The organism is Lonsdalea iberica, assembly GCF_002111585.1.
GTDB classification, from domain to species: Bacteria; Pseudomonadota; Gammaproteobacteria; order Enterobacterales; family Enterobacteriaceae; genus Lonsdalea; species Lonsdalea iberica.
The window spans coordinates 115,344-173,014 of sequence record NZ_LUTP01000001.1 but is presented as its reverse complement, the minus strand read 5'-3'; the positions used below and the strand labels follow the sequence as shown (position 1 = coordinate 173,014).

At 57.0% G+C, this 57,671-nt stretch carries 49 protein-coding genes, 2 pseudogenes and 1 riboswitch (2 of these 52 cut by a window edge); of the genes and pseudogenes, 20 read left to right on the top strand and 31 right to left on the bottom strand.

Annotated elements, in window-relative coordinates; translation table 11 throughout:
* The 3 genes in view from coaE to yacG are tightly spaced (at most 11 nt apart) and all read left to right on the top strand, a layout consistent with a single transcriptional unit that may run on beyond the window.
* A protein-coding gene (gene coaE / locus AU511_RS00760) for a dephospho-CoA kinase (protein WP_094101391.1) crosses the window boundary here: on the top strand, positions 1-450 show its 3' portion. It extends 171 nt beyond the left edge of the window; 450 of the gene's 621 nt are visible here — the last part of the coding sequence; its start codon lies beyond the left edge, outside the window; the stop codon is at positions 448-450.
* Complete coding sequence (gene zapD / locus AU511_RS00755; RefSeq protein ID WP_094108448.1) at positions 450-1,202, top strand: cell division protein ZapD; 753 nt, start codon at positions 450-452, stop codon at positions 1,200-1,202. The genes coaE and zapD overlap by 1 nt, the downstream gene beginning before the upstream one ends.
* A gap of 11 nt (positions 1,203-1,213) precedes the next feature.
* Complete coding sequence (gene yacG, locus AU511_RS00750) at positions 1,214-1,411, top strand: DNA gyrase inhibitor YacG (RefSeq protein WP_026739125.1); 198 nt, start codon at positions 1,214-1,216, stop codon at positions 1,409-1,411.
* A gap of 9 nt (positions 1,412-1,420) precedes the next feature.
* Here the strand turns inward: yacG and mutT are convergent, their stop codons facing one another.
* From mutT to secM, 3 genes are all read right to left on the bottom strand, one after another.
* Positions 1,421-1,819, bottom strand: a complete 399-nt coding sequence (gene mutT, locus AU511_RS00745) for an 8-oxo-dGTP diphosphatase MutT (protein WP_094108447.1) — start codon at positions 1,817-1,819, stop codon at positions 1,421-1,423.
* A 76-nt stretch (positions 1,820-1,895) separates the two neighbouring features.
* Complete coding sequence (secA, locus tag AU511_RS00740) at positions 1,896-4,598, bottom strand: preprotein translocase subunit SecA (RefSeq protein WP_094108446.1); 2,703 nt, start codon at positions 4,596-4,598, stop codon at positions 1,896-1,898.
* A 104-nt stretch (positions 4,599-4,702) separates the two neighbouring features.
* Positions 4,703-5,203: a secA translation cis-regulator SecM gene (gene secM, locus AU511_RS00735; RefSeq protein WP_094108445.1), complete on the bottom strand. Its 501-nt coding sequence runs from the start codon at positions 5,201-5,203 to the stop codon at positions 4,703-4,705.
* 28 nt (positions 5,204-5,231) lie between these two features.
* On the opposite strand from secM, the gene AU511_RS00730 reads away from it, so the two are divergent.
* Entirely contained in the window at positions 5,232-5,753 is a 522-nt protein-coding gene (locus tag AU511_RS00730; protein ID WP_094108444.1) for a DUF721 domain-containing protein, read from the top strand.
* A 26-nt stretch (positions 5,754-5,779) separates the two neighbouring features.
* On the opposite strand, the gene lpxC is transcribed toward AU511_RS00730, so the two are convergent.
* The 16 genes from lpxC to mraZ form a co-directional block, all read right to left on the bottom strand.
* Positions 5,780-6,697 carry a UDP-3-O-acyl-N-acetylglucosamine deacetylase gene (gene lpxC / locus AU511_RS00725; protein ID WP_074728283.1) on the bottom strand — a complete coding sequence of 306 codons (918 nt, stop codon included), beginning with the start codon at positions 6,695-6,697 and terminating at the stop codon, positions 5,780-5,782.
* 100 nt (positions 6,698-6,797) lie between these two features.
* Positions 6,798-7,952, bottom strand: a complete 1,155-nt coding sequence (ftsZ, locus tag AU511_RS00720) for a cell division protein FtsZ (RefSeq protein WP_026741712.1) — start codon at positions 7,950-7,952, stop codon at positions 6,798-6,800.
* Between the two features lie 72 nt (positions 7,953-8,024).
* Positions 8,025-9,281, bottom strand: a complete 1,257-nt coding sequence (ftsA, locus tag AU511_RS00715; protein WP_094101385.1) for a cell division protein FtsA — start codon at positions 9,279-9,281, stop codon at positions 8,025-8,027.
* Positions 9,278-10,135 (bottom strand): cell division protein FtsQ, encoded by an 858-nt coding sequence (ftsQ, locus tag AU511_RS00710; RefSeq protein ID WP_094101384.1) that lies wholly within the window; start codon positions 10,133-10,135, stop codon positions 9,278-9,280. Before ftsQ ends, ftsA begins: the two co-directional genes overlap by 4 nt.
* A 1-nt stretch (position 10,136) precedes the next feature.
* Positions 10,137-11,057, bottom strand: a complete 921-nt coding sequence (locus AU511_RS00705; RefSeq protein WP_094108443.1) for a D-alanine--D-alanine ligase — start codon at positions 11,055-11,057, stop codon at positions 10,137-10,139.
* 6 nt (positions 11,058-11,063) lie between these two features.
* On the bottom strand, positions 11,064-12,524 hold the full coding sequence (murC, locus tag AU511_RS00700; protein WP_094101382.1) for a UDP-N-acetylmuramate--L-alanine ligase: 1,461 nt from the start codon (positions 12,522-12,524) through the stop codon (positions 11,064-11,066).
* 53 nt (positions 12,525-12,577) lie between these two features.
* Positions 12,578-13,669 carry an undecaprenyldiphospho-muramoylpentapeptide beta-N-acetylglucosaminyltransferase gene (gene murG / locus AU511_RS00695; RefSeq protein ID WP_094101381.1) on the bottom strand — a complete coding sequence of 364 codons (1,092 nt, stop codon included), beginning with the start codon at positions 13,667-13,669 and terminating at the stop codon, positions 12,578-12,580.
* Entirely contained in the window at positions 13,666-14,865 is a 1,200-nt protein-coding gene (gene ftsW, locus AU511_RS00690) for a cell division protein FtsW (RefSeq protein ID WP_094108442.1), read from the bottom strand. Before ftsW ends, murG begins: the two co-directional genes overlap by 4 nt.
* Positions 14,865-16,178 carry a UDP-N-acetylmuramoyl-L-alanine--D-glutamate ligase gene (gene murD, locus AU511_RS00685; protein ID WP_094101379.1) on the bottom strand — a complete coding sequence of 438 codons (1,314 nt, stop codon included), beginning with the start codon at positions 16,176-16,178 and terminating at the stop codon, positions 14,865-14,867. The genes ftsW and murD overlap by 1 nt, the downstream gene beginning before the upstream one ends.
* A 4-nt stretch (positions 16,179-16,182) precedes the next feature.
* Positions 16,183-17,265: a phospho-N-acetylmuramoyl-pentapeptide-transferase gene (gene mraY, locus AU511_RS00680; RefSeq protein WP_026741705.1), complete on the bottom strand. Its 1,083-nt coding sequence runs from the start codon at positions 17,263-17,265 to the stop codon at positions 16,183-16,185.
* On the bottom strand, positions 17,259-18,620 hold the full coding sequence (gene murF / locus AU511_RS00675) for a UDP-N-acetylmuramoyl-tripeptide--D-alanyl-D-alanine ligase (protein ID WP_094108441.1): 1,362 nt from the start codon (positions 18,618-18,620) through the stop codon (positions 17,259-17,261). The genes mraY and murF overlap by 7 nt, the downstream gene beginning before the upstream one ends.
* Positions 18,617-20,101, bottom strand: coding sequence for a UDP-N-acetylmuramoyl-L-alanyl-D-glutamate--2,6-diaminopimelate ligase (murE, locus tag AU511_RS00670; protein ID WP_094108440.1), 1,485 nt, complete (start codon positions 20,099-20,101; stop codon positions 18,617-18,619). The genes murF and murE overlap by 4 nt, the downstream gene beginning before the upstream one ends.
* Positions 20,088-21,854: a peptidoglycan glycosyltransferase FtsI gene (locus tag AU511_RS00665; RefSeq protein WP_094101396.1), complete on the bottom strand. Its 1,767-nt coding sequence runs from the start codon at positions 21,852-21,854 to the stop codon at positions 20,088-20,090. The genes murE and AU511_RS00665 overlap by 14 nt, the downstream gene beginning before the upstream one ends.
* A 19-nt stretch (positions 21,855-21,873) precedes the next feature.
* Positions 21,874-22,194, bottom strand: a complete 321-nt coding sequence (gene ftsL, locus AU511_RS00660; protein WP_026739107.1) for a cell division protein FtsL — start codon at positions 22,192-22,194, stop codon at positions 21,874-21,876.
* Positions 22,191-23,132: a 16S rRNA (cytosine(1402)-N(4))-methyltransferase RsmH gene (gene rsmH / locus AU511_RS00655; protein ID WP_094101376.1), complete on the bottom strand. Its 942-nt coding sequence runs from the start codon at positions 23,130-23,132 to the stop codon at positions 22,191-22,193. The genes ftsL and rsmH overlap by 4 nt, the downstream gene beginning before the upstream one ends.
* Before the next feature lie 2 nt (positions 23,133-23,134).
* Complete coding sequence (gene mraZ, locus AU511_RS00650) at positions 23,135-23,593, bottom strand: division/cell wall cluster transcriptional repressor MraZ (RefSeq protein ID WP_026739105.1); 459 nt, start codon at positions 23,591-23,593, stop codon at positions 23,135-23,137.
* A 952-nt stretch (positions 23,594-24,545) separates the two neighbouring features.
* Between mraZ and alaE the strand changes: the two genes are divergently transcribed.
* A complete protein-coding gene (gene alaE, locus AU511_RS00645) occupies positions 24,546-24,887 on the top strand; it encodes an L-alanine exporter AlaE (RefSeq protein ID WP_420843429.1) in 342 nt (113 codons plus the stop codon).
* A gap of 206 nt (positions 24,888-25,093) precedes the next feature.
* Here the strand turns inward: alaE and cra are convergent, their stop codons facing one another.
* Positions 25,094-26,098, bottom strand: coding sequence for a catabolite repressor/activator (gene cra, locus AU511_RS00640; protein ID WP_094108439.1), 1,005 nt, complete (start codon positions 26,096-26,098; stop codon positions 25,094-25,096).
* 1,034 nt (positions 26,099-27,132) lie between these two features.
* On the opposite strand from cra, the gene leuA reads away from it, so the two are divergent.
* The 4 genes and pseudogenes from leuA (at position 27,133) to leuD (ending at position 31,818) form a co-directional block, all read left to right on the top strand.
* Entirely contained in the window at positions 27,133-28,710 is a 1,578-nt protein-coding gene (leuA, locus tag AU511_RS00630) for a 2-isopropylmalate synthase (protein ID WP_094108437.1), read from the top strand.
* Positions 28,710-29,800, top strand: a pseudogene (leuB, locus tag AU511_RS00625) (3-isopropylmalate dehydrogenase). Before leuA ends, leuB begins: the two are co-directional and overlap by 1 nt.
* Positions 29,801-29,802: 2 nt before the next feature.
* A complete protein-coding gene (gene leuC, locus AU511_RS00620) occupies positions 29,803-31,203 on the top strand; it encodes a 3-isopropylmalate dehydratase large subunit (protein ID WP_094108436.1) in 1,401 nt (466 codons plus the stop codon).
* A gap of 12 nt (positions 31,204-31,215) precedes the next feature.
* Positions 31,216-31,818 carry a 3-isopropylmalate dehydratase small subunit gene (leuD, locus tag AU511_RS00615; RefSeq protein WP_094101371.1) on the top strand — a complete coding sequence of 201 codons (603 nt, stop codon included), beginning with the start codon at positions 31,216-31,218 and terminating at the stop codon, positions 31,816-31,818.
* Positions 31,819-31,864: 46 nt separating this feature from the next.
* Here the strand turns inward: leuD and AU511_RS00610 are convergent, their stop codons facing one another.
* The 4 genes from AU511_RS00610 to sgrT form a co-directional block, all read right to left on the bottom strand.
* Positions 31,865-32,770, bottom strand: a complete 906-nt coding sequence (locus AU511_RS00610; protein WP_094108435.1) for a siderophore-interacting protein — start codon at positions 32,768-32,770, stop codon at positions 31,865-31,867.
* A 221-nt stretch (positions 32,771-32,991) separates the two neighbouring features.
* Positions 32,992-33,333 carry a ribonuclease G gene (locus tag AU511_RS00605; RefSeq protein ID WP_094108434.1) on the bottom strand — a complete coding sequence of 114 codons (342 nt, stop codon included), beginning with the start codon at positions 33,331-33,333 and terminating at the stop codon, positions 32,992-32,994.
* A gap of 243 nt (positions 33,334-33,576) precedes the next feature.
* On the bottom strand, positions 33,577-35,082 hold the full coding sequence (gene proP / locus AU511_RS00600) for a glycine betaine/L-proline transporter ProP (RefSeq protein ID WP_094108433.1): 1,506 nt from the start codon (positions 35,080-35,082) through the stop codon (positions 33,577-33,579).
* Between the two features lie 292 nt (positions 35,083-35,374).
* Complete coding sequence (gene sgrT, locus AU511_RS00595) at positions 35,375-35,539, bottom strand: glucose uptake inhibitor SgrT (protein ID WP_094108457.1); 165 nt, start codon at positions 35,537-35,539, stop codon at positions 35,375-35,377.
* Between the two features lie 106 nt (positions 35,540-35,645).
* Between sgrT and sgrR the strand changes: the two genes are divergently transcribed.
* From sgrR to ilvN, 7 genes are all read left to right on the top strand, one after another.
* Positions 35,646-37,304: an HTH-type transcriptional regulator SgrR gene (gene sgrR / locus AU511_RS00590; protein WP_094108432.1), complete on the top strand. Its 1,659-nt coding sequence runs from the start codon at positions 35,646-35,648 to the stop codon at positions 37,302-37,304.
* A 40-nt stretch (positions 37,305-37,344) separates the two neighbouring features.
* Positions 37,345-37,464: riboswitch (TPP riboswitch) on the top strand.
* Between the two features lie 42 nt (positions 37,465-37,506).
* Positions 37,507-38,490 carry a thiamine ABC transporter substrate binding subunit gene (thiB, locus tag AU511_RS00585; protein WP_094108431.1) on the top strand — a complete coding sequence of 328 codons (984 nt, stop codon included), beginning with the start codon at positions 37,507-37,509 and terminating at the stop codon, positions 38,488-38,490.
* Entirely contained in the window at positions 38,466-40,076 is a 1,611-nt protein-coding gene (thiP, locus tag AU511_RS00580; protein ID WP_094108430.1) for a thiamine/thiamine pyrophosphate ABC transporter permease ThiP, read from the top strand. The genes thiB and thiP overlap by 25 nt, the downstream gene beginning before the upstream one ends.
* Positions 40,060-40,776: a thiamine ABC transporter ATP-binding protein ThiQ gene (thiQ, locus tag AU511_RS00575; protein WP_094108429.1), complete on the top strand. Its 717-nt coding sequence runs from the start codon at positions 40,060-40,062 to the stop codon at positions 40,774-40,776. The genes thiP and thiQ overlap by 17 nt, the downstream gene beginning before the upstream one ends.
* 95 nt (positions 40,777-40,871) lie before the next feature.
* Entirely contained in the window at positions 40,872-40,991 is a 120-nt protein-coding gene (locus tag AU511_RS17155; protein WP_118894615.1) for an ilvB operon leader peptide IvbL, read from the top strand.
* A 111-nt stretch (positions 40,992-41,102) separates the two neighbouring features.
* The gene (gene ilvB, locus AU511_RS00570; protein ID WP_094100606.1) at positions 41,103-42,764 is read left to right on the top strand and encodes an acetolactate synthase large subunit; all 1,662 of its coding nucleotides are present in this window, start codon (positions 41,103-41,105) and stop codon (positions 42,762-42,764) included.
* Between the two features lie 4 nt (positions 42,765-42,768).
* Positions 42,769-43,062, top strand: coding sequence for an acetolactate synthase small subunit (gene ilvN, locus AU511_RS00565; protein ID WP_094108428.1), 294 nt, complete (start codon positions 42,769-42,771; stop codon positions 43,060-43,062).
* Here ilvN and AU511_RS00560 read toward each other — a convergent pair whose 3' ends face one another.
* The 6 genes and pseudogenes from AU511_RS00560 to AU511_RS00535 form a co-directional block, all read right to left on the bottom strand.
* A complete protein-coding gene (locus AU511_RS00560; protein ID WP_094108427.1) occupies positions 43,063-43,821 on the bottom strand; it encodes a DedA family protein in 759 nt (252 codons plus the stop codon).
* Between the two features lie 179 nt (positions 43,822-44,000).
* Positions 44,001-44,696 (bottom strand): ABC transporter ATP-binding protein, encoded by a 696-nt coding sequence (locus AU511_RS00555; RefSeq protein ID WP_094108426.1) that lies wholly within the window; start codon positions 44,694-44,696, stop codon positions 44,001-44,003.
* Positions 44,689-45,468 (bottom strand): ABC transporter ATP-binding protein, encoded by a 780-nt coding sequence (locus AU511_RS00550; RefSeq protein WP_094100610.1) that lies wholly within the window; start codon positions 45,466-45,468, stop codon positions 44,689-44,691. The genes AU511_RS00555 and AU511_RS00550 overlap by 8 nt, the downstream gene beginning before the upstream one ends.
* Complete coding sequence (locus AU511_RS00545) at positions 45,458-46,501, bottom strand: branched-chain amino acid ABC transporter permease (RefSeq protein ID WP_094108425.1); 1,044 nt, start codon at positions 46,499-46,501, stop codon at positions 45,458-45,460. Before AU511_RS00545 ends, AU511_RS00550 begins: the two co-directional genes overlap by 11 nt.
* Positions 46,501-47,399 (bottom strand): annotated as a pseudogene (locus tag AU511_RS00540) (branched-chain amino acid ABC transporter permease). The gene AU511_RS00545 and the pseudogene AU511_RS00540 overlap by 1 nt, the downstream one beginning before the upstream one ends.
* Positions 47,400-47,426: 27 nt before the next feature.
* Positions 47,427-48,491, bottom strand: coding sequence for an ABC transporter substrate-binding protein (locus tag AU511_RS00535; RefSeq protein WP_420843430.1), 1,065 nt, complete (start codon positions 48,489-48,491; stop codon positions 47,427-47,429).
* Positions 48,492-48,984: 493 nt separating this feature from the next.
* On the opposite strand from AU511_RS00535, the gene AU511_RS00530 reads away from it, so the two are divergent.
* The 3 genes from AU511_RS00530 to rluA all read left to right on the top strand — a co-directional run bounded on the left by AU511_RS00530 (position 48,985) and on the right by rluA (position 55,411).
* Positions 48,985-51,360: a DNA polymerase II gene (locus AU511_RS00530; protein WP_094108423.1), complete on the top strand. Its 2,376-nt coding sequence runs from the start codon at positions 48,985-48,987 to the stop codon at positions 51,358-51,360.
* Positions 51,361-51,782: 422 nt separating this feature from the next.
* Positions 51,783-54,689, top strand: a complete 2,907-nt coding sequence (gene rapA, locus AU511_RS00525; protein ID WP_094108422.1) for an RNA polymerase-associated protein RapA — start codon at positions 51,783-51,785, stop codon at positions 54,687-54,689.
* A 68-nt stretch (positions 54,690-54,757) separates the two neighbouring features.
* A complete protein-coding gene (gene rluA / locus AU511_RS00520) occupies positions 54,758-55,411 on the top strand; it encodes a bifunctional tRNA pseudouridine(32) synthase/23S rRNA pseudouridine(746) synthase RluA (protein ID WP_094108421.1) in 654 nt (217 codons plus the stop codon).
* 67 nt (positions 55,412-55,478) lie between these two features.
* Here the strand turns inward: rluA and djlA are convergent, their stop codons facing one another.
* Positions 55,479-56,366 (bottom strand): co-chaperone DjlA, encoded by an 888-nt coding sequence (djlA, locus tag AU511_RS00515; protein ID WP_094108420.1) that lies wholly within the window; start codon positions 56,364-56,366, stop codon positions 55,479-55,481.
* Between the two features lie 150 nt (positions 56,367-56,516).
* On the opposite strand from djlA, the gene lptD reads away from it, so the two are divergent.
* On the top strand, positions 56,517-57,671 hold the start of the coding sequence (lptD, locus tag AU511_RS00510; RefSeq protein WP_205756396.1) for an LPS assembly protein LptD. The gene runs 1,239 nt beyond the window's last position; only the first 1,155 of its 2,394 coding nucleotides appear in the window; it begins with the start codon at positions 56,517-56,519; its stop codon lies beyond the right edge, outside the window.

Genomic DNA, 57,671 nt, shown 5'->3' with positions numbered 1-57,671 from the left:
ATACTGAACGCCGACGATACGCTCAACCGCTCCGCCCTACGGGCGAAAATTTTTTCCAGTGAACGTGAAAAAGAGTGGCTCAACCAACTGCTGCATCCGTTGATCCAAGCGGAAACCCAACGCCAGTTGCTTGACGCCCCCGGTCCATACGTGATGTGGGTGATCCCTCTGCTGATTGAGAACGGCCTGCAATCGCAGGCGCAACGTGTTCTGGTTGTGGATGTCACCCCGGAAATTCAGCTGCAGCGTACACTGGCGCGAGATGGGGTTTCCCTGCAACAGGCGGAAAAAATTCTGTCCGCACAAGCCACGCGAGAACAGCGTCTGGCTTATGCCGACGACATCATCGACAATAGCCGTAGCCAGAGCGAACTTGCCCCACAAATTGCCATGCTGCATCAGCGCTATCTTGAGCTGGCGACAACCGCAAAAGACAGGATGACAAAATAATGAGTGATGCTTCCTCAACCCTATTATTTGAATATCCGCTGAATGAGAAAACGCGGACCTGGCTACGTCTCGAGTTTCTGCTTCAACAAATGCATGACAACCAGACGCTGGAACACATGGGGGGAGCGTTGAGCTTTTTCCGCGCCGCTACCGACCTGTTGGATATACTCGAACGCGGCGACGTTCGCCCCGATTTGATGAAAGAACTGGAACGTCAGCAGCAGAAGCTAACGCAGTGGCAGGACGTGCCCGGCGTCGACCAGGCGAGGATTGACACCTTTCGCCAGCAGTTACGCCAACAGGCCAGCCAATTGATGGCCGCCCCGCGTATGGGCCAAAGCCTGCGAGAAGATCGCCTCATTGGCATGGTACGCCAACGGCTGAGCATCCCAGGAGGATGCTGTAACTTCGACTTGCCGACGCTGCATAGCTGGCTGCATCAGCCTGCGGAGCACAGAAACCGCCAGGTCAGTGTCTGGCTCAACAGCGTCGCCCCGTTCGAACAAACGCTGGAGATGATTCTGGACCTCATCCGCAATTCAGCGATCTTCCGTCCACAAATCAGCCTGAAAGGCTTCTATCAGGACAATGCAGCCGACGCGGACCTCCTGCGTATACAGATCGCGCAGGAACATCAGCTATACCCACAAATTTCTGGCCACAAGAGCCGTTATGCGATTCGCTTTATGCCGCTGGACAGCGAGCATGGGCAAGTGCCCGACCGCCTGACGTTCGAACTGGCTTGCTGTTAGGAGTGAATAAGATGAGCAACGATATCACCACCGTAAAATGTCCGACCTGCGCCAAACCGGTAGTGTGGGGAGAACAAAGTCCTTACCGCCCTTTCTGTAGCAAACGCTGTCAATTGATCGATCTCGGGGAATGGGCCGAAGAAGAGAAACGCATTCCTAGTAACGAAGCGATTACTGACAGCGAAAACTGGAGCGAAACCAAGTATTAACCAGCGATATTACGCCGACTGTTTTAGCCAGCGGATCATCTCCGCATTCGCTGGCGGAAATTCCTCTTCTTTCAGTTCGTCGACGCTCAGCCAGCGCGACGGCTGCCCCTCCCGGCCGTAAGGTTCTCCTTGCCAATGTTCCACCAGAAAAAAATGCAGCGTGATGAGCCGATCGCCCGTGGAGAATGTTTTATCCGTCAGTGCCCGAGGGTCGTGCGCCTCGATCCCTGTTTCCTCACGCAATTCACGAATTAACGCCTGTTCGGGCGTTTCCCCCGCCTCCACTTTTCCACCTGGGAACTCCCATTTACCAGCCATGTGCGAGCCAGCCTGGCGGCAAGCGATAAAAAACTGTCGCTGGGCATTACGAATAATACCTACCGCGACTGACAAAGGTTTCTGCGTCATAACCCTTTCCCCAAGTAAAAGGCGGTCAATGACCGCCTTAATTGATACCGTTAATGTCGTCTAACCCTGATGAGGGCTAGTTCTGGATACGTCCGTGGCACTGTTTGTATTTCTTGCCCGAACCGCAGGGGCAAGGATCGTTACGGCCGATTTTACGCTCGGATGAACCACCCGCAGACTGCGCGGCAGCGACTTCGCTTTGATGGCTCAGCTGCTGCTGGCTCGCCAGTCGTTCAGCTTCCTCACGACGCTGTTGCTCCAGCGCTTCGATCTCTTCCGGCATGCGAACCTGAACTTTGCTCAGTGTGCTGATGACTTCATATTTCAGCGCTTCCAACATCGCTGCGAACATGGAGAACGATTCACGCTTGTACTCCTGCTTCGGATCTTTCTGCGCATAGCCGCGCAGATGTATACCCTGACGCAGATAGTCCATCGCTGCCAGATGTTCTTTCCACAGGGAGTCCAGCGTCTGCAGCATCACGCCTTTTTCGAAGTTGCGCATAACATCGACGCCCACGACCTCTTCTTTGCGGGCATAAACTTCCATCGCCTGCTCGTGGATACGTTCACGCAGCGTTTCTTCATGCAGCTGAGGCTCTTTCTCCAGCCACTCTGCAATCGGCATTTCCAGATCGAAATCGTTTTTCAGACGCTGTTCCAAACCGTCGATATCCCACATTTCTTCCAGAGACTGCGGCGGAATATGGTTATCGATTGTCGCTTTAAACACATCGTCACGAATACTGTTGATCGTTTCACTGATATCAACGGAGTTCAGCAGTTCATTACGCTGCGTGTAGATAGCACGGCGCTGGTCGTTCGCGACATCATCATATTCCAGCAGCTGCTTACGGATATCGAAGTTACGGTTTTCCACCTTACGCTGTGCATTGGCAATCGCCTTGGTCACCCAAGGATGTTCGATCGCTTCGCCTTCCTTCATCCCCAACTTACGCATCATGTTGGATACGCGGTCAGAGGCGAAGATACGCATCAGCGCATCTTCCATTGAAAGGTAGAAGCGAGAAGAACCGGCATCTCCCTGACGACCAGAACGGCCACGCAGCTGGTTGTCGATACGACGCGATTCATGCCGCTCGGTACCGATGATATGCAAACCGCCCGAAGCCAGCACCGCGTCGTGACGAAGCTGCCAATCGGCTTTGATAGCGGCAATCTGATCTTCCGTCGGGGACTCCAACTGAGCGATTTCAGTCTGCCAACTGCCGCCCAGCACAATATCCGTACCCCGACCGGCCATATTGGTGGCGATGGTCACTGCGCCCGGGCGACCGGCCTGTGCGACGATATCCGCTTCCATGGCATGGAATTTGGCGTTAAGCACGTTGTGTTTGACCCCGGCGCGAGTCAACGCGTCAGAGACCACTTCCGATTTCTCGATCGAGATCGTGCCCACCAGCACCGGCTGGCCGTTCGCCGTACGCTCCCTGATATCTTCAATAATCGCGCCTATTTTTTCCCGCTCGGTCATATACACCAGATCGGGCAAATCTTTACGAATCATCGGACGGTTCGTCGGTACAACGATGGTATCCAGTTTATAGATAGAGCTGAATTCAAAAGCCTCGGTATCCGCGGTCCCGGTCATCCCAGCCAGTTTTTCGTACAAACGGAAGTAGTTCTGGAAGGTGATGGAGGCCAGCGTCTGGTTTTCGTTGTTGATAGTGACGTGCTCTTTCGCCTCAACGGCCTGATGCAGACCGTCAGACCAGCGACGCCCCTGCATGGTACGTCCGGTATGTTCGTCAACAATGATGACTTCGCCGTCTTTAACGATGTAATCGACATCGCGCGTGAACAAGACGTGCGCCCGCAGACCGGCGGTCACATGATGCATCAGCATAATGTTGGAAGGCGAGTACAGGGATTCGCCTTCTTCCATAATGCCTTCTTTCACCAGCAGTTCTTCGATTTTCACCAGACCGCGTTCGGTCAGATTGACCTGGCGGGATTTCTCATCCACGGAGAAGTGGCCTTCGCCCTGGAATGTGTCGGAATCTTCTTTTTCCTGACGGATTAGCGACGGGATGATTTTATTGACGCGGATGTACATCTCGGAGCTGTCTTCAGCAGGTCCAGAAATGATCAGCGGGGTACGCGCTTCATCGATCAGGATGGAGTCGACTTCATCCACCAAAGCGTAGAACAGCGGGCGCTGAACGCGCTCTTCCGGGCTAAACGCCATATTGTCGCGCAGGTAGTCAAAACCGTATTCGTTGTTGGTACCGTAAGTGATATCGGCTGCATACGCTTCTCGCTTTGCCGGCGCTGGCATGCCTGGCAGGTTGATCCCCACCGTCAGACCGAGAAACTCGAACAACGGACGGTTGTTCTCAGCATCACGCTGCGCCAGATAGTCATTCACTGTAACAACATGCACACCGCGACCGGTCAGGCCGTTTAGATAAGCAGGCAGCGTCGCCGTCAGCGTTTTACCTTCACCGGTACGCATTTCGGCGATGCAGCGTTCGTTAAGAACCATCCCGCCCAGCATCTGGACGTCGAAGTGACGCATACCGAAAACACGTTTACTCGCTTCACGCACGACGGCAAAGGCCTCAGGCAACAGCGCTTCCAGCGTTTCACCTTTCTTGATGCGCTCGCGAAACTCCGGCGTTTTGGCCTTCAGCTCGTCGTCAGACAGCTTTTCCATTGCGGGTTCAAGCTGGGCTATCACATCTACAGTTTTACGCATACGGCGTAAGGTACGGTCGTTACGGCTACCGAAAACTTTGGTTAATAGTCTTACTAACATAATAATTTTAATCTCTACAATGCCACCGTATCTACGGTGGCATAACATCAGAAAACCAGGCTATTTCACCCGGCTATTGCGCGTGTTAACAGAAAAAAGCGGGGTTAGATAAGCGGTCCAGCGCGTATCCCCAACGTCTGGGCCAGCCAGATGCCAGAATGATGGAATAGCGTAGATGCTGCGGAGATGTATGTCGAGACATCCAGCGCGGGAACCCTATTTTCTTGGGTCAACAGCGCGTGGAGTGTCTCAATCAGGATTTGATGCTGTGCGGGCGAGGAAGCAACTGCTTCAGCCACCGTAGAAGGCTGCGGCGCCGTCAGAGCAAACGACAAATGCCGAATAACGGTGCGGATGGCATGCTGATGCCAATAATCAATGCCGACAGATGAACGTCGATGAGCCTCTTTCAAGGCCACCAGATCGGTCAGGCTAAAAGCGGAAACGTTATGGCGGCTAATAGTCGAAGTCGACAGCGATGGAGTATTCTGAGACTCGCACAGACCGACGGGCAGACCAAAACCAGCCGCGACCATCCCCAACAGGAGATGCGGCCAAAAATAACGTCTGCCAAATTGTCGCCAACGATTTAGAATACCAATCACAAGTTTACTGTCCGTCGGAGCCTGCGTTATGCGTGATAGTCGTCCACAATCACTAGAATCTTTTTTTGATAGCGCATCGGAAACCGGAAGCGGTCCTCTGCGAGATATTCAGCAGCGCGCTGCCGCGCTGGTAAAGCTTAATCGCGCCGTCTGCGCGCTATTGCCTGCGCAAATGCACCCTTGGTGCCGCGTCGCAAATTATCGCCGCAATCTGTTGGTGCTAGAAACGGCAAACGCGAGTTGGATGATGCGACTACGTTATGAACAGCCAGCGCTACTTTCCGCTTTGCGTGCTCAAATACTACCATCATTAGCAGCGATCGACATCCGGATTAATCCCTCGCTTGCCGCTAAAGCGCACCAAAATAATAAGCCATTGGAAACCACAACCGGCGTCGGATCTATAGATGCGCCAAAGCAACGTTCACTAAGTCCGCAGAGTGCAGAAATATTGAATGGATTGGCGGAAAACAGCCCGGAAAGATTGCAGCGGATATTAAAAAGACTGGCTTCACTGGCCGGAGAGAAAACCAGTGATAACCAGTCATAAGAACGACAAGTTGTTGTTCTGACTCGTCAGGCGAGTACCGTCGAAGGCGCTTTGAACGCCAGCGGCATTTCCGCCTCATCTTCAAAGGTCACGTATTCCCACGCTTCCTGTTTTGCCAGCACAGCCTGCAGCAGTTTATTGTTCAGCGCATGACCAGACTTGAATGCCGTAAAGGCACCAATGATGTTATGGCCGCACATGAACAAGTCGCCGATGGCATCCAGCATTTTGTGACGAACAAATTCATCTTCAAAACGCAGACCGTCATCGTTCAGCACTCGATAGTCGTCAACAACAATCGCGCAGTCAAAGCTGCCGCCCAGGCACAGGCCACGGGACTGGAGATATTCAATATCTCGCATGAAGCCGAAGGTCCGAGCACGGCTGATCTGACGGACGAAAGAGTCTGCAGAGAACTCTAACTTGTAGCGCTGTGCGCCAGAGTCGATCGCCGGGTGGTTGAAGTCGATAGTGAAGTCCAGATTGAAACCATTATAAGGCTTCAGCTCCGCCCACTTGTCGCCATCTTCTACACGCACGGTATCTTTGATCCGAACGAACTTCTTAGCACAGTTCAGCTCTTCAATACCGGCATCGAGCAACAGGTAAACGAACGGACTGGCGCTGCCGTCCATAATCGGAATTTCGGGAGAGTCGACTTCGATCATGACGTTATCGATGCCCAGACCCGCCAGCGCGGCGTTCAGATGCTCCACGGTCGAAATTCGTACGTCATGCTCATTGACCAGGCAAGTACAGAGCATGGTATCACGCACGGATTTGGCATCAGCCGGAAAATCAACCGGTGGATTCAAGTCAGTGCGACGATAGATGACCCCGGTATTTGCCGGTGCAGGACGCATGGTCAGGGTGACTTTTTTGCCGGTATGCAAACCGACCCCTGTCGCCTGTACGATACGTTTTAATGTACGTTGTTTGATCATCGTATTATCTCGCATTTAATCCGAACCAACGGCCTCAGTCTATACCAAGGCCGGCGGCACAGTTTAGCACAAAGAGCGGAGATTCCAACCAGGCGGCCAGTTAATCGGCCTGCTTGCGCAGAAACGCCGGGATATCCAGGTAATCCGGCTCTTTATTGGGCTGCGCGTTCTGGTCGTTGACGACCTTGGCGGCAGCCGGTTTTTCTTGCGGCAGAGGCGACATGCCATGCTGCTGGTAACGATGATCCATTACCGGCTGGCTGCTCTGCTTGTTGGTCACCAGCGTAATCTCCGGACGTTTGTCCATGCCGATGCCGGTCGCGACCACGGTGACGCGCAGTTCGTCGTTCATTTCCGGGTCCAGAGACGTACCGATAACCACGGTCGCGTTGTCGGAAGCGAAAGCACGGATAGTGTTACCCACGGTTTCGAACTCATCCAGACGCAGGTCGAAGCCCGCCGTGATGTTGACCAGAACGCCACGAGCGCCGGACAGGTCGATATCTTCCAGCAGCGGACTGGAGATCGCCATTTCGGCCGCTTCTTCCGCACGGTCTTCGCCACGCGCCACGCCGGAACCCATCATGGCATAGCCCATTTCAGACATCACGGTGCGAACGTCCGCGAAGTCGACGTTCATCAACCCCGGACGGGTAATCAGTTCAGCGATACCCTGAACCGCGCCTTTCAGCACGTCGTTGGCTGCGCCGAAGGCATCCAGCAGGGAGATACCGCGGCCCAGCACTTTCAGCAGTTTGTCGTTCGGGATGGTGATCAGGGAATCCACGTGCTTTGACAGCTCCGCGATGCCTTGTTCCGCAAACGCCATGCGTTTTTTGCCTTCGAAGTTAAACGGCTTAGTCACGACGGCAACGGTAAGAATACCGAGATCTTTGGCCACTTCGGCCACGACCGGGGCTGCGCCCGTACCTGTACCACCGCCCATACCGGCCGCGATAAATACCATATCGGCGCCTTCGAGAGACGCGCGCAGCGCTTCGCGGTCTTCTTCAGCAGAGTTACGGCCGACTTCCGGGTTAGCCCCAGCGCCCAGACCCTTGGTAATACCGCTACCGATCTGGATAGTCTGTCCAACCGCCGTTTTGCGCAGTGCCTGCGCATCAGTGTTGACCGCAAAGAACTCAACGCCTTCAATGCGTTCACGCACCATATGCTCGACCGCGTTACCGCCGCCGCCACCGACGCCGATGACTTTAATCACCGCGTCGTTGGTTAATTCCATAGGTTCAAACATAGTTTCTCTCCGTCTTGTGCCTGTGTTACTTCGAGATCAAAAAAGCTGTGCCAGGATCTCTTTTGATAACCGTTAAAATTCTTTTCTCAGCCAGCTGTTCAGGCGTTTAAACCAGTGGCTCACTGAGGCGCGTTTTTCAACTTCATGCTCACCGTTCAGGTGAGATTCTTTACCGTAGTGCAGCAACCCTACCGCCGTGGAGTAGTAAGGCTCCTGCGCATAATCCGTCAGGCCCGTGATGTTCAGCGGTTGTCCGATACGCACCTGCGTATGGAACACACGCTGAGCGCATGCGGCCAGGCCATCAATCTGTGCGGCTCCGCCCGTCAGCACAATACCCGCCGCCAAATGATGCTTGACGCCTTGCTGACGCAACTGCTCCTGTAACTGCAATAGCTCGTCGTTCACCAGATTCAGCAGCTCGGCGTAACGCGGCTCAATGACTTCGGCCAGCGTCTGACGCTGAAGACTGCGCGGCGGACGCCCACCCACGCTGGGAACTTCAACCGCTTCGTCTTTGCTCACGATGGAGCCTAACGCGCAGCCGTAGCGAACTTTGATTGCCTCGGCGTCCGTAGGCGGAGTGCCGAAAGCATAAGCAATATCGCTGGTGACCACGTTCCCTGCGTACGGAATCACCTTGGTGTGGCGCAGGGCGCCGCCGGTATAGACCGCCATATCCATGGTGCCGCCGCCGATATCGACGACACAGACACCCAATTCACGTTCGTCTTCAGTCAGCACCGCATAGCTGGAGGCCAGTCCGGCGAAAATTAGCTGGTCGACTTTCAGTCCGCAACGCTCAACCGCTTTGACGATGTTCTTCGCCATATCGTTGTGACAGGTGATCAAATGCACCTTCGCCTGCATACGCACGCCGGACAACCCTACCGGATTCTTGATGCCCTCCTGGTAGTCGATCGCGTACTCCTGCGGGATAACGTGCAGGATGCGATGTTCATCGCGTACGCGAACGGATTTCGCCGTGTGGACGACGCTTTCCACATCGTCCATCGTCACTTCTTCTTCGGAGATCGGCACCATGCCAATCTCGTTCTGGCAGCTGATATGTTTGCCGGACAGCGCCAGATAAACCGATGAGATCTGGCAGTCTGCCATCAACTCGGCCTGGTCGATGGCGCGCTGTACGCATTTCACCACCGACTCCAGGTCGTTCACGCCGCCTTTATCCATGCCCCGTGACGGGCAGCTACCCACACCGATAATATTGACCATGCCATCGGGCAGAACTTCCCCTACCAGCGCAGCCACTTTTGCTGTACCGATTTCCAGCCCAACTACCAGTTTTCTGTCCGTCGACTTGATCATTGCTGTTTAGCCTGTGCCTGATTCTGTTGCTGATTACCGTTTTGGTGACGATCAATGTCTTCTTGCTGATCGATAAACGCCGGACCCCAACCTACCGCCGCACCTGAGTCGTAACGCAGATCCACATAGTTGATCCGCTTGTTTCCGTCCTTCGCCTGCTGTTGAAGAAGCGGATATAACTCAATAAATCGCGCCAGACGGCGAGTCTGATCGTCGCGTCCCAACTGCAGGCGGATATCGTCTTCCAGACCGACCTGCCAGGAATGGCGCGCGGTCATCGCAACCATTTTCAGCTGAAACTTGCCGGCGTTCAGTATCTGGTTAATGTTTCGATACCCTTCCAGCACGTCGGCTTCACTGCCTTCCGGTCCGTACAGCATCGGCATCTTTTTATTACCGATACGTTCCGCCGGAACGCTGAATGCGTTTCCATCGCTGTCAACCATCAGCTGGTCATTCCAACGTGCGAAAGGCACGTATTCAACCAGATGAATCTTTAATTCGTCCGGCCACTGCTTGCGCACGCTGGCCTGTTTAATCCACGGCAGCCTTTCAATCTGCTGCTGAATGACGTTAACGTCCTGCGTCATAAACGTGCCCGGCGCTCCGAGAGACAGTATCGCCTGACGAATGTCGTCGTTCGTGGTGTAGGTTCTTTCTCCCGTCACCACCAGCCGAGACAGCGGCAGTCGGCTGGCATCTTTCATCCACCCCACCACCATCCAACTGCCCCAGGCGATGGTGCCCACCACCATCAGCAGGAATATCATGCCCGCCAGTTGGCCGCCGTTGCTGCGACGCGCGCCATTGGATTCAGGCTCGCGTCCGCGTGTATTAAGCGCCGCTTGCGACATATCAGCTCGCCAGCTCCAAAATGCGTGTCACCAGTTGTGGAAACGTCAGCCCATACTGTTTAGCGGCCATCGGCACCAGGCTGTGCTCGGTCATGCCCGGCGAGGTATTCACCTCTAACAGGTAAAATCCGCCGTCATCGTCCATCATCACATCAACTCGTCCCCAACCGCTGCAATCCAGCGCGCGATAGGCCGCCAGAGAGAGTGAAGCCAGTTCGCTTTCCTGCTCCGCCGTCAGACCGCTCGGACAAAAATAGCGAGTGTCTTCCGACGCGTACTTCGCCTGATAATCGTAAAACGTGCCTGTCGCCTCAATGCGGATCGACGGCAGTGTTTCGTTACCGAGAATAGCCACCGTAAACTCCGGACCGCTCAACCACTTTTCCACCATCACGTTTTGGTCATGATGAAATGCCGCTTCCAACGCCGCAGGTAAGGCTTCAGCCTGCTCGACTTTGCTCATTCCGACGCTGGAACCTTCCCGACTCGGCTTGACAATCAATGGCATACCGAGAGGTTCTACTAACTTTAGCAAAGCAGTTGGATTACTGCGCTGAAACTGATGCCGATTCAGCACGATATAAGGCGCGACCGGTAAATTTGACGCCTGCCAAATCTGTTTGGTGCGACATTTATCCATCGTCAGCGCCGACGCCATGACGCCGCTGCCGGTATAAGGCAGCCCTAATTGCTCCAGCGCGCCCTGCATCGAGCCGTCTTCGCCACCGCGCCCATGCAGCGCAATGAATATCCGGCTAAACCCTTGCTCTTTGAGCTGGCTGACTGGGAAGTCGCGGGGATCTACCGCGTATGCGTCCACTCCTGCTTTTTGCAAACCGGCTAATACGGCCTGTCCCGAGAGCAAAGAGATATCGCGTTCTGCGGATGAACCACCCAGCAATACAGCCACTTTCTCAGTCATTACCTTTCACCCTTTGACCTGCGGCTGTAGGCGAGAATCCGCCAGCCTGCGGGCCAATTTGCCGATATTACCTGCGCCCTGAACCATGACGAGGTCCCCATCTTGCAGCGCCGGTGCCAACAATTCAGGTAAAGTCTCTATATCTGGCACTAAAATCGGATCAATCTTACCTCTTCCGCGAATTGTACGGCATAAAGAGCGGCTATCTGCCCCTGGAATAGGCGTTTCTCCTGCTGAATAAACGTCCAACATCAGCAAAACGTCCACCTGAGACAGCACATGCGCGAAGTCGTCATACAAATCACGCGTACGCGTATAACGGTGAGGCTGGAAAATCATCACCAACCGTTTTTCCGGCCAGCCCGCCCGCGCCGCTTTAATCGTGGCGTCCACCTCGGTGGGATGATGACCGTAGTCATCGACCAGCATGGCCGCGCCGCTTTTACCGTTTACTGACTCCAACGGATATTCGCCCAGGAAATCGAAACGGCGACCAGTCCCTTCGAAACGTTCGAGCGCCCGCAAGATCGCGTCGTCTTCAATGCCTTCTTCGGATGCGATAGCGACCGCCGCCGCCGCGTTCAACGCATTGTGGCGACCCGGCGCATTCAGGGTGACGTGCAGCAGAGGTTTCCCCTGACGCTCCAACGTAAAGTGGCCCTGAGCCCCCACCTGACGATAGCTGGCGATACGCACGTCGGCATCGTCGCAAAATCCGTAAGTTGTCACGTGGCGTCCTACGCGCGGCAGTAGCTCGCGGACGACCTGATCGTCCAGACACATCACCGCGTGTCCATAAAACGGCAGGTTGTGCAGAAAGTTGATGAACGTCTGCTTCAGGTTTTCAAAGTCGCCCTGATAGGTGTCCATATGGTCGGCTTCGATATTGGTCACGATCGCCGCCATCGGCTGCAGATGCAGGAAAGACGCATCGCTTTCATCCGCCTCTGCGATCAGGTAGCGGCTGGATCCCAGCCGCGCGTGCGTCCCCGCCGCTTTGACCAGTCCGCCGTTGACGAAAGTAGGATCCAGTCCAGCTTCCGCGTAAATACTGGTGACGATCGCCGTTGTCGTCGTCTTGCCGTGCGTGCCCGCAACTGCGATGCCGTGACGGAAACGCATCAGTTCCGCCAGCATTTCCGCTCGGCGAATGACTGGGATACGCGCTTCCTTCGCGGCGATGATTTCCGGGTTGTCGCCGGAAATGGCGGTGGATACCACCACCACGCTCGCCCCGTTCACATTTTCCGGACGATGGTGGAAATAGATCTGCGCGCCCAAATCGCTCAACTGCTGCGTGACCGCATTGGGCGCCAGATCGGAGCCGCTAATCTCGTAGCCTTCATTAACCAGAACTTCGGCGATACCGCCCATGCCGGCACCACCGATGCCAACAAAGTGGATGTGCCGGACGCGGTGCATCTCGGGCACGATTGAACGCAGTTTCGCCAATTGTTGTGTATTCACTTTTACCTATCGCTACCTATTTGATCGCCATCCTGTGTCCGGCGATGTCATGATTAATGTTGAGCCGCTGCCACGTCTGGTAAGCCCGCCGCCGCCACGACTTCCGCCGCAACACGCTCGGTCGCATCCAAAATAGCGACTGCTTGGGCCTTTTCTGCCATGTCGCGCAGCGTGGCGCGGTCCCAGCCACCCAAGACATCGCTGACGGCGTCAACGCTGATCTGGGCCTGCTCGATAATTTTGGCCGCACCCGCCTGTTCCAGCGGCAACGCGTTCCAATACTGCTGCCGATCCTTATGCTGGAACGGCACGAAAAGCGCGGGCAATCCGGCGGCGGCGATCTCACTGACCGTCAACGCCCCAGAGCGGCAAACGACGACGTCGGCCCAGGCATAAGCCGCCGCCATATCATCAATAAACTCGACGATGTTGTGCTGCGGCTGTCCAGCTTTCGCGTACGCCGTCTGAACCTCAGCCTGCGCACCTTTGCCGGTCTGATGCCAGATGGCAATTCTGTCGCCCAGTGTGGCGGCCACGCCCGGCAGCGTCTGGTTCAAAATTCGAGCGCCCTGACTCCCGCCGATAACCAGCACGCGGATAGGCCCGTTGCGGTCCGCCAGACGTTCCGCCGGAGACGGCAGCGCCAACACGTCGGTGCGCACAGGGTTTCCGACTACAGGCGCTTTGGGAAATGCGCCCGGAAACGCCTGCAAGACCGTTTTGGCAATACGCGACAACCAGCGATTGGTCAGTCCGGCAATGCCGTTCTGTTCATGCAACACCACCGGAATACCGCACAGCCACGCCGCCAAACCGCCAGGACCGGACACATAGCCGCCCATGCCCAGCACGACGTCCGGCTGGTATGCGCGCATGATCGCCTTCGCCTGACGCACCGCGCGGAAAATACGTACCGGCGCGCTGATCAACGCTTTAAGCCCTTTACCGCGCAGGCCGGAAATGCGGATAAAATCAATTTCAATCCCGTGCTTCGGCACCAAATCGGCTTCCATACGGTCGGCGGTGCCCAGCCAGCGCACCTGCCATCCCTGCGCCATCAAATGATGCGCCACGGCCAATCCAGGGAACACGTGGCCCCCGGTTCCGCCCGCCATCACCATCAAACGCTTGCCTTCGCCACTCATCGGGCACTCCTCGTAAACGCCTGCGCTTTCGTCAGGCGCGTCTCATAATCTATGCGTAACAGCAGTACGATGGCGGTCGACATGATCAACAGACTGGACCCCCCGTAACTGACCAGCGGCAGGGTCAACCCTTTGGTCGGCAACATGCCCGCCGCAGCACCCACATTGACCAATGTTTGGAAACTGAACCAAATGCCGATGGAGCACGCCAGGAACCCTGAAAAGCGCTGATCGATCTGCAGCGCGCGGCGTCCAATCGACATCGCCCGAAAGGCGACGAAGAATATCATTAACAACGCTAAAACCACACCGATATAGCCCAGTTCTTCGCCTAAAATGGAGAAAATAAAGTCAGTGTGCGCTTCAGGCAGATATTCCAGTTTCTGTATTGAATTACCCAGTCCCTGCCCCCACACTTCGCCGCGCCCGAACGCCATCAGCGACTGCGTCAGCTGGTAGCCACTACCGAACGGATCATCCCAGGGGTTCCAGAACGATGTCACGCGGCGGATACGGTACGGTTCCGCAATAATCAGCAGACAGACCGCGAAGATGCCGCTGCCGATAATCGCCAGAAACTGCCAGAGTTTGGCGCCCGCCAGGAACAACATGGCCAGCGTCGTGATAAACAACACCACGACGGTGCCGAGGTCAGGCTGCGCCAGTAGTAGCACCGCCAGCACCACCATCACGCCCATCGGTTTGCAGAAGCCCCAGAAGTTATTTCGCACTTCTTCCACTTTGCGCACCATGTAGCTGGAGAGGTAACAGAACAGCGCCAGCTTCGACAACTCGGCAGGCTGTATGCGCAACGGCCCCAGCGATATCCAACGGGATGCCCCATTGACCGAACTCCCTACCACCAGCACAACCAGCAACAGAACCATTGCCACTAGCAGCAAAACCGGGCTATAGCGCTGCCACACTGCCATTGGCACCCGCATGGTGATCAGCGACAAACCAAAGGCCAGCGCCAGATAAAGCCCGTCGCGCTTGGCGAACAAGAACGGGTCGCCAGCCAGACGTTGTCCCACCGGCATGGAGGCCGAAGTCACCATGACAAACCCAATCACCGCCAGTCCGAGCGTCAGCCACAGCAGCGTACGATCGTACAGGACGGCGCTGAGGTTATCGCTTTCGCGCGTCCCCATGACCCAGCGTCTCAATCGTTCTACTATCGCCCCTGCCATCTGCATTAGCCCAGCTCCTCCGCCAAACGAGCAAACTCATCGCCGCGCTGCTCAAAGCTGCGGAACTGATCCAGACTCGCGCAGGCCGGAGACAGCAACACGACGTCTCCCGGGCCGACCTGCTGGGAAATCAGCGTCATTGCCTGCGCCATCGTCTCGGTACGCTTAGCGTTCTCCGGGCATAGTGCCGCTAGCAGATCGCCATCGCGCCCAAAGCAGTACAGCCGCACGTTATCGCCCTGAAGATAAGGCTTCAACGGGGAGAAGTCGGCCGACTTGCCGTCTCCGCCCAGCAGCAGATGCAGCGTGCCGTCGATGTGCAGCCCGCTCAGCGCCGCCTCGGTGCTGCCGACGTTGGTCGCTTTCGAGTCATTGATCCAACGCACATCATTGCGATCCAGCACCAGTTGGAAACGATGCCCCAGACCGGTGAAATCGGTGAGCGCCGCCAGTGCGGATGCGCGCGGGATCCCCACCGTATCGGCCAGCGCCAGCGCGGCTAGCGCGTTGGTATAGTTGTGCTGGCCGACCAATTTAATTTCGCGCGTATTGATCACGCGCTCCCCGTTAACCCGCAGCCAGGTTTCGCCCTGCTGCCGATTCAGATGATAGTTGCCCACGTCGACGCCGAAGCTCAGACAGCGGTCGTCGGCGCCGCGCACTGGCATGGTCAGCGCATCATCGGCATTCACCACGCAGACGGCGGCGTTTTCGTAGATACGCAGTTTGGCGGCGCGGTACTGCTGCAAACCTAGCGGATAACGATTGGAGTGATCTTCCGTCACGTTCAGGATGGTGGCCGCCGCCGCGTGCAAGCTATAGGTGGTTTCCAACTGGAAGCTGGAGAGCTCCAGTACGTAGAGCTGGCACTCCTGCTTGAGCAGCGCCAGCGCTGGAACGCCGATGTTGCCGCCGACGCCCACCGACCAACCGGCCGCCCTCGCCATGTCTCCCACCAGCGTGGTGACAGTGCTTTTACCGTTCGAGCCGGTAATAGCGACGATAGGCGCCTGCGCCTCGCGGCAAAACAGCTCGATATCGCCGACGATCTCAATGCCTGCCTCCGCGGCGTCGCACAATGCGGGCGTCGCCAGCGCAATGCCGGGGCTGGCCACGATCAGGTCGGCATCCATCAGCCACGCTTCCTGCAATCCGCCCACATAGCGTTCGACTTGTTCGGGTAGTTTATCCAGGCCAGGCGGACTGACACGGGTATCCACCACGCGAGGCGTCACCCCGCGCGCGAGAAAGAAATCAACACAGGAGAGTCCGGTAAGACCCAACCCGATAATGACGACTTTTTTACCCTGATAGTCCATGTCGTTACCGTACCTTCAGTGTGACCAGTCCAATGAGCACCAGCATCAGAGAAATAATCCAGAACCGCACAATCACGCGCGGTTCCGGCCACCCTTTAAGCTCATAGTGGTGATGTATCGGCGCCATGCGGAAAATCCGCTGGCCGCGCAGCTTAAAGGAGCCAACCTGCAGGATCACCGACAGCGTTTCGACCACGAACACGCCCCCCATGATCACCAGTAAAAATTCCTGACGCAGCAACACGGCTATCGTCCCGAGCGCGCCGCCCAGCGCCAGCGAACCGACGTCGCCCATGAAGACCTGCGCCGGATAGGTGTTGAACCACAGAAACCCGAGTCCCGCACCGACTATCGCCGTGCACACCACCACCAGTTCGCTGGCATGACGGATGTACGGAATATGCAGATAGTTGGCGAAGTTCATGTTCCCGGTCGCCCACGCCACCAGCCCGAAGCCCGCGGCGACAAACACCGTCGGCATAATCGCCAAGCCGTCCAGACCATCGGTCAGGTTGACGGCGTTGCTGGTGCCGACAATGACGAAGTAAGCCAAAACCACGTACATCAACCCCAATTGCGGCATGATGTCTTTAAAGAACGGCACCACCAGCTGCGTCGCCGGCGTATCTTTGCCGATGGCATACATGGAAAAAGCAACGATCAGCGCCAACAGCGACTGCCAGAAATACTTCCAGCGTGCGATCAGCCCCTTAGTGTCTTTACGTACAACCTTGCGGTAGTCGTCCACGAATCCGACGATGCCGTACCCCAGCAGTACCAGCAGCACGCACCAGACGTAAGGGTTAGACAGGTTGACCCACAGCAAAACAGAGATCGTGATCGACGCCAGTATCATCACGCCGCCCATCGTCGGCGTACCGCGTTTGCTGAAGTGCGACTCCGGCCCTTCGCTACGAACGACCTGTCCAATCTGTAAACGCTGGAGCCAGGCGATCAAATGAGGCCCCATCCAGAGCGAAATCACCAATGCAGTCAGCAGGCTGACGATGGCTCGAAACGTCAAATAGGAAAAGACGTTGAAGCCGGAATAAAATTTGACCAGTTGTTCGGCCAGCCACACTAACATGTTGCCTTCTCCTGTAATGCCCGTACTACCTGCTCCATCGCAGCGCTGCGTGAGCCTTTTATTAAAATGGTAATCACTGTGTGTTCCGCCAATAGCGCCCGAAGACGGGCGACCACCGCGGCTTTATCCTGAAAATGTTCGCCCTGACCGCTGGCTTGGCTAATCCATTCGCTCAACGTGCCGACGCTCAGCACACGGTCGATACCGGCGATCCGCGCGGCCTCGCCGACCTGACGGTGGCACGCTTCGGCTTCCCGCCCCAATTCCGCCATGTCACCGACGACCAGTACTCGATACCCCGGCATATCCGCCAGTACCTGAACTGCCGCCGTTAGGGAACCGACATTAGCGTTATAGCTGTCGTCCAGCACCCGCTGCTCGCCGCCCAGTGAGAGCGGGAACAAGCGTCCCGGCACCGCCTCAAGCTGCGCCAGTCCGGACGTCACGTCCTCAAGCGATGCACCGACGGACATCGCTAGCGCCGCGGCCGCCAGCGCGTTAGCGACATTGTGTTTTCCCGGCAACGGCAGCATCGCCGCAACCTTGCCAAACGGGCTGTGCAAGGTGAACGTCGTGCCCTGCGCCGTCACAACGACGTCGCTGGCGTAGAAGTCCACGCCCTCAGCGGCTTCCGGCGAAAAGCGCCAGACGGTTTTCTGCGTCAGCGTCGTTCGCCAGTGCGGCCAGTCATTACTATCAGCGTTCAGAATGGCGACGCCGTCGGCGGGAAGACCGTTGAAGATCTCGCCTTTGGCCTGCGCAACACCGGCCAGCGACCCGAACCCTTCCAAGTGCGCTGCCGCAATATTGTTGACCAGTGCCGTTTCCGGCCGCGTGAGATCGGCGGTATAGGCAATCTCGCCGATGTGGTTCGCGCCCAGCTCAATGACGGCGAAATCATGTTCCGGCGTCAGTCGCAGCAGCGTCAGCGGCACGCCGATGTCGTTGTTCAGATTCCCGGCGGTATAAAGAACGTTGCCGCACTGCCGCAATATGGCCGCGGTCATCTCTTTGACCGACGTCTTGCCGGACGAACCGGTCAAAGCGACAACGCGAGCCGATGATTGCTGCCGAACCCAGGCAGCCAGCGCGCCCAACGCCAGCCGCGTATCTTTCACGACGAGTTGCGGCACCGAAACAGGTAAGCGCTTACTCACCAACAGTGCTGCCGCGCCCTGGCTGATCGCATTCTCGGCGTAGTCGTGGGCATCAAATTTCTCCCCCTGCAACGCCACAAACAGGCAGCCTTCCGTCAAATGACGAGTGTCCGTCGAGACGGCGTCGATCGTCTGATCGCCCCCTTCCAGACGGGCGTCCAAGACGTTCGCCAATTGGCTCAGCGTTACGCGAATCATGCCACCACTCCCAACAGACGCGCGACCGTCATACGGTCGGAGTAATCCAACCGTTGATGGCCCACGATCTGATAATCTTCGTGACCTTTACCGGCCACCAGCACCACGTCATCCGGCCCGGCGTGCATCACCGCGCTGCTGACCGCCGCCGCCCGACCTTCAATCGCTTGAACACGGCCGGCGTCCATCAGGCCGCTTAGGATGTCTTTGACGATAGCCTGCGGCGCTTCGCTGCGCGGATTGTCGTCCGTCACGATGACCCGGTCGGCCAGCTGTTCCGCTACCGCGCCCATAAGTGGGCGCTTACCTTTGTCACGATCGCCGCCGCAGCCGAACACGCACCAGAGCTGCCCCTGACAGTGTAGTCTCGCGGCCTCCAGCGCCTTTTCCAGCGCATCGGGCGTGTGCGCATAATCCACCACTACGGTCGGTTTGCCTTCAGCGTGGAAGACTTCCATCCTGCCGCACACCGGCTGGATCGCCGCGGACGTTTCGGCCAACTGTTCCAGCGGGTAGCCCAGCGCCAGCAGCGTCGCCAGCGCCAGCATCATATTGCTGACGTTAAACTCGCCCATCAGGCGACTGTGAATCGTGGTTTGTCCCCAGCTGGAATCCACCTGCGCGGTAAAACCGCTGTCGTGATACGCCACGCTTTTCGCCTGCAGCCAGCGGCTGCGGCTCTCTGGACGCGATGATCCCAGCGTCACGGCCACCGCATCGGGAAGCTGGCTCAACCAGCGTCGGCCCACTTCGTCGTCCGCGTTGATGATAGCTTCAGCGACCTGATGTTCCGCGAAGAGCGCCCATTTGGCTTCTTCGTAATGCGCCATGTCGCCGTGATAGTCGAGATGATCGCGGCTCAAGTTGGTAAACACGGCGGCGGCGAAGGGCAGCGCGGCAACGCGATGCTGAACTAGGCCGTGGGAAGAGACTTCCATCGCGGCAAACGTTGCGCCTGCATCAGCCAATTGGCTGAGCGTTTGTTGTACGCCGATGGCCGATCCCGTGGTGTTTTCCGCCGGGGCTTCTCGTCCCAGTAAGCCGTTGCCGATAGTCCCCATCACCGCGCTGGTTTCCCCCAGCGCCTGACTCCACTGCGCTAACAGCTGGCTGGTCGTCGTTTTTCCGTTGGTGCCGGTCACGCCGACCAGGCAAAGTCTTTCCGCTGGCTGGTGGTAGAATCGTCCCGCCAGCGCAGAAAGACGCTGATTAAGTTCATCCAGATAAATCACCGGTACGCCGTGCTTTTCACACACGGTGCCCTCCGGATTTTCCTCATCCGCCTGGGCGATCACCGCAGCCACGCCTTGAGCGATGGCCTGAGCAATATAGCGTCGCCCGTCGGTCTGGTGTCCTACGATGGCGACAAAGACGTCTCCCGCAGCGGCAATGCGACTGTCCAGCGTCATCTCCCGCAGCGCGCGCTCGGGAGCGTTGGCAACCCACGGCGCCAGCAAATCGTGCAAATTACGATCTGTCACCTGAGCCCTCTTTTCGGTTAATAACGAATTCATTTTTCTCCCCCGTCGCCAGGGCATCCGGCTCGATGTTCATGGTGCGAAGCACCCCACCCATGATGGCGCCGAATACCGGCGCGGAGACCGCACCGCCGTAGTATTTCCCGGCCTGCGGGTCATTGATGACCACGACCAGCGCAAAGCGGGGATTACTGGCCGGGGCAACACCGGCGGTGTAAGCGATGTATTTGTTGACGTACTTGCCGTCCGGACCGACTTTTTTCGCCGTACCGGTCTTGATCGCGATGCGGTAACCTTTAATCGCCGCCTTTGAACCGCCGCCGCCCGGCAGCGCGACGCTTTCCATCATGTGCACCACGGTGCGTACGATGTTGTCAGGAAAGATACGTTCTCCCGGCACCGGCGGGTCGACTTTGGTAATGGAAAGAGGACGATAGATGCCAAAGCTGCCGATAGTGGCGTACATCCTCGCCAGTTGCAGCGGCGTGACCATCAGACCGTAGCCGAATGAGAAGGTGGCGCGTTCGATATCCGCCCAGCGCTGGCGATGTGGAAATAGCCCTGAGCTTTCACCGACCAACCCGATATTGGTGGGTTTACCCAAGCCAAACCGAGAGTAAGTATCCACTAACACAGAAGAGGGCATCGCCAGCGACAGTCGGGATACGCCGACGTTACTCGATTTTTGCAGCACGCCCGTCAACGTCAGTTCGTTGTAACGCGCCACGTCTTTGATTTCGTGTCCGTTGATGTAATAAGGCAGCGTATTCAGGACGCTATTTTCTTTCACCACGTTGCGCTGTAGCGCGGACATGACCACCATGGGCTTAACAGTAGACCCCGGCTCGAAAATATCGGTGATGGCGCGGTTACGGATGACATCGTTGGAAGTGCCGGAGAGGTTGTTCGGGTTGTAAGACGGGCTATTGGCCATCGCCAGCACTTCGCCGGTGTTCACGTCGACCAACACGGCGGTACCGGACTCCGCCTTGTTAAAGGCGACTGCGTTATTCAACTCGCGGTAAACGAGGGCCTGCAGGCGCTCGTCGATGCTCAGCATCAGGTTGTGCGCGGCCTGACTATCGACGGAAGAGATATCCTCGATAACGCGCCCAAACCGGTCTTTACGCACAGTACGCTCGCCCGGTTGACCAGTCAGCCAGCGGTCGAAGCTCTTCTCGACCCCTTCGATTCCTTGTCCGTCGATGTTAGTGAAGCCGATGAGATGGGAGGTCACCGGTCCTGACGGGTAGTAGCGACGTGACTCCTGACGCAGATTGATGCCCGGCAGTTTTAGTTTATGAATGTATTCGCCGATGGCGGGGTTTATCTGACGCGCCAGATAAACAAAGCGGCCGTTAGGATTGGCGTTGACCTTGGTGGAAATTTGATCGAGCGGCATTTCCAACGCATCGGCCAGCGCTTTCCAGCGCGAATCAAGCGTGATGCCGCCGTGGTCGTTCACTTCCTTGGGATCCGCCCAGATGGCGTTTACGGGGACGCTCACCGCCAGCGGACGACCTGCGCGATCGCTAATCATCCCGCGCGCGGTGGGCACTTCCTGCACACGCAGAGAGCGCATGTCGCCTTCGCGCACCAGCTTATCCGGCGCAATGACCTGGAGATAGGCGGTGCGCAGCATCAGGCCGACCAGACAGATCAGAATCCCCCCGCAAAGCAGCGCAAAACGCCAGCTGACGAAGCTGGCATGTTCTTCCTGACGTTTCACCTTCCGGTGCGTGCGGGTTTCATTTATTGAGTAATAACCTGTCAGTTCATTGTTTAACCACAATATTTTCCTGCGAAGGATCGACGTGCCCCATGTAGAGTTTTTCTATCGCGTTCTGCTCGACACGGCTGTGGTCGCCCAACGCATTCTCTTCCAGAATCAGGTTGCGCCATTCGATATCCAGCGCATCACGCTCCAGCAGCAGGCGCTCGCGCTCCGCGGTCAGTAGACGAGTGCGATGCGCCGTCGTCACCACCAATACGGCCGAAATCAAAACAGCGACCAGCAGCAGCAGCGGCAGTTTGCCGTGCCGCAGCAAATCTTCTGCGATGACGCCAGCAAGCGAGTGACGCTCGTGCCCGATCATGAAGACAGTCTCTCCGCGAAACGCAGTACGGAGCTGCGCGCGCGCGGGTTCTCCGCGACTTCAGCGTCGGACGGCTTCATTTTTCCTGCGATTTTCAGGGTTCTTCCCCCCTGCTCGCGAAGCTGTTCTTCCGTCAACGGCAAACCGGCTGGCACCTGCGGCCCACGGCTGTTGTGGCGGATAAAACGCTTCACAATGCGGTCTTCCAGGGAATGGAAGCTGATCACAGACAGACGGCCTTCAGGAGCCAGCACATCCAACGCGCCGTCGAGCGCGCGTTCAATCTCTTCGAGTTCGCTGTTGATATAGATACGGATGGCCTGGAAAGAGCGCGTTGCCGGGTGTTTGTGCTTTTCACGAATCGGACTGGCGGCGGCAATCAGCTCGGCCAGCTCTTTCGTACGCGTCATTGGTTCGGTCTGATTGCGCTCAACAATGGCGCGCGCAATACGGCGAGCAAAACGCTCTTCGCCAAAGGTTTTGAGCACCCAGGCGATATCTTCCGCTTCCGCTTTCATCAGCCACTCGGCAGCAGAAACACCGCGAGTGGGATCCATACGCATGTCGAGCGGGCCGTCGCGCATGAAGGAAAAACCGCGCTCCGGATCGTCAAGCTGCGGCGAGGAAACGCCAAGATCCAGTAGTACGCCGTTGATTTTCCCCTTCAGTCCGCGTTCTTCGACGTATTCAGCGATTGAAGAAAAAGGGCCGTGAATAATGGAAAAGCGCGTATCGTCAATCTCGCTGGCGGCGGCGATTGCTTGAGGATCGCGATCGATTGCCAGCAGGCGACCCTTCGGCCCCAAATGGGACAGAATCAGACGGGAGTGACCGCCGCGGCCAAACGTACCGTCAATGTAAATACCGTCGCCGCGAATGTTCAGGCCGTTGACGGCCTCATCCAACAGCACGGTCGTATGTTTAAGAGTTTCTGTCATGACTATAGAGATAAGTCCTGCAATCGATCAGATAGCGGTTCCTGAGTCGATTGTTCAGCTTCGATGTCTTCCTTGACTTGTCGATACCAGGTCTGTTCATCCCACAGTTCAAACTTGTTGAACTGCCCGACCAGCATCACTTCTTTTGTAAGCTTTGCATGTTGCCGCAGCGTGGACGCGATTAATAAACGCCCGGCACCATCCATTTGGCACTCACTGGCGTGTCCCAGCAGCAAACGCTGAACGCGACGTTCGGCGGGATTCATGCTCGACAGGCGAGAGAGCTTCTGTTCGATGATTTCCCACTCAGGCAAGAGATAAAGCAGTAGGCATGGCTGGTGGAGGTCAATGGTGCAAACCATTTGCCCCTTCGCTTCCTCGTTCAGTACGTCCCGGTATCGGGTCGGAACGGCGAGCCGTCCTTTACTGTCGAGATTGACCAGACTTGCCCCACGAAACATGGTTGTATTTAGCCCTTCATGCCATTTTCTACCACTTTGTCCCACAAATTCCCACGCTCCAGAGTTTACGGAGGGGAGGAAAACCTTGTCAAGCAAGTACGGAGGCGGGCAGGTATTATTTTCGGCAACTTTTGGCGGGGGGAAAACTGTTAAAAAAACACCAGTAAAAAATAATGAGTATTAAGGCTGTGATTAAATAAGAGAAATTAACCAGGGCTCATCGAGCGCGTGAAAGATATACGCTTTGACAACCTATACAATATTATTTTCACAGCCACATATCGTTACGTATTTTTTATTTTTGACAAAACCTGACTTAGTCAATAAACCCTGATTTATCAGTATTTTTTGACAATTATTTTTGTCAAAAGACGGGTGTCTTAAATCTCCTATACGGTTTTGAATTGTAAGAATTCATTTTACGCCGAGAAAAACAGAATGTTTTTCATCAAGAAAATTTTATCAACGGCGCCTTAAGCGATTCGAAGGAATTTATCCAACGAAAAAACACTGTTTATATTTACAGTATCACTCTGACATGTCTGACTAATAATAATCTGTAGGGTCTGAAGCCGGGCGGATTCTATATAAAAGAGAGACGAATAGCGATCCGCACATCGCGCTCTCCCGCACTCAATACAATTTGTTGTTTTAAAAACATATTTCTCTCTTCAGCACAATAATAAAATGCCAACGGCACTTCCACTTAAATCAGAATAATTCTCTACTAGTAAATGACAAATAAAATCATTCCAGTGATTAAGACTAATGAAAAAGCAAAATAACAAACAAAACACTATCGAGATAATGTATTCTATTTTATCTACAACGTACGGGAGCCGGTCGGCATGTTCACCCTCGCCTCACGTCTGGGCAGCACGCTGGCCGGCACTTTCACAATGGCGATTGACTGTTCCGTGACGGGTATGGCATCGAAATACTGATTTCAGGCATGTCGTTCCAGCAGTCGCTTTGCTTACGCCTGCTTTCTATGTTGGTCAATATTGTGATTACCAGGCCTTATGGGTTCTACCGCGATCGCATCGTCGACGTCGCTCAGAATCTGGCGCGCCAATACCGCAAGAACAAAAAGGCCGCTGACCTTATTGCCTATGTCAGTTTCCCGTCGCCGGTATATAGGGTTATTTTGCTTATCATTGGTGCCAACGAATCGCGATGGCCGTCAGCAGTAATACCGCGATATCGCTGTTCATGGGCTTGGCCTAGGTTATTTTCGGGAATATGGTCGTCAGCAGTTTCGCGTATCCGTCAGAAGCCAGGGACGCCCCGCTAGCCATTCATTTTCCATTAGGGTGTGGCATAGAAAGGTAAAAAACCTTTTTTATAAAACGGGACTTTTCTTAGGCGAAGACCCAGAAAAAAACACGCTCTGAGTAAAAATTCGCAGAGATATCCAGATGGCGTGCAATAAACGGCGATGGTAACGGCTTGAATACAGGCATTGCTGGGAAGAGTTCGGCCCGGCAATGCCCTATTGCCTTAACGACGACTTAATGAACCCCGGCGATAAAGGCTGCGACGAATACGATAAAGGCCCGCTTTCGGTCTACGCGGTTCATCCAAGCTCGCCAGAACCAATTCCAGCACCCGCTCAGCCACCTCCCGATGACGCTGCGCGACGGATAACACCTGACATTCCAGGAAATCCAGCAGTTCGTTGTCGCCAAACGTGGCGATAGCAAGATTATTAGGTAAACGTCCGCTCTGTTTTAACGTGACGTCCATCACGCCCTGCAATAGAGGGAAAGAGGTCGTGAACAAAGCCTGCGGCATCGGGTTGTGCTGCAAATAGTCCGCGAATATCGCTGCCGCCGCGCTGCGTTCGTAGCTGTTGGCGTAGAGATATTCCACCTCCCGGGGATCGCCCTCCCAGGCCTGCCGAAAACCTTGTTCGCGTAGGAAACTGACGGATAACTCCGGCAAGGCGCCCAGATAAAGCACCCGTTCAGCCGGAATATTACGCAGCTCCCGCGCCAGCATTTCAGCATCCTCCTTGTCCGCACCCACCACGCTGGTAAAGTGTTCGCGATCCAAGGCGCGATCTAACGCGATAATCGGCAAAGGATCTTTCACCCAGCGCTGATAGAAAGGATGTTCCGGGGGCAGTGACGTAGACACGATAATGGCATCGACCTGACGCTGCAAAAGGTGCTCAATACAGCGCATTTCGTTATCGGGCTGATCTTCCGAGCAGGCGATCAGCAGCTGATAGCCACGCTGGCGCGCCTGACGCTCAAGATAATTGGCGATGCGGGTATAGCTGGTATTTTCCAGATCGGGGATGACCAGGCCGATAGAACGCGTTCGCCCGGCACGCAGCCCAGCAGCCACGGCGTTTGGATGATAATTGTGTTCGCGAACCACAGCCATGACCTTTTCAACGGTCTTATCGCTCACGCGATACTGTTTCGCCTTTCCGTTGATGACATAACTGGCCGTCGTACGCGAAACCCCCGCAAGACGCGCAATTTCATCCAGTTTCACTGGTAACCCCTTAATAAGTCAGATAATGAAGAATGAATGGAATGATAGCCATAAACTAACCAGGGATATCTGTTCGATCTAACCGCATAACCTTCCACACAGCAACCGCTTTTATCACAGTATGATGACACGCATAGACCAATTGGGCATCGCCATTGACCTGCAGGGGCCGCACCGAGTTATAACGGCAAGCCGACTGCCCCTTCGGGTTGAGTCATTACACGTTTCAGGGCCTGCTGACCCCGTGCCCGCTAGCCCCCAGAGAACCGTCCTAATCTCCCTTGGTTAAAACAGCCTCGCCGGCTTGAAAAACCTTCCTAACGCGTTTTTTCTTACCATTAACCCTGCCGAAAGATTTTTTTTATCCGCTTAACCAGCCGTTTTACGGCGAAATTTTGAGGGATAAAACCCAGGTGTTTTTGCCCTCCACTAAGTAGTGGCGCATCAACATGATGGCAGTCTTTACGGCAGGCAAATCACGCTGACTTCACACGCTCGCACTCGTTCGGGGAATTCTCTGCCAAAAGCACTTTTACTACGTTAAAACTCCAAGAGAATTGCTCTTGGTCTGAAAATATCCCACGAGCTTTGAACAGGTCAGCAAAAAATATTATCGGCGCCTACCCTCTTTTCTGCCTGAAAAGCGCAATATGGGTCCCTGTATGTCAGCATAAAGACCCCATTTATCCATTGAGCGATCGGGCTATTTTTAGCACAATCCAGGCGGAATTGATTACCGATAATCTGGGCGAAAGCCCGCGCTTTGCCGTGGAAATCAAACGTTGACATAACCACAGTATTAAAGTACCAATAATAGAGAAGCAATTGACTAACAAACATTGGAAGAAAATCAGCATGTCCCATTTCGCAAAACTACTAGGCCTACTACTTATCGCATCCAACATGCGCGGTATGCCGGTGGGCGAAATTCACAGCTGATTTTCACGCCACACCTTCAAAAAAACCCGCGCCATTGCGCGGGTTTTTTTTTACTCGCCGGGCGTCAGAATTAACAAGACAAAGGAACCAGAGCGATGAGCCAAGAAGTGATTATTTTCGATACCACATTGCGTGATGGTGAGCAGGCGCTGCAGGCCAGTCTGAGCGTTAAGGAAAAGATTCAGATCGCCATGGCATTGGAACGTATGGGGGTCGATGTGATGGAAGTCGGCTTCCCTGTCTCATCGCCTGGTGATTTCGATTCAGTACAATCCATCGCCCGGCAGATCAAAAACAGCCGCGTCTGTGCGCTGGCCCGCTGTGTTGAGAAGGATATCGATGTCGCGGCCGAAGCCCTGAAAGTGGCCGACGCATTCCGTATTCATACCTTCATCGCCACCTCGCCGATGCATATCGCCACCAAGCTGCGCAGCACGCTGGATGATGTGATTGAGCGCGCGACCTATATGATTAAACGCGCGCGCAACTACACCGACGACGTCGAGTTCTCCTGTGAAGATGCCGGACGAACACCAATTGACGATCTGAGCCGTGTGGTGGAAGCCGCGATCAGCGCTGGCGCCCGCACTATCAATATTCCAGATACCGTCGGCTACACCCTGCCTCATGAATTCGGCAATATCATCGCTTCGCTGTACCAGCGCGTGCCCAATATCGACAAAGCCATCATCTCCGTTCACACCCATGACGATCTGGGTTTGGCGGTCGGCAACGCCATGGCCGCGGTCAACGCAGGCGCCCGTCAGGTCGAAGGGACGCTGAACGGCATCGGCGAACGCGCCGGTAACTGTGCGCTGGAAGAAGTCATCATGGCGATCAAAGTGCGTCAGAAGCTGATGAATCTGCACACCAACATTAACCATCAGGAAATTTACCGCACCAGCCAAATGGTCAGTCAGATCTGCAATATGCCGATTCCGGCCAACAAAGCCGTCGTCGGCGCCAACGCCTTCGCCCACTCTTCCGGCATCCATCAGGACGGCGTTTTGAAGAATCGTGAAAACTACGAAATCATGACGCCGGAATCCATCGGTCTGAAAGAAGTGCAGCTGAACCTGACGTCGCGGTCAGGCCGCGCCGCCGTGAAACACCGCATGGAAGAGATGGGATATAAGGAGTGCGAGTACAACCTGGATGATTTGTACTCCGCCTTCCTGAAATTGGCGGACAAGAAAGGCCAGGTGTTTGATTACGACCTGGAAGCGCTGGCGTTCATCAACAACAAACAGGAAGACGCCGCACTCTACCGCCTGGATTATTTCAGCGTACAATCAGGCTCCAGCGTCATGGCCACGGCATCGGTCAAACTGGCCTGCGGCGAAGAAATCAAATCAGAAGCCGCCACCGGCAACGGCCCGGTCGACGCCGTCTACAAAGCCATCAACCGTATCACCGGTTTCGATATCAATCTGGTGCAGTATCAGCTGTCCGCCAAAGGTCACGGCAAAGAAGCGTTGGGTCAGGTAGACATCGTGGTCGAATATCAGAACCGCCGCTTCCACGGCGTGGGTCTGGCAACGGATATCGTCGAATCCTCCGCGAATGCCATGGTGAACGTATTGAACAATATTCAGCGCGCGCAGATGGTCGAAAAGGAATTACTGCGTTTGCAGCAGCAGAACAACAAACAAAATAGTCAGGAAACAGTGTGATGAACAAAAGCTATCATATCGCCGTACTGCCTGGTGACGGCATCGGTCCGGAAGTCATGGCTCAGGCATACAAAGTGCTGGAAGCCGTACGTCAACGTTTTGGTCTGAACATAACGACCAGCGAATATGACATTGGCGCGCCGCCATCGACCGTCAGGGCACACCGCTGCCGAAAGACACCATCACCGGCTGCGAACAGGCGAGCGCCATTCTGTTCGGTTCCGTGGGCGGTCCAAAATGGGAACATTTGCCCCCGGCAGAGCAGCCTGAGCGCGGCGCATTGCTGCCGCTGCGTAAACACTTCAGCCTGTTCAGCAACCTGCGTCCGGCTCGCCTGTATCAGGGTCTGGAAGCGTTCTGCCCGCTGCGCGAAGACATCGCCGCGAAAGGTTTCGACATCCTGTGCGTCCGCGAACTGACCGGCGGGATCTATTTCGGCCAGCCGAAAGGCCGCGAAGGCAGCGGTAAAGATGAACGCGCTTTCGACACTGAGATCTATCATCGTTTCGAAATTGAACGCATCGCCCGCATCGCCTTCGAATCCGCACGTAAACGCCGCCATATCGTGACGTCTATCGACAAAGCCAACGTGCTACAGAGCAGCATTCTGTGGCGCGAAGTCGTTACCGAAATCGCCAAAGATTACCCGGATGTACAGCTGAACCATATGTACATCGACAACGCCACGATGCAGATGATCAAAGATCCGGCCCAGTTCGACGTGGTGCTGTGCTCCAACATCTTCGGCGACATTCTTTCCGACGAATGCGCCATGATCACCGGCTCGATGGGCATGCTGCCTTCCGCCAGCCTGAACGAATCCGGTTTCGGTCTGTATGAACCCGCGGGCGGTTCCGCGCCTGATATCGCTGGCAAAGACATCGCCAACCCGATTGCACAAATTCTGTCTGCGGCCCTGCTGCTGCGTTACAGCCTGGGTGAAGATGACGCCGCTTCCGCCATTGAGCAGGCGGTCAATCATGCGCTGGAAGCTGGATACCGCACGGGCGATCTGGCTCGCGACGGCAAGGCCATCGGCACCAGTGAAATGGGTGACGTCATTGCCCGCTATGTCGCGGAAGGGGTGTAATCATGGGTAAAACGTTATATCAGAAATTATTTGATGCGCACGTCGTGTACGAAGGGGAAAACGAAACGCCGCTGCTGTATATCGACCGTCATCTGGTGCATGAAGTCACATCGCCTCAGGCGTTCGACGGCTTGCGCGCCAAGGGCCGCCAGCTGCGTCAGCCTAGCAAAACCTTCGCCACGATGGACCACAACGTCTCCACCCAGACGCGCGATATCAACGCGAGCGGTGAGATGGCCCGCATTCAGATGCAGGAGCTGATCAAGAACTGCAAAGCCTTTGGCGTACAGCTGTACGATCTGAACCATCCCTATCAGGGCATCGTTCACGTGATCGGTCCTGAGCAAGGAATGACGCTGCCGGGCATGACCATCGTTTGCGGCGACTCCCACACGGCCACCCACGGCGCGTTCGGTTCATTGGCGTTCGGCATCGGGACGTCCGAAGTCGAACACGTAATGGCAACGCAGACCCTGAAACAGGGGCGCGCGAAAACCATGAAAATTGAAGTGACCGGCGATGCGGCCCCCGGCATCACCGCCAAAGACATCGTATTGGCGATCATCGGCAAAACCGGCAGCGCCGGCGGCACCGGTCATGTGGTCGAGTTCTGCGGCAAGGCCATCGAAGCGCTGAGCATGGAAGGCCGTATGACCCTGTGCAACATGGCGATTGAAATGGGCGCCAAAGCCGGTCTGGTCGCTCCGGATGAAACGACTTTCGCCTACCTGAAAGGGCGCCAGTTCTCGCCGAAGGGCGGCGATTGGGAAGAAGCCGTGGCTTACTGGAAAACGATGAAATCAGACGCGGATGCGCAATTCGACAGCGTCGTCACGCTGAACGCCGCCGACATCGCTCCGCAAGTCACCTGGGGCACCAATCCGGGTCAGGTGATCGGCGTAAATCAGGCGATCCCGGCACCGGAATCCTTTAACGATCCGGTTGAGCGCGCCTCCGCCGAAAAAGCATTGAATTACATGGGGCTGAAAGCAGGGATCAAACTGACCGACGTCGCTATCGACAAAGTCTTCATCGGCTCCTGCACCAACTCGCGGATCGAAGATCTGCGCGCCGCCGCCGCTATCGCCAAGGGCCGTAAAGTCGCCGCGGGCGTCCAGGCGATGGTCGTTCCCGGCTCAGGCCCGGTAAAAGCGCAGGCGGAAGAGGAAGGTCTGGACAAGATCTTCATCGAGGCCGGCTTCGAATGGCGCCTGCCTGGCTGCTCGATGTGTCTGGCGATGAACAACGACCGTCTGAATCCGGGCGAGCGCTGTGCTTCCACCAGCAACCGTAACTTCGAAGGACGTCAGGGCCGTGCCGGACGGACTCATCTGGTCAGCCCGGCAATGGCCGCCGCGGCCGCGGTGACCGGGCGTTTCGCCGACATTCGTGAACTGAACTGAGAGGGATAACCCATGACTCAATTTACTCAACATACTGGTCTGGTCGTCCCGCTGGACAATGCCAACGTCGATACCGATGCCATCATTCCCAAACAGTTTCTACAGAAGGTGACCCGCACCGGTTTCGGCCAGCACCTGTTCAATGACTGGCGTTTTCTGGATGATGCGGGCCAGCAGCCTAATCCTGAATTTGTGCTAAACCAGCCTCGTTACAAAGGCGCCAGCATCCTGCTGGCCCGTGAAAACTTCGGCTGCGGTTCATCTCGCGAACATGCCCCGTGGGCGCTGACCGACTACGGCTTCAGCGTGGTGATTGCGCCGAGCTTCGCCGATATTTTCTACGGCAATGCCTTGAACAATCAGTTGCTGCCGGTTCGACTGAGCGAAGCCGACGTCGACGAGCTGTTCGCCCTGGTGGAAAACAACGAAGGCATCACGTTCACCGTCGACCTGGAAGCTCAGAGTGTGAAAGCGGGCGACAAGCGTTATCCGTTTGAGATCGATAGCTTCCGTCGCCACTGCATGATAAATGGTCTGGATAACATCGGCCTGACGCTGCAACACGAAGCGGCGATCGCCCGCTATGAGGAAACGCAGCCGACATTCCTGCGTTAAGCCTCATCGTCTCATCATGTCCCAGGCCCGCTTAGGCGGGCCTTTCTTATCTCTCCCGGCGCGGTCCCTGACACCAATACGCCATAAACGCCATCGACTCTCTGGCCACACCCCGCTCGCCTACCAGATATCGACGCAAGGCTTTAACCACCGATGATTCGGCAGCAACCCAGCCGAAAAACTGCCCGTTCTGACTCTCCGCCTTTTCCCACAACAGTTCGTCTTCGGGGACATCTGATAACTCGACGACGGTTGGCTCGCTTTGGGCCTGCGGCAAGAGAAGCTCATCGCGAACCGCATCCAGCAGCCGCTCGCCGTGGTTTGCGCCGCTTCCTTCTCGCGGCAACCAATGGATGTCGGCGAAGGTAAAATGGCTGAAATCCTGACAGTCAGCGCGCAGAGGCAGTTCGATAAATGCTTGCACCTGCGGTGGTGAAACCCGCCCGGCTAACTGCTCCAGAATTCCCTTTACGGCGGGAAAAGCGGTTTCATCGGCGATCAGCAACGCGCGACGGGTCTGTTCGGTGGGCAGCCATTCATAGCCGCCTTGGCGGCCCCGCGAGTCGGCGCAGGGCGCTACCATCTGCAAACGATCGCCCTGCTCAGCACGTATCGCCCACGATGACGCCGGGCCTTCCGTGCCGTGAATGACAAACTCCACTTCCACCTCCCCCGCTGCCGCATTCAGGCGACGAAGGGTATAGGTCCGCGCAATCGGACGCTGGCGTTTCGGCAGCGCCAGCAGCTCCGCATACCAGTTAGCGACATCCGGCAATTGAGACGGCGTGCCATCGACGGCAGGAAACAGGAGTTTGATGCGCTGATCGGGCGCGCCGGTGGTCATCTCGCGTACCGACTCACCGCTGAAAACACAGCGCATCATTGACGGGCTTAGCATCTGTTTACGCGCCAGTGTGACCTCGAAAATCTTGTACTCCTTCGCTCCCGCCATGCTCATTCCTCTGGGTTTCCACCGTGTTCGAGCGAGGAATGTTAGCATTCAACTGATAATGAGAACAATTATTGATACAAGCATTTACAGAGTCTGTAAGCCGCCTCGCAAAGTGAGACGAAGAATGAACATTCAGGCTAGAGAGGGGGAGCAGAACGGGGTAAATAACCGAAGGAATGGCATTCGCTATCCAGCAACAAATGCCATTGTTTTTGAACGGATTAATGCATTAGTGCGCCCGCGAGTGACGCCATCATAGTGGACAGAACAAAAATGGAGAAAAACACTGATACCAGCGCCAGAACGAAGGCGAACAGACCGGCCCTATTCCAGCTATTCTGTACGCGTTTGAACGTTTCGACATCATTATAGTCGGCGTTTTGCCAAGCCCATTCGTTGCCTTTGAAGCCGCACACAAACATCCAGACTATGTTCAACACTGGAACAAAACACAGTAGCGGCAGGTAGGTTTTGTTGCCCACGCCCCAAACGATGTTGAACATAAATGCGCCCCAGTTCCATCCCTTTACTTCTTTTGGTACTGCTTTTCCATATTCGGCCATGTCAGAGCTTTCCTTTCAAAGTTGGACAAAATATTACGCGCCGGACAGTACAACGAGTTACGTTCACGCTTCAACTATTTTGTTTCGACACTATGATCACCCTATTATTTAACTTAATTAACCTTCGCGATGCGGCAGGGAAATCTATGGAAAACGGCGCAAAAAAAACAGGCAGAGGCCCCGCGGGCTTCTGCCTGTTTTAGCGTCAGGAAGGCAGAGAGCCTCCCTGGAAGCAGCAAACGATTATTCGTTGATGCGAGGATGCTGGTCGATCAGCGACTGGCGCTTCTTCTCCAACTGGGTGATTTGATCGTTAATATCTTCGATTTTGTGCTCGATATTATCGTGATGCTCTCGCAGCAGCTCTTTGGCCTCACTCAGGTCGGAAGCGGCCGGCGTAGCGCCTTTCAGCGGCTTGTTAGCCGTTTCCTTCATGAAGATACCCGTCACCAGACCGATAACGGCAATCACCATCAGGTAGTAGGCAGGCATAAACAGGTTGTTGCTGGCCTCAACCAGCCACGCGGTCGCCGTCGGCGTCAGACCTGCAATCAGGATAGAGATGTTAAAGGCGCTGGCCAGCGCACTGTAACGGATGTGCGTCGGAAACATCGCCGGCAGCGAAGAGGCCATCACACCGGTAAAGGCGTTCAGAATGACGGCCAGTATCAGCAATCCTAGGAAAATCAGGCCAATGGCGCCGCTGTTAATCATCATGAAGCAAGGGATCGCCAGCAGGAACATCGCCACGCTGCCGATCACGACAAACGGTTTACGTCCAAAGCGGTCGCTCAACAGCCCCATCACAGGCTGGACGAACAGCATCCCGATCATAATAGCGATGATGATCAGCACACCGTGGTTCTCGGAGTAGTGCAGGTTATGCGACAGGTAGCTCGGCATGTACGTCAACAGCATGTAATAGGTGACGTTGGTTGCAATGACCAGCCCCGTACAGGACAGCAAGCTTTTCCAGTGCTTAGTGGCGATCTCTTTGAACGAGACTCTCGGTCCGCTGCTCAAGCCGTCGCGATCGTCTTTTTCCATCTTCTCAACATGCTGCTGGAACGCCGGCGTTTCTTCCAGCGCATGGCGCAGGTAGAGACCGATGAGACCGAGCGGCAACGCCAGGAAGAACGGAATACGCCAGCCCCATTCCAGGAACTCTGCTTCGCCGATGATGGCGGAGATCAGCACTACGACGCCCGCGCCCAGCACAAACCCGGCGATGGAGCCGAAGTCCAGCCAGCTTCCCATGAAGCCGCGTTTCCGGTCCGGAGAGTATTCAGCGACGAAGATCGACGCGCCGGTATATTCGCCGCCCACAGAAAAGCCCTGGGCCATTTTGGCCAGCAGCAGCAGTATCGGCGCCCAAATCCCAATGGAGTTATAGGACGGTATCAAGCCGATACAGAAGGTACTGACCGACATGATGATAATGGTGATGGCCAATATTTTCTGACGGCCGTATTTGTCGCCCAACGAGCCGAAGAACAGCCCGCCCAACGGACGAATCAGGAAGGGAACGGAGAATGTCGCCAGCGCGGCGATCATCTGGACGCTGGGGTTAGCGCCGGGGAAAAAGACCTGACCCAGAGCGTAGGCAACAAAGCCATACACACCGAAATCGAACCATTCCATGGCATTGCCGAGCGCAGCTGCGGTAATGGCTTTACGTAAACGCGTGTCGTCAATAATCGTGACATCGCCCAAAACGATGGGCCGTGCCTTTCTTCTGCGTAACTTCATAGTGAATTATTTTACCTGTTTTAATGTAATAGACTGAATTGAAACGTCTCACTGAAGGATGGTCACATCAAGATAGTTTTTTATTTCGCTATAACCGATTAACCCAGTTTCATTTACTAGCATGTTACCATAGGTTGAATGTTTATATCGACTTAGACGTTCCTTTACTCACTTCCATAGTCCATATTAGCATAAGATGCGGTCGCATATTTCGGACAAAAAAAAGCCGGCGGAATAACCACCGGCCGGTGAAAGCTTCACCATCACTCAGAAAACAGAAACCTCGTCACCGTCAAATCCAGTGACGGTATTCCTCGTCAGACATATCTTCCGTCTGCCACTGCGTCACCTGCATTAGCAGCGCCAGACGCTGAGACGCCGACAACCAGCGCCCCCACGCCGAGTGTCCCAGGGACAGGATGTTGCGATAACTCCGATATAATCGTGATAGTGCCATCGTCATACCCTCCGACCGTTCATTATTTGCGCTTTCGTTATGACAAAGTATCAACGTAAGATAGGGGAAAATATATTGATGACTTTAGGCTGAGGAGTTCCCCTTTATGTCCTCATCTCGATTGCAACAACAGTTCATCCGGCTGTGGCAACACCTGCAAGGACAGCCCACTGACACCACGTTGCAAGAGCTGACCGGCGTCCTCAACTGCTCGCGACGGCATATTCGATCGCTGCTGCGAGCTATGCAGGAAGAGGGGTGGTTGACGTGGGAAGCCGAAGCGGGACGAGGAAAACGATCGCGGCTCAGCTTCCTCTATACCGGCCTGACCCTCCAGCAACAACGGGCGGAAGGCCTGCTGGAGCAGGATCGAATCGACCAACTGGTGCAGTTGGTGGGGGACAAATCGCAAGTACGGCAGATGCTGCTATCCCACATCGGGCGCAGCTTCCGGCAAGGTAAGCATCTGCTGCGCATTGCCTACTACCGGCCAATGCGCAATCTGCTGCCCGGCTCGGCGCTACGACGTTCGGAGACGCATCTGGCGCGCCAAATCTTTAGCGGGTTAACCACCATAAATGAGGAAAATGGGGAACTTCTGCCGGATTTAGCCCACCACTGGCAGCAGGTCACGCCCCAGCACTGGCGTTTTTACCTGCGCCCCGCCGTTCGTTTCCATCACGGTCGGGAACTGACGATGGAAGATGTGATCGCTACTCTGCAACGCATCACCGCCATGCCGCTGTTTTCACATATTTTCGCCATTGAGTCGCCTATTCCTTCCGTGCTGGACGTGCGCCTGACGACGCCGGATGTCTGGTTTCCCTGGCTGCTCGGCAGCGTGTCCGCGATGATTCTACCGCAGGAGTGGAAAACGCTCCCCGACTTCAGCCGCCACCCGGTGGGCACCGGCCCTTATGCCGTACTGCGTAATAGCAACACGCAGTTGAAAATCAACGCATTCGACGACTACTTCGGGTATCGCGCGCTCATCGACGAAGTCAGCGTCTGGGTATTGCCGGACGCGCCGGACTCGCCCTCCTGCTCGCTCCAACTACAAAATGACAACTCGCCGAACAATGAACTGGAGAATCGGCTGGAGGAAGGCTGTTATTTTTTGTTATTCGACCGCCGCTCGCCGCTGACCTCACGCCCGGACATCAGAGACTGGCTCTGTCAGGTACTCAGTCCAGTCTCCCTGCTCGGACTCGCTGACGAAACTTACCAGTGCAACTGGTCCCCGGCCTACGGCCTGCTGCCGCGCTGGCACCACGCCCAGCCACGACTGACGCAGGACAAACCCACCGATCTCACGCATCTGACGCTCACCTTTTATCATGAGCATGCCGAGTATCAGGACATCGGCGACATCATCCGTCGGCTGCTGTCGGCCCACGGCGTTACGCTGTCGGTTCGCCGCATCGACTATGCTGAGTGGTATCAGGGCGACGAGCCGAGCGACATCTGGCTCGGCAGCGCCAACTTCTATCTGCCGCTGGAGTTCTCTCTGTTCGCCCTGCTCTACGAACTGCCGCTGATGCAGCACTGCCTGGATCGGGATCTGGCCGAAGACGCCAGCCAGTGGCGTCAAGGCAGTTGGTCGCTGGCGGATTGGAGCCAATCGCTCGTGACTCAGCAACAGATCCACCCGCTGTTCCACCACTGGCTGCAACTGCAAGGCCAGCGCAGCATGCGCGGCATTCGGATGAATACGCTGGGATGGTTCGATTTCAAGTCCGCCTGGTTCGCGCCGCCGGAAAACTGACGCGCGCTTTGACTCCAGGCATGAAGTCTCTACAATGCGTGAGTTCTCAACGGGGTGCGATAAAGTCCGGCGCTGTCATACCGTCCGCTTTACGCTGAGAAAATACCCGTCGAACCTGATCCGGTTAATACCGGCGAAGGGATTTGGGAGTGCTTTGCCGCTTGCTCAAAGACCTTTGCCACCCTTTTCTCAGGAGTGCAAAGTGTTAAAAAAATTACTGTCCTGCCTGTTGATGCTTTCTGCCCCGGTGTTGGCGAAGCCTACGCTGACCGTATACACCTACGACTCCTTCACCTCCGAATGGGGGCCTGGTCCCGGCGTGAAAACCGCGTTCGAAAAAGAGTGCGGCTGCGAGCTGAAATTCGTGGCGCTGGCCGACGGCGTGGCGCTGCTTAACCGTCTGCGAATGGAAGGAAAACGCACGCAGGCCGATATCGTGCTGGGGCTGGACAACAACCTGCTTCAAGCGGCGGAACACACCGGCCTGTTCAGCAAGCGGACGGTCGATACCGACGCGCTCTCGCTGCCGGGCGGCTGGCATAATGACACCTTCGTGCCCTACGACTACGGCTACTTCGCCTTTATCTATAACCGCGACAAACTGAAAAACCCACCGCGTAGCCTGCATGAACTCGTCGACAGCCCAGAACCGTGGAAAGTCATTTATCAGGATCCGCGTACCAGCACGCCGGGCCTCGGCCTGCTGCTCTGGATGCAGAAGGTCTATGGCGATGACGCCCCGCAAGCCTGGCAAAAGCTGGCCGCCAAGACGGTCACCGTCACCAAAGGCTGGAGCGAAGCCTATGGGCTGTTCCTGAAGGGCGAAGCCGATCTGGTGCTGAGCTACACCACCTCGCCCGCCTATCACATCATCGAAGAGAAGAAAGAGAACTACGTCGCGGCGTCCTTCAGCGAGGGACACTATCTCCAGGTGGAGGTCGCCGGTCGTCTGGCAAGCAGCCAACAGCCGCAGCTGGCCGAGCGCTTCCTGGAGTTCATGGTCAGCCCGGCCTTCCAGCAGCTTATTCCAACCACGAACTGGATGTACCCGGTCATCGACACGCCGCTGCCCGCGGGCTTCCAGCGTCTGGAGAAACCGGCGACGACGCTGTCGTATACGCCGCAGCAAGTCGCCGCGCAGCGCAACGACTGGATTCAGGCATGGCAACGCGCCGTCAGCCGCTGATCCCCGGCTGGCTCTGGCCCGGCGCCGTCGCCGCGCTGCTGCTGGTCGTGGTCGCCGCGCTGGCCTTCGGCGCGCTGTGGCTTCAGGCGCCTCAGAATCCGTGGCGCGCGCTGTGGCAGGACGACTATCTGTGGCACGTCATCCGCTTTACGTTTTGGCAGGCGTCGCTCTCGACGCTGCTGTCGACCATTCCGGCGATTTTTCTGGCGCGCGCGCTCTATCGCCGCCGTTTTCCGGGGCATCGCTGGCTGTTAAGGCTGTACGCCATGACGCTGGTGCTGCCGGTGTTGGTGACCGTGTTCGGTCTGTTGAGCGTGTACGGGCGACAAGGCTGGCTCTCGCAGTTAGCGGCGGCGTTCGGCCTACCTTACGCATTTTCTCCCTACGGGCTCGGAGGGATACTGCTGGCACACGCTTTCTTTAACCTGCCGCTGGCCACGCGCCTAATGCTGCAGGCGCTGGAAGGTATCGCCACCGAACAGCGGCAGATGGCCGCCCAGCTTGGGATGGGGGAGTGGCAGCACTTTCGCATCGTGGAGTGGCCGTGGCTGCGCCGACAGCTACTGCCTGCGGCCGCGCTGATCTTCATGCTCTGTTTCGCCAGCTTCGCCGTTGTGCTTTCGCTGGGCGGCGGACCCAAAGCCACCACCATCGAGCTGGCGATCTATCAGGCGCTAAGCTTCGACTACGATCCGGCGCGCGCCTCGCTGTTGGCGCTGATCCAGATGGGATGCTGCCTCGGTCTGGTTCTGCTCAGCCAGCGGCTGGCCAAGCTGCTGCCGGTCGGCTACAGCCAACAAGCGCGCTGGCGTAACCCTCAGGACACGCTGTTCAACCGCATCACGGACGCGATGGCGATCGTGGCCGCGTTAATACTGCTGCTGCCGCCGCTGCTGGCCGTAGTGATGGACGGAGTGAACGCCTCCCTGCCCGTCGTATTGAGTCAGCCTGCGCTGTGGGATGCGCTGTGGACTTCACTGAAGGTCGCGATCATCTCCGGCCTGTTGTGCGTACTAATCACGCTCATGCTGTTGTGGAGCAGCCGGGAACTGAAGCTGCGCCGCCGCAATCTTTCCGGCCAACTGCTGGATCTCAGCGGCATGCTGATTCTGGCGATGCCCGGCATCGTGCTGGCGAGCGGATTTTTCCTGCTGCTCAACAGCACCGTCGGACTGCCGACATCGCCCCTGTGGCTGGTGGCGACGACGAATGCGCTGATGGCGATCCCCTATGCACTGAAAGTGCTGGAGAATCCCATGTATGACATCGCCGAGCGCTACAACCTGCTGTGTCAGTCGCTGGATATCCGCGGCTGGCGGCGACTGCAAACCATCGAACTGCGGGCGCTGCGGGCGCCGATCGCGCAGGCGCTGGCGTTCGCCTCGATTCTCTCGCTGGGCGATTTCGGCATCATCGCGCTGTTCGGCAACGAGCAGTTCCGGACGCTGCCGTTTTATCTGTACCAGCAAATCGGGTCTTACCGCAGCGCCGATGGCGCTGTGACTGCGCTACTTTTGCTGCTGCTGTGTTTTGTTCTGTTTACTCTGATTGAAAAACGGGCGGACGCTTATGATCGTTCTCGATAAACTGACCTACCTCTACCAGCACCAGCCGATGCAGTTCGATTTGCATGTGGAAGCCGGTGAACGCGTTGCCGTGCTCGGCCCCAGCGGCGCGGGTAAAAGTTCGCTGCTCAGCCTGATCGCCGGTTTTCTCCCGGCGGCGAGCGGTCAACTTACGCTGAACGGCGTCGACCACCGCCAGACGCCGCCGGCTAAAAGACCGGTGTCGATCCTGTTTCAGGAAAATAATCTCTTTCCCCACCTGACGCTGTCACAGAATATCGCGCTGGGACTGCATCCCGGACTCAAGCTGACGCCGCCGCAACGCGAGGAGTTAGCCCGCATCGCCGAACGCGTTGGGTTGGCCGCGCTGCTGGATCGGCTGCCGTCGCAAGTGTCCGGCGGCCAGCGGCAGCGGGCGGCACTGGCGCGTTGCCTGTTGCGTCAGCAGCCGATTTTGCTGCTGGATGAACCGTTTTCCGCGCTCGACCCGGCCTTGCGCGCGGAAATGCTGACGCTGGTCGACAGCGTGTGCCGCGACCGCCAACTGACGCTGCTAATGGTGTCGCACCATCTCGACGATGCCGCCCGTATCGCCGGTCGCACGGCGCTGGTCGTCGACGGCCGCGTGGCTTATGACGGCTCAACCGATGACCTGCAACAGGGTCGCGTCGCCGCCGCGGGTATTCTCGGGATCGCCCCCGCTGGGCAGAATAAAAACTGATAGCGAACAGGTTTTGACCTTTGCACAGTTGTGGGTTATTGTCTGCCACAGCCCATGTGAACCTGGCTTGTCCATACACATGGTTTAAAAAACCAATGACAGGATTCTCCGTGAAACACACGTCCTCCACACTAGCACTCTCCAACACCGCGCTTGTCGATGCGGTCGTCGTCGTGCGCCTAGTGGTCGTCGTCGTGGTCGGCAACGCGCCGTAACGGGTCCGAATCCACAAGAGATTCTCAAACCCCGCCGGCGCCAGCCGAGCGGGGTTTGTTCTTTCTGCCCCCCGCTCCCAAACTGCACCGGCTCTGATAAAGGATATGACTATGCGTTATACCGGAGCTGAGCTGATCGTCCACATGCTGGAGCAGCAAGGCATCACGACCGTCACAGGCATTCCCGGCGGGGCCGCCCTGCCGTTGTACGATGCGTTGGGACAAAGCCGAACCATCCGCCACGTACTGGCGCGGCACGAACAGGGCGCAGGTTTCATCGCGCAGGGCATGGCGCGCGCCAGCGGCAAAGCGGCGGTCTGCATGGCCTCCAGCGGCCCCGGCGCGACCAACCTGCTGACCGCAATTGCGGACGCAAAACTCGACTCCATCCCGTTGGTCTGCATCACCGCTCAGGTCTCCTCCAACATGATCGGCAGCGACGCCTTTCAGGAAGTGGACACCTACGGCATCTCCATTCCGGTCACCAAACACAACTATCTGGTACGCGACATTAATGAGCTGGCCCATGTGATGAACGAGGCGTTCCGCATCGCGCAATCCGGCCGCCCCGGCCCGGTGTGGATCGACGTGCCGAAAGACGTACAAACCGCCACCATCGAGCTGGACGCCCTTCCGGCACCTACGCCGAACGACGCCCCCGTGGCTGCCGAACCGCAGGCCCTTGAGAAAGCGGCCGCGATGATTAACGCCGCCAGCCGTCCCGTGCTGTATCTCGGCGGCGGGATCGTCAGCGCCGGCGCGCATCAGCAGGCAATTCAGCTGGCGGAGTCCGCAGGGATCCCCGCCACCATGACACTGATGGCGCTCGGCGCCATGCCTGCCGATCATCCACTGTCGCTGGGCATGTTGGGAATGCATGGCGCGCGATCCACCAACATGATCCTGCAACAATCCGATCTGTTGATCGTGCTGGGCGCGCGTTTCGACGATCGCGCTATCGGCAAAGCCGAGCAGTTCTGCCCGAACGCCAGCATTATCCACATGGATATCGACGCCGCCGAGCTGGGCAAAATCCGCCAGCCCCACGTGGCGTTGCATGCTGATGTCGCTAAGGGACTGACGCAGTTACTGCCGCTGATCGAGCCGCAGAAGCGCGACGAATGGCGCCGGCAGGTGGGTGAGATGCAGCGGGCATACCCTGCCAATCTGCAACAGGACGATCCGCTGAGCCACTACGGCCTGATCCATGCCGTGGCCGAATCGCTGGACGACAGCGCCATTATCTCAACCGATGTCGGTCAGCATCAGATGTGGGTGGCCCAGTCATACCCGCTGCGCCGCACGCGTCAATGGCTGACGTCTGGCGGTTTAGGGACGATGGGGTTTGGCGTGCCGGCTGCCATCGGCGCCGCGCTGGCGGAACCGGATCGCACGGTGGTGTGCTTCTCCGGCGACGGCAGCCTGATGATGAATATTCAAGAACTGGCGACGCTAGCTGAACAGCGACTTAACGTCAAAATCGTGCTGATGAACAATCAGGCGCTGGGGATGGTCCACCAGCAGCAGGAGCTGTTCTACCAGCAGCGTTACGTGGCGTCCGACTACAGCTATCAGGCCAATTTCCTGGCGATTGCCGCCGGATTCGGACTGGCGACCTGCGACTTAAATGCGGAGGAAGATCCGCAGGCCGCCCTGCGCGACATTCTGAACCAGCCGGGACCGGCGCTGATTCATGCGCTGATCGACGTGAACGAAAAAGTTTATCCGATGGTGCCGCCGGGCGCCGCCAACATTGAGATGATTGGAGATTAACCCTATGCAGACCGCATCCTCTTCAACCCAGGTCACGCTCGAGCTGTCCGTACGCAACCATCCCGGCGTCATGTCTCATGTCTGCGGGCTGTTCGCCCGCCGGGCATTTAACGTGGAAGGCATCATGTGTATGCCGCTGCCGGGCGGTGAACAGAGCCGCATTTGGCTGCTGGTGAACGACGACGACCGTCTGGCGCAGATGATCAGTCAGGTGGAAAAACTGGAAGATGTGCTGGAGGTGCGTCGCCACGGCGACGACACCCGCATTTTCGAGCAGGTAGCGGAATTTTATCGCTAATCAGCCGCGAAAGATTTGCAACAACAGGTGCAGGTAGACCGACATCAGCGGGTGCTGCCACAACAGCACCAGACTGATCACCGCGGCAATCATCACCATCGGCGCCAGCCAGCGTAATCGCGCTGGCGTCAACCCCCCCTCCGACGGCGCTCGACGAGCTCGCCACGCGCGCCACAGCAACCATCCGGCGGACCAGCTCAGCACCGCGGCAATCAGCAGCAGCCAGCGGAAGCTGCCGCTGTCCGCCGCGTGGGGAATATCGATCGCCACCCCCGCCAGTATGCCCGGCATCAGATACACCGGCGGCCAGGTCAGGCAGCCGATGATGTTCGGCACCAAAAATCGTTTCGGCGGCAGTTCCAGCATCCCGGCGACCATCGGGATCAGTGGCCGGGTCGGGCCGATGAAGCGCCCGACCAGAATGGTCGCGATATGATGCTGATGCAGCATTTTTTCGATACGGTAGAGATAGGCGCTGTGCTTCTGTACAAACGACCAGCCGTGCAGCCGGTCCTTGAAGCGCCAGCCAATGTAATAGGAAATCCAATCCCCCAGCAGGCAGCCGATAATGCCGACGCCCCAGGCAGGATATAGTCCCACGTGTCCGCTGCCGATCAACGTGCCCAGCGACGCCATCATCAAGGTGCCCGGTAGCAGCAGCCCCACCAACGCCAGCGACTCAAGAAAAGCCACCAGCAAAACGGCCAGCAGTGAATAGGCCAACGATTGAGTAACCAGGTGCTCAAGCCAGGCTTGCATAAATCCCTACTTATCTGCGCTAAAAATCAGGACTTCGGGATAATAGCAGAAAACCGCCGGACGGCAGCCCCTCGCAGCCGCCAGCTGGCGGCTTGCTGGATAAACGCATCGCGCAGCCCCTGAGGCGGGAAGCCCCCTCGCGACAGAGGATTACGGGGATGGCAACTCCCCCGCAAGCCTCAACCGCCGAGATACATTGCCTTCACCTCCGGATTGGCCAGAATCGCCTGCGCGGGTCCTTGCAATACTATTTTGCCGTTCTCCAGCACGTAGGCCCGATCGGCGATTTTCAACGCCGCCGTCGCATTCTGCTCGACCAGGAGGATCGTGATCTTCTCCTCACGCAGCTGGCGGATGATGTTGAACAGCTCGCCCACCACCTTCGGCGCAAGGCCCAAACTCGGCTCGTCCAGCATCAACAACGCCGGTTCGCTCATCAGCGCGCGGGCGATCGCCAGCATCTGCTGCTCACCGCCGCTCATGGTGCCCGCCAACTGCCTGCGCCGCTCTTTCAAGCGGGGGAACATGGCATACATCTTGTCGCGCAGATAGCTGAATCTGACCGGGTTGTGGTACGCCCCCATCCGTAAGTTTTCTTCGATGGTCAGGTTGGTGAACACCTTGCGCCCTTCCGGCACCAGCGCCAGCCCATGACGAACGATCTGGTGCGTCTGTCGATGGGAGATATCCTCGTTGAGAAAATTGACCCTGCCCGTCGACTTCACCAGATTGATGATGCCGTTCAGCGTTGATGTTTTCCCGGCGCCGTTACTGCCGATTAACGTCACGATCTCGCTGTTGTTGACCTCAATGTCGATCCCCTTCAGCCCCTGAATCAGGCCGTAAAAAACCCGTAGGTCGGTCGCTTTAAGCATAATCGATGTCCCCCAAATATGCGGCGATGACGTCAGGATGATTGATGGCCTCATTCGGCGTGCCGCTAAACAGTGCCTTGCCGTAATCCAGCACCATCACCCGCTCGCACAGGGAGTTCACAAACGACATATCATGTTCGATCAACAGCACCGTCAGTCCGAAGTCCTTCCGCATTTTAAAAATGAGCTGCGCCAGTTCGGCCGTCTCGCGTGGGTTCATCCCTGCTGCGGGCTCGTCCAGCAACAGCAATTTGGGCGTTGTCGCCAGCGCTCGCGCAATCTCCACCTTACGCTGATTGCCGTAACTCAGATTGGTCGCCAGCGAATGGGCATGTTCAGCGATGCCGATATATTCCAGCAGTTGCATCGCTTTTTCCTGCGCGCGCTTTTCCGCCATGAAGAAGCGCCCGCAACGCAAAGCGGCTTCGAGGAAGGAGTAATGAATAAAACGATCGAGTCCGATCAAGACGTTGTCGAGCACCGTCATGGATGGAAACAGCCGGATATTCTGGAACGTTCTGGCGATCCCCCGGTTCACCACCTGATTCGGTTTCAGCCCGGTCAACGCCTGAGACTCCAGCTCCACCGTACCGCCGGTTGGCTTGTAGTTAGCCGTAATCACGTTGAACAGCGTGGTTTTTCCTGCGCCGTTCGGCCCGATCAAACCGAAGATCTCCGCGGGCGCTATCTGAAAACTGACGCCGTCGATGGCGCGCAGCCCGCCAAACTGCATGGTAACGTCCGCGACGCGAAGTAATGTCTCATTTGCCATTCTGACGCCCCCTGCGTATTTCCCAGATTTCCTGTTTGCCCAGCAGCCCTTCGCGCGCGAACAGCATGATGATCAACAGCACCAGCGAAAACACCACCATCCGCAGTCCTGGGTGCGCGCCCAGATCCTGGCCGAATAGCGTCAATGGCTGGTCGAGGAAACGCAGCCACTCGCCGCTGCCCACAACGAGGATCGTCCCCAGGATCGCGCCGGTGGTGCTGCCCAACCCGCCCAGCACGATGATGATCAGCAGCTGGAACGTCAGCATAAAGTCGAACAAATCCGGAGAGATGATGGTCAGCAGGGAAGCCAATAGGCCGCCGCCGATACCTTCGAAAAAGGCGCTGGTCGCGAACGCGCAGGTTTTGATGCGGAAGGTGTTGATCCCCATCGCGATTGCGGCGTCCTCATCATCGCGCACCGCCTTCATCGCCCGTCCGTATTTGGAATACACCAGTTGCAGGACGAACAGTACCGCGATCAACGCGATGAACCCGCACCAGTACAAAATGTGTTCCGCCTGCGGGATCTCATTCAGTCCGATAGCGCCGTTGGTAATCTGCGGGTTGTTGATCGCCAGAATCTTGATAATGAAGCCGAATCCCAGAGTGACAATCGCCAGATAGTCGCCGCGTACGCGAAAAACCGGAAACGACAGACAGACGGCGACTACCGCGGCGCAGATTCCACTGATGATCAACGCGGGCAGGAACGTGGTGTGCAAAACCAAAATGAACGGACTGGGCGACGCCATTTCGAACATGTCGGTTTTGTTGTCTGCAGTCAGCAACAATAGCGCCGTGACGTAAGCGCCGATGGCAACAAAGCCATTCGGCTCCAACGACAGCTGGCCGGTGATTCCGTTAATCAGGTTGTAGCTGACCGCCAGGATCATAAAGATAAAAATGTTGCAGATAATTCGAAGTACATAATCATCGAACGCGTGCTGCAGGGTGAATAGCCCTAAAAAAGCCAGTGTAAACAAAACGATATAGCACAACAGCAGCGAAGAGGAGGTCTGCGGTATTCTCATCAGAAGCGGCTCCTTTCCAGTCGTTCATCACCCATGATGCCCACCGGTCTGAACAGCAGCACCAAAATTAAAAACAGGAAGGCGAAGGCATCTTTGTACCCGCCCAGCTCTGGGAAAACGGCGACCGCCACCACTTCGGTAAAGCCCAGAATAAAGCCGCCGATGACCGCCCCGGTCACGCTGCCAATCCCGCCCAGTACCGCTGCGGCGAAGGCTTTTAGGCCGATCAATACCCCCATCAGAGGATCGATAGTTGGGTAACTGATGGCATAGAACACGCCGCCCAGCGACGCCAGCGCGCTCCCCAGCGCAAACACCAGCGAAATGATGTGGTTAGCGTCAATACCCATCAGTCGAACGGTATTGACGTCGAACGCCACCGCCCGGATCGCCATCCCCTGTCGGGTGCGGTACAGGATGAACAGAATGATCGCCAGCAGCACTAGCGTGATCAGCGGCACCATCCACGCCACCTGGGTAATCACGATTTGACCGAGCGTCATCGTCTGATTGAAAAACGGCGGCGATTCGAAAAAGCGCGGGCTGCCGCCGAACACGACGTTAAAAAGGTTCTCCAGAAAGAAGCTGACGCCGATGGCGGTGATCAGCATGGAGATTTTGGACGCCTGCCGCAGTGGGCGATAGGCGATGCGATCGATAGCAACCCCAAGCAAAGCCGAGACCAGTACCGAAAACAAAATAGCTGCCCCGAAAGGCAGCCCGAAGGAGGTGAAGCTGATCAGCGCCACAAAGGCACCGACCATCATGATATCCGCATGGGCGAAGTTGATCAGCCGTAGTACGCCATACACCATGGTGTAACCAATCGCGATCAGCGCATACATACTGCCAAGCTCATGCCATTGACCACCTGCTGTAAAAAAACGGCAAAATCCATTGTGCGCTCCTTACTACTTCCCGCCGATTAAGGATTGACCACCGTTTTAAACGCCAGCTGTCCGTTTTTGACTTCGTTGATGACCGCAGGACGAATGGCGTCGCCGCCTTTCAGGGTCAACGTCCCCGTAATACCGGTGAAGTTGGTGGTTGCGCGCAGGTTCTTGTTCACGCAAACGCGATCGTGCGGATCGCTGCACTTATTCATGGCGGCGACGATCATTTTGTACGCATCCGCCGTCATCGCGCCCCAGGTATGAGTCGGCTCGTTATATTTGGCGGTCCAGGCCTGAATGAATTTCTCGCCGTCCGGCGTCTGCTCTTTTGCGTTCGGCGAGTAGTAGTCGGTGGTCATGTAGCCTTCCACCGCGTCCTGACCGAGTTTGAAGAAGATTGGATCGGCCGCCAGACCGTCGCCGCCCACAACCGGCACTTTCAGCCCCAGTTGCTTGGCCTGTACTGCAATCAGCGCGCCTTCGGTGTAGTAAATCGGCATGTAGATCATATCGACGTTGTGAGATTTCACGGTGGAGAGCTGCGCTTTGAAATCCTTGCTGCCGCCGGGGGCCTGCACTTCTACCGCGATCGTGCCGCCGTTTTTTACAAATTGATTGCGGAAGGCGCGCGCCAGACCGACGGAGTAGTCGTTACTGCTGTCGAACATGATGGCCGCTTTCTTGGCTTTCAAATCGCGGCTGGCCAAGTTGGCGCCTACCACGCCCTGGAAGCTGTCGGAGAAGCATACCCGGCTGACATACTCGCGGTTGCGGGTGACGCGGTCATTGGTGGCCGTGGGGGAAATCAGCGGCGTTTTAGTGTCTTCCGCCATCTTGGTCATCGCCAGCGTATTAGTCGAGGTCACCTCGCCAATCACCGCATCCACCTTGTCGCTGGAAACCAGACGCTGCATGGCATTGGCAGCTTCAACCTTGTCGCTCTTGTCGTCGATGACGATCAGCTTGACGGTATCGCCATTGGCTAATTTAGGCTCCATGCCGTTAATCAGCGTCACCCCTTTCTGTGAGGGCTGGCCATAACCGCTCAACGCGCCGCTCAAGGGCAGTACAACACCGATTTTCACTTCGTCCGCCATGACATTTGCGGCCGCCAGCGCTGAGGACACACAGACCGCGGCTATCGTTGTGTTGAAAACTCTTCTCTTCATGTTCCGCCTCGTCAATGAATAGTGGATTACGTTCCTGTCGTGAAATGAAGCTGTGTATAGGGCTATTGCCAGCAAAAATGCGCACGGGAACACCCCGCACCACAAGGGAAAAATCAGCAATTACCATGCCAATTAGCCAGGGCGGATAAACGCGTTATTAATCAATCAATAAATCAGACATAACAGGAAGTGATTGCCTCAAATGCTCGCGATGGGCGTCTGTTGCACCATAACCCCCCACGTTGCGTTCGCATGGTGCGGATTTTTCCGCGGCTTTCATAAGACAAATCAATCATTCGGACTTCGGACGCACCGCGATTGAAAGCGCTGCCTCACCAGGTGGCAGTCGAAAAAGGCTGGACAACCACTGTATAGATAACCACACTTAATAACGTCTTTCTTCTTCATACGGCCTGAGGTTATGACTGCTTCCTCCCCGCGTCAGGGCTTTGTGCTCACCCGCCATTGGCAAGATACACCGACCGGCATACAGGTCGAATTCTGGCTCGCCACCGACAACGGCCCGCAACGGGTGCGTCTTCCTCTGCAACAGGCGGTAGCTTTTGTCCCCGCTCGCCATGAAGCGGAAGTCCGCGCCGCGCTGAACGGCGAGAAAAAAGCCGAACTGCGCCCGCTGAGGATGAAAAGCTTTCACCACGAAGATCTGCTAGGCCTCTACTGCCCGCAATATCGCCAGTTGCAGCGTATCGAAAAACGGCTGCAGGAAGCTGGCGTCCCCATTTATGAAGCCGATATTCGCCCGCCTGAACGTTTTCTGATGGAGCGTTTCATTACTGCCCCGGTCTGGTTCGACGGCGATGCCGGACCGGAAGCGCGTATCCTCAACGCCAGAATGAAACCTGAACCGCACTATCGCCCGCCGCTCCGCATGGTGTCGCTGGATATCGAAACCAATCGCCACGGCGAGCTGTACTGCATCGGCCTGGAAGGCTGCGGCCAGCGGCAGGTGTTTATGCTGGGTCCGCCCAACGGCGACCCGGCTGACGCGGGCGACCTCACGCTGGAGTATGTCTCCAGCCGGCCACAGCTGCTGGAACAGCTTAATCACTGGATCCAGCAGTACGACCCCGACCTGATTGTCGGCTGGAATCTGGTTCAGTTCGACCTGCGGGTGCTGCAAAAACACGCCGAACGTTACGGCATCCCGCTGCGTCTTGGGCGTCAGCAGGCGGAGCTGGAGTGGCGGGAACACGGCTACAAGCAGGGGCACTTTTTCGCCAGCGCCCCCGGCCGACTGATTGTCGACGGCATTGAAGCGCTCAAGTCCGCCACCTGGAACTTCGCCTCCTTCAGCCTGGAGTTCGTCTCGCAGACGCTGTTGGGGGAAGGGAAAGCGATGGATAACCCTTACCAGCGGATGGACGAGATCGACCGCCGCTTCGCCGAAGACAAGCCGGCCCTCGCCCACTACAACCTGAAAGACTGCGAGCTGGTGACGCGCATCTTCGACAAGACCGAGCTGCTGCCGTTTTTGCTGGAACGCGCCAGCCTCACCGGGCTCGCGGCAGACCGCAGCGGCGGCTCCGTGGCGGCCTTTACCCATCTTTATTTGCCCCGGATGCACCGAGCGGGTTTCGTCGCCCCCAACCTGGGCGACATCCCGCCGGAAGCCAGCCCCGGCGGCTTCGTCATGAACTCTCGTCCGGGTTTATATGACTCCGTGTTGGTGTTGGATTATAAAAGCCTCTACCCCTCCATCATTCGCACCTTTCTGATCGACCCCGTCGGACTCACCGTCGGCATGCGGCACCCGGACGTACGGCATGCGGTTGAAGGCTACCGCGGCGCATGGTTTTCCCGCGAGCAACACTGCCTGCCCGCGATTGTCGACAGTATCTGGCAGGAGCGCGAGGCGGCGAAAAGGAGCGGCAACAAGCCGTTGTCGCAGGCGCTGAAAATCATCATGAACGCCTTCTACGGCGTACTGGGATCGAGCGGATGCCGCTTCTTCGATCCCCGACTGGCCTCCTCCATCACTCTGCGCGGGCATGACATCATGCAGCAAACGCAGGCGCTGATCGAAGCGCGCGGCTATCAGGTGATTTACGGCGATACTGATTCCACGTTTGTCTGGCTCAATCACGCTCACAACGATCAGGAAGCCGACGCCATCGGCCGGGAACTGGTGCAGTACGTGAACGCGTGGTGGCGCGAGCATTTGGCGCAGACCCAGGGGCTGGAGTGCGCCCTGGAACTGGAGTACGAAACCCATTATCAGCGTTTCCTGATGCCCACAATCCGCGGTGCGGAACAGGGCAGTAAAAAGCGCTACGCCGGGCTGACGTTGGACGCCGGCGGCGAGCCGCAAATGGTGTTCAAAGGGCTGGAGACCGTGCGCAGCGACTGGACGCCTCTCGCGCAACAGTTCCAGCAGCAGCTCTACGCGCGAATTTTCCGTCGCGAGGACTATCAGGAGTGGGTGCGGGAGTATGTGCGCAAAACGCAGAACGGCGAGTGGGACGACCAATTGGTCTACCGCAAACGGCTGCGCCACAAACTCAGCGAATATCAGCGCAATGTCCCGCCGCAAGTGCGCGCCGCCCGAATGGCCGACGAGTACAACCGTGAGCATGGGCGCCCGCTCCAATATCAAAACGGCGGCTGGATCAGCTACGTCATGACCGTCAACGGGCCAGAGCCGCTGGAAACCCGCCATTCGCCGCTGGATTACCAACACTACGTCGAGAAACAGCTGCAGCCGGTGGCGGATGGGATTCTGCCCTTCCTGCACGATGATTTTACGATGCTGGTCACCGGGCAAATGGGGCTGTTTTGATGCACCGACGGCGGTTTGGCAGGTGACGAACGCGCGTCCATCCAGTACCATAACGCCCTTTCCGAATCCGGCGGTATTTTCGATAAGACCTTGCGCTGTCGTCAGCCCATGCATTCAGATTCGGGCCGTATCCGCGCAGGACGGCGCCTAGCGCAGGCCTTTTAGGCCAACGTCATCGAATGCGCGAGCGGCGCACACGTAGCGGGGCGACTTTCGCCTATCGCGCCGACAGGCCGTCAGCGCGCTCGCAAATGACGGCAGGACATCGCTAACTCACACATAACAACACGGGTCATGCCGACCGGGCGCCTGCCATACCACGACGGGCAATGCAGCATTTACGCCTTTTTCCCGGCGGGGCGGCCGACAATGACTGTCATTCAGACAATTTTCGACAACGACGAGTATCGAGCTAAGCACATATGCCTTTTACACTTGGTCAGCGCTGGATCAGCGACACAGAAAGCGAATTAGGATTGGGAACGGTAGTGGCGGTTGATGCCAGAATGGTAACCCTACTGTTTCCCGCCAGCGGCGAGAATCGCCTTTATTCACGCAATGATGCCCCCATCACCCGGGTCATGTTCAATCCGGGCGATACCGTCACCAGCCATGAGGGCTGGCAGATGCAGGTCGACGAAGTCATCGACGAAAACGGTCTGCGCACGTATATCGGCCAGCGGCTGGACGATGAAACGCCTGCCCTGCTGCGCGAAGTCTTCCTCGACAGCAAGCTGACCTTCAACAAGCCGCAGGATCGTCTGTTCGCCGGCCAGCTTGACCGGATGGATCGCTTTGCCCTGCGCTATCGCGCCCGCCAGCACCTGCACGCTCAGGCCCAGCAGCCTTGGAGCGGTCTGCGCGGCATGCGCGCCAGCCTGATCCCTCACCAGCTCTATGTCGCGCACGAAGTCGGCCAGCGCCATGCGCCGCGCGTTCTGCTGGCGGACGAGGTCGGTCTGGGGAAAACCATCGAAGCCGGGATGATCATTCATCAACAACTGCTGTCAGGACGCGCCGATCGCGTGTTGATCGTCGTGCCGGAAACCCTGCAGCACCAGTGGCTGGTGGAAATGCTGCGCCGCCTCAATCTGCTGTTCTCGCTGTTCGACGACGAACGCTACGCTGAAGCGTTGCTGGATAGCAGCAACCCGTTTGAAACCGAGCAGCTGATCATCTGTTCACTGAGCTTTGTCCAACGCAACCCGAAACGTTTTGAACAGTTGGTCAACGCCGACTGGGATCTGCTGGTGGTGGACGAAGCGCATCACCTGACCTGGAGCGAAGCCGAGCCCAGCCCGCAGTATCAGGCTATCGAGCGACTGGCGAGTGTCACCCCGGCGGTGCTGCTGTTGACCGCGACCCCGGAACAGCTGGGTCAGGAAAGTCACTTCGCCCGCCTGCGTCTGTTGGATCCGAACCGCTTCCACGACTACGCCGAATTTGTGGCCGAACAGCAACGCTATCAGCCGGTGGCCGATGCCGTGACGCAGTTACTGACCGGGGACGAGGCCAGCCCGGACGATCTTCAGGCACTGACGTCGCTGCTGGGCGGACAGGACATCAGCGAGCTGCTGCAAGCCATTAACGCCGACGACGAGGACAGCGCGCGCTCCGCGCGAGAAGCGCTGATCGCCATGCTGATGGACCGCCACGGCACTAGCCGCGTGCTGTTCCGTAACACCCGTCAGGGCGTGCAGGGCTTCCCGGAACGTCAGCTACAGACCATCCCGCTGCCGCTGCCTTCTCAGTATCAGACCGCGATCAAGGTGTCCGGCATCATGTCCGGCGCCAAAAACGCCGAGAAGCGCGCTCAGGACATGCTGTATCCCGAGCAAATTTATCAGCAGTTCGAAGATGAAAACGCCACCTGGTGGAGCTTCGACCCGCGCGTAGAGTGGCTGCTCGACTACCTGACCAGCCATCGCGACGAGAAAGTGCTGGTGATTTGCGCCAAAGCCGCCTCCGCGCTGCAATTAGAGCAGGCGCTGCGGACGCGTGAAGCCATCCGCGCCGCGGTATTTCACGAAGGACTGTCGATTCTGGAACGCGACCGCGCTGCCGCCTATTTTGCCTCGGAAGAGGAAGGCGCTCAGGTGCTGATCTGCTCCGAAATCGGCTCCGAAGGACGCAACTTCCAGTTCGCCAGCCATCTGGTGATGTTCGATCTGCCGTTCAACCCCGACCTGCTGGAGCAGCGCATCGGCCGTCTGGATCGTATCGGCCAAGAGAATGACATCCAAATTCTGGTGCCTTATCTGGAAAGTACTGCGCAGGCGCTGCTGGTCCGTTGGTATCACGAAGGTCTGGACGCATTCGAACATACCTGCCCGACCGGCCGCTCGATTTACGACAGCCATTACGATCGTCTGATCGGTCTGCTCGCTCATCCGGAAGAGCAGGACGGGGTCGACGAGTTTATTCGCGAATGCCGCGAACAGCACGATGCACTGAAAGCCCAGCTGGAACAGGGACGCGACCGCCTGCTGGAAATGCACTCGAACGGCGGCGAACAGGCGAAAAAATTGTCTGCCGATATCGCCGCGCAGGACGACGATGTCACGCTGGTCAACTTTGCGCTTAACCTGTTCGATATCATCGGCATCCATCAGGAAGATCGCAGCGACAACCTGATCGTGCTGCGTCCGTCCGAACACATGCTGGTGCCGGACTTTCCCGGTCTGTCCCAGGACGGCTGCACGATCACCTTCGATCGCGAGCAGGCGTTGTCACGTGAGGATGCGCAGTTCATCAGCTGGGAGCACCCGCTGATCCGCAACGGATTGGATCTGATCCTGTCCGGCGATACCGGCAGCTGCGCCGTCTCGCTGCTGAAAAACAAAGCGCTGCCGGTCGGCACGCTGCTTGCGGAACTGGTGTATGTGGTAGAGGCGCAGGCGCCGAAAAAACTGCAGCTCACCCGTTTCCTGCCGCCGACGCCGGTACGCATCCTACTGGATCGCAAAGGCACCGATCTGGCCGCGCAGGTGGAGTTCGAAAGCTTCAACCGCCAGCTGGCTGCGGTCAACCGCCATACCGCCAGCAAACTGGTGAACGCTGTGCAGCCCGATGTGCATGACATGCTGCAAAAAGCGGAGCCGCTGGTCGCCGAACAAGCGCAGAAAGTGATTGCCACGGCCACCGAGTTCGCCGACAAAGCGCTGCGGCATGAGCTGGAACGCCTCACGGCGCTTAAAGCGGTCAACCCCAACATCCGCGAAGACGAGCTACAGGCGCTGGAAACTCAGCGGGAACAGGTGCTGTTGAATCTCGAACAGGCAAACTGGCGTTTGGATGCCATCCGTCTGGTCGTGGTTTCACACCAATAACAGCGACATGATGGCGCTTATCACTCACGCGGCAGGGGAACCCCCTTGCCGCCCGCTCGGAGCCAGTCATGGAACCCTATAACCCGCCGCAAGATCCCTGGCTACAGGTGCTCTATCAGGATGAGCATCTCATGGTGGTCAACAAACCCAGCGGCCTGCTGTCCGTTCCCGGCCGCGCACCGGAAAACCGCGATAGCATCATGAGTCGAATCCAGGCGGAGCACCCGTCGGCCGAATCCGTTCACCGCTTGGATATGGCGACCAGCGGCGTCATCGCCGTCGCGTTGACCAAAGCGGCTGAACGTGAGCTAAAGCGCCAGTTCCGCGAACGCGAACCGAAAAAGATCTATATCGCCCGAGTCTGGGGACATATGGCGCAGGACGAAGGGCTCGTCGATTTACCGCTGATTTGCGACTGGCCCAACCGTCCTAAACAGAAAGTCTGTTTCACCGAGGGCAAGTCCGCGCAAACTGTGTGGGAAGTGCTGTCTCGCGACGATGACGGAACAACCCGAGTGAAACTGATGCCGATCACCGGACGATCCCATCAGCTGAGGGTGCACATGCTGGCTATCGAACACCCGATTCTGGGGGATGGTTTCTACGCACCGCCCGCCGCACGGGCGATGGCGTCGCGTTTGCAATTGCACGCGCAGGAGCTGTTTATCACTCATCCGGCATCGCATGAGCCGATGCATTTTCGCTGCGAACCGGATTTTTGACGAAGTGTTCGAAGTGTGAGTAGCAACAGGAGAGAGGGCGTCGACGAAGACGAGGGGCGAGGAAACGTTAACGCGTAAACTTGTGAACCTTGAGGAATTCGTAGGCCGCCTGAATGTCCTGCGCTTTGCGCTTCGACAGTTCGATCATCCGAGGCGACAGCCCCTTCCCCACCACCTTGTCCGGATGATGTTCGCTCATCAGCTTGCGATAAGCCCGCTTCACCGTCGCCGCATCATCATGGGAACGTACCCCCAGTGTCCGGCAGGCGCTCTCCACGGTCGGCCCACGCGGATATGTCGGCGGCCGCTGATACTGAGAGCGTCCATCGTATGACTGCCCCCGACGCTGATGCGCATTACCGCCTTGCTGGGACCAACCCCCCTTGCCGTGCCGAGACTGCGTATGTGATTGTTGCGTCGTGCGTTCCATCGTGCGCAGGAAAAGCTCGAATTGCGCCCGCGTCACGCCCAGCTCATCGGCGAAAACATACAGCAGCCGACGCTCGTTGGGATGCAGCGCGCCGTCGATGAAGGCGACCTGCAGTTGAATTTCCAAAAACAGGCGAACCATATCGAAACGACCGATGCAGACATCTCGCAGTTTACGCAGCTTGCCGCGCACCGGGAACTGACGAGACTTGCCTTCACGAAACGCCTGTTGGGCCGCATCGCGCGCTTCGCCACGCAGCTCCAGCCGATCCATGACATGGGTCGCGGCGAGAATATCCGCCTCGGTCACCCGCCCTTTCGACTTGGTGAGATGCCCCATCGCCTGGAACGTGGTGATGTAGAACAGCGCCTGACGAGAGGAGTGAGCGGAAAAGGCGGTACGCCGACGCGACGAGCGGGCTTTGTCAAATAAATGACCCACCAGCAGCCCGATAATCACCGCACTGACGCCACCGCTGGACGCTGCGCCCATCGCTAGCCCCAGCAACTTTCCCCAATAGCGCATATACTCCTCAAATCCTCATGCCGTCGGCTAAAAATTGCTTTATCATACCCGTCATTTATCTTTGCTCCTAACGGCAGCGCGTAGAAAACGGCGGGGATTTAGCACTGGCACTGCGCCAGCGCGTGATATAGTCTCTGACGGTTTGCCGGCATGATGCCCCTGATGACGGAACACCTGATACCGCGTATGAAAAAAAGTTTCCCAACTCTGCTGGCCTCGTTAGTGTGGTCAGCGCTCTACAGCCAGCAAGCCATGGCGGACCTCGCCTCTCAGTGTATGCTCGGCGTACCGACGTATAACCGTCCGCTGGTGACCGGCGATACCGGCCAGCTGCCCGTTCACATCCAGGCAGATCACTCCCAGGCGAACTACCCCGACAATGCCGTATTCACAGGCAATGTGAATATTGAGCAAGGCAACCGGGTGATGACCGCCAAGGAAGTCGAGCTGAATCAAATTCAGCAGGCGGGCAAAACCGACCCAACCCGCACGGTCACCGCCACCGGCGACGTCCATTACGATGACAATCAGGTGATCCTGAAAGGGCCGAAAGCCTGGTCGAACCTGAATACCAAAGACACCGACGTCTACAAAGGCGACTACCAGATGGTCGGACGTCAGGGTCGCGGCGACGCCAACAAGATGAAGCTGCGCGACGACAACCGATACACCATTCTGGAAAACGGCACCTTTACGTCCTGCCTGCCAGGTGACGATAGCTGGAGCGTCGTGGGTTCGGAAGTCATCCACGACCGGGAAGAAGAAGTGGCTGAAATCTGGAACGCGCGATTCCGCATCGCCGGTGTTCCTATTTTCTACAGCCCTTATCTTCAGCTCCCCGTAGGCGATCGCCGCCGTTCCGGTTTCTTGATCCCGAACGCTAAATACGGCAAAAACAACGGCTTCGAGCTGATGACGCCGTACTACTGGAACATTGCCCCTAACTTCGACGCGACGATCACGCCGCACGTGCAGACCAAGCGTGGGCTGCAGTGGGAGAACGAATTCCGCTACCTGACCCGTGCCGGCGCCGGCGTGTTCGAGCTGGACTGGCTGCCGAACGATAAGCAGTACGACAAAGAGATCAAAGCTGGCACCTACGAGGCGGACAGCAATACCACCCGCTGGCTGACGTACTGGCAACACAGCGGCGTACTCAATCAGGTCTGGCGTTTCAACGTCGACTATACCAAAGTCAGCGACCCGTACTACTTTACCGATCTGTCGTCTAAATACGGCTCCACCACCGACGGCTATGCCACCCAGAAGTTCAGCGCCGCTTACGCCGACCGCAACTTCGATGCG

Excerpts from the sequence above, each read along its gene's own strand:
- AU511_RS00555 (WP_094108426.1), bottom strand. The coding sequence starts at position 44,696 with ATGCTTAAAGCGACCGACCTACGGGTTTTTTACGGCCTGATTCAGGGG.
- sgrR (WP_094108432.1), top strand. The coding sequence starts at position 35,646 with ATGTCCTCATCTCGATTGCAACAACAGTTCATCCGGCTGTGGCAACAC.
- yacG (WP_026739125.1), top strand. The coding sequence starts at position 1,214 with ATGAGCAACGATATCACCACCGTAAAATGTCCGACCTGCGCCAAACCG.
- zapD (WP_094108448.1), top strand. The coding sequence starts at position 450 with ATGAGTGATGCTTCCTCAACCCTATTATTTGAATATCCGCTGAATGAG.
- ftsA (WP_094101385.1), bottom strand. The coding sequence starts at position 9,281 with ATGATCAAGTCGACGGACAGAAAACTGGTAGTTGGGCTGGAAATCGGT.
- thiP (WP_094108430.1), top strand. The coding sequence starts at position 38,466 with ATGGCAACGCGCCGTCAGCCGCTGATCCCCGGCTGGCTCTGGCCCGGC.
- AU511_RS17155 (WP_118894615.1), top strand. The coding sequence starts at position 40,872 with ATGACAGGATTCTCCGTGAAACACACGTCCTCCACACTAGCACTCTCC.
- mutT (WP_094108447.1), bottom strand. The coding sequence starts at position 1,819 with ATGACGCAGAAACCTTTGTCAGTCGCGGTAGGTATTATTCGTAATGCC.
- djlA (WP_094108420.1), bottom strand. The coding sequence starts at position 56,366 with ATGCGCTATTGGGGAAAGTTGCTGGGGCTAGCGATGGGCGCAGCGTCC.
- rluA (WP_094108421.1), top strand. The coding sequence starts at position 54,758 with ATGGAACCCTATAACCCGCCGCAAGATCCCTGGCTACAGGTGCTCTAT.
- murD (WP_094101379.1), bottom strand. The coding sequence starts at position 16,178 with ATGGACTATCAGGGTAAAAAAGTCGTCATTATCGGGTTGGGTCTTACC.
- ftsZ (WP_026741712.1), bottom strand. The coding sequence starts at position 7,952 with ATGTTTGAACCTATGGAATTAACCAACGACGCGGTGATTAAAGTCATC.
- murG (WP_094101381.1), bottom strand. The coding sequence starts at position 13,669 with ATGAGTGGCGAAGGCAAGCGTTTGATGGTGATGGCGGGCGGAACCGGG.
- AU511_RS00535 (WP_420843430.1), bottom strand. The coding sequence starts at position 48,491 with ATGGCGGACGAAGTGAAAATCGGTGTTGTACTGCCCTTGAGCGGCGCG.
- ilvB (WP_094100606.1), top strand. The coding sequence starts at position 41,103 with ATGCGTTATACCGGAGCTGAGCTGATCGTCCACATGCTGGAGCAGCAA.
- leuA (WP_094108437.1), top strand. The coding sequence starts at position 27,133 with ATGAGCCAAGAAGTGATTATTTTCGATACCACATTGCGTGATGGTGAG.
- AU511_RS00550 (WP_094100610.1), bottom strand. The coding sequence starts at position 45,468 with ATGGCAAATGAGACATTACTTCGCGTCGCGGACGTTACCATGCAGTTT.
- ilvN (WP_094108428.1), top strand. The coding sequence starts at position 42,769 with ATGCAGACCGCATCCTCTTCAACCCAGGTCACGCTCGAGCTGTCCGTA.
- AU511_RS00730 (WP_094108444.1), top strand. The coding sequence starts at position 5,232 with ATGCGTGATAGTCGTCCACAATCACTAGAATCTTTTTTTGATAGCGCA.
- ftsL (WP_026739107.1), bottom strand. The coding sequence starts at position 22,194 with ATGATCGGGCACGAGCGTCACTCGCTTGCTGGCGTCATCGCAGAAGAT.
- AU511_RS00530 (WP_094108423.1), top strand. The coding sequence starts at position 48,985 with ATGACTGCTTCCTCCCCGCGTCAGGGCTTTGTGCTCACCCGCCATTGG.
- sgrT (WP_094108457.1), bottom strand. The coding sequence starts at position 35,539 with ATGGCACTATCACGATTATATCGGAGTTATCGCAACATCCTGTCCCTG.
- leuD (WP_094101371.1), top strand. The coding sequence starts at position 31,216 with ATGACTCAATTTACTCAACATACTGGTCTGGTCGTCCCGCTGGACAAT.
- AU511_RS00705 (WP_094108443.1), bottom strand. The coding sequence starts at position 11,057 with ATGACTGAGAAAGTGGCTGTATTGCTGGGTGGTTCATCCGCAGAACGC.
- mraZ (WP_026739105.1), bottom strand. The coding sequence starts at position 23,593 with ATGTTTCGTGGGGCAAGTCTGGTCAATCTCGACAGTAAAGGACGGCTC.
- murF (WP_094108441.1), bottom strand. The coding sequence starts at position 18,620 with ATGATTCGCGTAACGCTGAGCCAATTGGCGAACGTCTTGGACGCCCGT.
- alaE (WP_420843429.1), top strand. The coding sequence starts at position 24,546 with ATGTCGTTCCAGCAGTCGCTTTGCTTACGCCTGCTTTCTATGTTGGTC.
- leuC (WP_094108436.1), top strand. The coding sequence starts at position 29,803 with ATGGGTAAAACGTTATATCAGAAATTATTTGATGCGCACGTCGTGTAC.
- AU511_RS00545 (WP_094108425.1), bottom strand. The coding sequence starts at position 46,501 with ATGAGAATACCGCAGACCTCCTCTTCGCTGCTGTTGTGCTATATCGTT.
- AU511_RS00610 (WP_094108435.1), bottom strand. The coding sequence starts at position 32,770 with ATGGCGGGAGCGAAGGAGTACAAGATTTTCGAGGTCACACTGGCGCGT.
- proP (WP_094108433.1), bottom strand. The coding sequence starts at position 35,082 with ATGAAGTTACGCAGAAGAAAGGCACGGCCCATCGTTTTGGGCGATGTC.
- ftsQ (WP_094101384.1), bottom strand. The coding sequence starts at position 10,135 with ATGTCGCAAGCGGCGCTTAATACACGCGGACGCGAGCCTGAATCCAAT.
- lpxC (WP_074728283.1), bottom strand. The coding sequence starts at position 6,697 with ATGATCAAACAACGTACATTAAAACGTATCGTACAGGCGACAGGGGTC.
- mraY (WP_026741705.1), bottom strand. The coding sequence starts at position 17,265 with ATGTTAGTGTGGCTGGCCGAACAACTGGTCAAATTTTATTCCGGCTTC.
- secA (WP_094108446.1), bottom strand. The coding sequence starts at position 4,598 with ATGTTAGTAAGACTATTAACCAAAGTTTTCGGTAGCCGTAACGACCGT.
- rapA (WP_094108422.1), top strand. The coding sequence starts at position 51,783 with ATGCCTTTTACACTTGGTCAGCGCTGGATCAGCGACACAGAAAGCGAA.
- ftsW (WP_094108442.1), bottom strand. The coding sequence starts at position 14,865 with ATGCAGATGGCAGGGGCGATAGTAGAACGATTGAGACGCTGGGTCATG.
- rsmH (WP_094101376.1), bottom strand. The coding sequence starts at position 23,132 with ATGACAGAAACTCTTAAACATACGACCGTGCTGTTGGATGAGGCCGTC.
- AU511_RS00560 (WP_094108427.1), bottom strand. The coding sequence starts at position 43,821 with ATGCAAGCCTGGCTTGAGCACCTGGTTACTCAATCGTTGGCCTATTCA.
- thiQ (WP_094108429.1), top strand. The coding sequence starts at position 40,060 with ATGATCGTTCTCGATAAACTGACCTACCTCTACCAGCACCAGCCGATG.
- AU511_RS00605 (WP_094108434.1), bottom strand. The coding sequence starts at position 33,333 with ATGGCCGAATATGGAAAAGCAGTACCAAAAGAAGTAAAGGGATGGAAC.